A 54,944-nucleotide genomic window follows, 5' to 3' on the forward strand; every position below is an offset into this window, starting at 1 on the left:
CAATACGACACCGAGAAAATGCCTCGGCTTCGTCACGCCTCTCCAAGCCATGCTCAAAGAACTTGGCAAAGACGTCCAAATCCGCTTCTCATGATCACGTTGCACTTCATGCTGGAATCCACCAGGCGCGCAAATCTTAGCTGAAGTCAGGCCCCCAGTCGCGGCGCATGGTCGCCATCCCGTTGGAGCGCCCAAGCTCCTCGTACCCGGCAGACTCGTAGACCTTCATCGCAGGCTCGTTGTCGAGTTCCACCTTGAGGGTAATGGAGATAGCGCCGAGCTCCCTGGCAGCATTTTCGGCGTGAGCTGCCAGCTCCTTGCCCGCCCCGCCTCGGGCTTCTTCCTCGACAAAGACATAGACAAGATGTCGGACCTCGGGACCGATCCCGACCCGCAGGGCAAAGAAGCCCACCTCGCGGCCAGTCTCGTCGACGAGATAGAAGGAAGCATCATCCGGCTCGTTCAGCCACTTTTCTTGCCATTCGAGCGGGTCGAATGGATGTTTCGCACTGGGATTGACCAAGGCAAGATCGGCTTCGTCGGACAGAAGACGTCCGAGAGGTGTCAGATCGAAGGGTCGGTTCGGCCGCAGGGTCAGCTGTGTCATGTCTGTCTTCGTCGTCACGATTGTCCGGGAATCTGAAGCCTGCTTCACACAAGATGGATCTGCATTTCAACCTGAGACCAAGTCGAGAATATCGAACGGGGAGAGCGTACCACGCCGAAAATCTGAGCGCATAACGCAAAAAACCCCGACCATTTCTGGCCGGGGTTCTGGGGGTCAAAGGTTTTAAGCCGGAGCTTACTTGTAGACGACCTCGTCATAGATCGGGGCCGGCTCGGAGTAGAGCGGCGCGGGCTCGGAATAGACCGGCTGCGCGATGGCCGGCCCCTTACCCTTGCCGATACCGCTTCCGCCGAACTCGTAACGCAGACCGGCACGGACCGTGTGGATGTCGAAACCGTTGTCATAACCTTGGGTGCCGGAGGCGCCGAGAGCGGAGTCGATGGAGTCAAATCCGAAGGCTTCGCCGCCGTTAACGTGCGTCCATTTATAGCCCGCGTCGAACTTCAGGTTGGCCGTGATGTCATAGCTGGCACCGGCCGTGAGACCGTAAGCGAAGCGCCAGCTGTTCTTGCCACCGTGCTTGTAGGTTTCGCCGCAGAAAGTTGCGACGTAACTGGCGCACTTGTACTTGTTCTTCATATCCCCATACGAGACATGAGCAAAACCGAGTCCGCCACCAACATAGGGCGTGATACCGCCGTAGGTGCCGAGATCAGCATAGGCGTTCGCCATCAGAACCCAGATATCAGCATCGGACTTATCGTCGTAACGGCACACATCGGATGGATAGCTCACGCAGTTCGATGTTCCGCGAAGGTCATTCTTAAAATAGTCTGCTGTGAGATCGACGCGAGCGAAGTCGTTGAAGCGGTAGCCGACACCGCCGCTGAGCAGGAAACTCTCCTCCAATTCAATTTCATTATAGTCATAGTACTGATAGAAATGTGTGTTGGTGGGATGATAGGTTTCGAACGTCTTGTACCGACCACGCGTCGTCTCGCTGAAGCGATATCCGACGTCGCCGCGCAGGTACCATCCGCCCGTGGCGATCGGCTTGGGCTGGTGAACCACCGGCGGTTCGACGTAGATTGGCTCTTCAATCAGGTCGGCCGCGTTTGCTGAATATTGGAAGGCCACCAGGGCACCAAGCGCCGCGACGGTGGTCAAAAGAGTTTTCTTCATTGCGATTCCCCGCGTCAACGGCATATCGGCCACCCCGCGTGACCATTAGCCTTAATGAAGACGGTAAATCGGAACGGTTAACGGTCGGTTACATGGGCGAGGACCGCCGTAAAAAAGAAGGGCGCCTTCGCGCCCTCCCTTGAAATCATTCGGTTTTCTAACCAGCGCTCGTCCAGTACGTGACAGGCGCTGCGAAAGTAAAAACGCGGGATTGTTAATTTCCGGTCTGTCCCTGCTGTATGGCGGTGTAGGGAATCTTGAAAGCGGAGTTCTGGATGTCACCGCCTTCTTTCACGTTGTAGATCATTACAGTGGTATCGCGGCCCTGCTTGTCGCGGATGGTCCACTGTTTGAGATCGCTGGTTTTGGGATCGAACATCATGGTGATGGTCGAATTGCCAAATATCGACCGGTCACCCATGACGATTGTCGTCAGATCCGGTTCTTCCCGAACGCTACGAATATTTGCCGACGACAGGTTGATACGCCGGTCGAGCAGCAGCTTCAGCGGCGTCTGGGACAATGGGTAAGTGTCCCAGGTGTTCAGCTTCTTGTTGTTGATCGCTACGGTGGAGCCATCGGCGATCACGCGCAGCGGCTGCGAGGCATAATCGAAGCGAACCTTGCCCGGCTTCTCGATGTAGAACTTGCCTTCGCTCTGGCGTCCGTTGGGATCGAACTGCACGAAGTCGCCGTGCATGGAGGGAATGCTGGAAAAATGGTCCGCGATCCGCTGGGCCGCTGCACCACCCTGCGCAAGAGCCGGTCCGCTCATAGCGGTCACGGCTGGAGCCGCAACGCCAAGTGCCAGCATCAGCGAGAGAGCCGCGCGGCCGCCGAACGCCTTTGCTTTTCCTGCAAACTTTGAAGGTTTCATCATGTTCGCCATTGTCGTCTGCTTATCCAAGGTCGTCCCGTCCGAGGATCAAAAGCTCGGAAGGACGGATGTTTCGCGTCCCATATGTTCGTAACATTAGGGCATTGCCATGTCTTCGGACATGACGGTTTCGTCATGAAGGGAAGCTGAATGCGAAGGTGGCTGGGGCGTTCCCGGTCCCGACCGAGAACAAATCTAAAATGAACCGAACCCGCCGATTGCGACGAAGACCGCAATCATCATGAAGACGATCCCCAAGATGATCGTCGGCCGGTAGCCGAACGGCCTTGCCCACGGCCAGATCGGAACCGCCATGATCATGACCAAGAACGCGATGACGACGACGATCGGACCTATACCGACTTCCATTTCTATTGATCCTGTTCACGTTGGCGGTTCGCGCGAGGGCGCTGTTTTTCCCTCGTGTCACATGCGCGCCATCCGGTTAAGGTCAATTGACAAGCCCCTGAAGACGGCCCACGTCCGTTCCGACCGACGAATTGAAAGAGCGCTTTCACCATGGACGACATGACGCCACCCCTCGAAGGACCGCTGGCGGGGCCACTCGATCGCCGCCCAACCATAGGCGTCGATGTCGGTGGTGTGATGGTCGGTGGCAGTGCCCCGGTCGTCGTCCAGTCGATGACCAACACTGACACCGCTGACGTCGACTCGACGGTCGCGCAGGTCGCTGCGCTCGCCCGCGCGGGCTCGGAGATCGTGCGCATCACGGTCGACCGAGACGAAGCGGCCGCCGCTGTTCCAAAGGTTCGCGAACGGCTGGACCGGCTCGGCGTCGACGTGCCGCTCGTCGGCGATTTCCACTATATCGGCCACAAGCTGCTCGCCGATCATCCGGGGTGTGCGGAGGCACTCGCGAAATACCGCATCAATCCCGGCAATGTCGGCTTCAAGACGAAGAAGGACAAGCAGTTCGGCGAGATCATCGAGATGGCGATCCGCTACGACAAGCCGGTGCGGATCGGGGTCAACTGGGGCTCACTCGACCAGGAACTTCTGACGAAGCTGATGGACGCCAACAACGAGCTGGCCGAGCCGAAATCGGCCCGCGCCGTGACGCGCGAGGCGATCATCCAGTCGGCATTGATGTCGGCCGAGCTTGCCGAGGATATCGGCCTGCCGCGCAACCGGATCATCCTTTCGGCGAAGGTTTCCAACGTGCAAGACCTGATCGCGGTTTACCGCGATCTGTCGCGCCGCACCGATCGCTGCCTGCATCTCGGCCTGACCGAAGCCGGAATGGGGTCGAAAGGCATCGTCGCCTCCTCCGCCGCTATGGGCATCCTTCTGCAGGAGGGCATCGGCGACACGATCCGCGTCTCTCTGACGCCGGAACCCGGAGGCGATCGGACACGGGAGGTCCAGGTCGCTCAGGAACTACTTCAGACCATGGGATTCCGTCAGTTCCTGCCCGTCGTCGCCGCCTGCCCTGGCTGTGGCCGCACGACCTCGACAGTGTTTCAGGAGCTTGCCGAGAAAATTCAGAGCGACATCCGCGAGAACATGCCGATCTGGCGCGAGAAATATCCCGGCGTCGAGCAGCTCAACGTCGCCGTGATGGGCTGTATCGTGAACGGACCGGGCGAATCCAAGCATGCGGATATCGGCATTTCGCTCCCCGGGACGGGCGAACAGCCGGCCGCGCCGATCTTCATCGACGGCAAGAAGGCGGCGACACTGAGAGGACCGAACATCGCAGCCGATTTTCAGGTGATGGTGACCGACTATATCGAAAAGCGGTTCGGCTCCGGAAATGAGCGGGACGCCGCCGAATAGTCATCACACCCGGCAGAAACCGATGCCGGACGGTTGTGAGCGGATCAAGACCGATCACGACAAGCATCGCGAGTTGCTCGGGACCATCGGCAACACCGAAGGCGCGAACGAAACCCGGCAGGAAGACTGGCACGAGTTCTATTATGACGTGAAGTCCGACGCCGCGGCCGATGAAGAAGATATCTTCACCAAGGCGCGTGAGGTGCTGAGCAGCAGCGAGGCGCAGACTTTCGCGTAACCTTCGCCAAACGGAAGAAGTCGGAAGAAAGCCTCGAGAAATAGACATTGCGGTCGCGTGCAAGAGCCAGAATCGCGACCTTCATCAAGTGACAGTTTTCGACATTGCACCCTGCCGCCATATCGGCGAATTCATAGGGCAAGGTGTTGTTTGGAAATGAAGTTCAGAGGTCAACGTGCGGCAATACGCGATCTCAATAGGTCTCGGACTGGCGCTGGCTCTCGGCCTGCCGGCGGTTTCTGTCGCCGCGAACGAAGCCAAACCCTATGCTCGCCAGGCCTCATCCGATAGCTCCGCTGAGACGACCGAACCCAGTGCGCGGGATGACGGTGAGAACGTTGCCGTCGTGGAAAAGACCGACAGTCCATCCAAGCCCAACGCGACCACGTCCGGTGATAGATCTGCTGGCCGCAAGCAGATTTCCGGGAAAGACAAGAACCCGACGACGAAGCAGATCTGCACACTCATCGCGGATAACGCCGACGAGATGCTGATGAACCGCGATTTCTTCGCGCGTCTGATCTGGAAGGAAAGTCGCTTCGACGTCGGCGCGGTCTCGCCGGTCGGGGCCCAAGGGATCGCGCAGTTCATGCCCTATACTGCGAAAGAGCGCGGCCTCGCGGATCCGTATGATTACGAAGCCTCCATCCGGCATTCCGCACGGTATCTTCGTGACCTGAAAAACGAACTCGGCAATTGGGGGCTCGCCGCGGCAGCCTATAACGGCGGCATAAACCGCATGAAGGGCTGGATCGCCGGCGGTGCTCAGGGCACGCTGCCCTACGAGACCGTCGATTATGTGAACGCTATCACCTATCGGCCGATCGAGTGGTTCCTCGAGACCGGCCGCGACGTGGAAAAGCGCCCGCTCGACGAAGACCTGCCCTTCATGGAGTCATGCTCGAACCTGCCAATCATGAAGACCCGCGCGGTTTTCGCCTCGACCGAAGCGCCGGCGGTTCGAAGACAGCCATGGGGCGTTCAGGTGGCGGGCCATGCAAACCGCTCCATTGCAATGAAAATGTTCGGCAGGGTGCGCTCGCAGTACGGATCGGTCATCGGTAGCAAACAGCCGATGGTCGTGAGGGCCCGAGCAGGCGGACGCGCCAATATCTATGCAGTGCGGATCGGTGCAGACAGCCGAGACGAAGCCAGCCGCGTCTGCGGCCAGCTTCGTCAGCGCGGCGGGTCTTGCGTGGTGGTCAAGAACTGAACGCCAACTTACGGCTTCAGTGCGAGAACAGGATCGGCAGCGGAGTGTTCCTGAGAAGCTCGCGGGTCACACCGCCGAACACGGTTTCGTAAACCCGCGAGTGGCCATAGGCGCCGAGTATCAGCATATCCGCACCGATAATCTTGGCCTCGTTGACCAAGGCGTCCGCCGGGTCTTCCCATTCCGCGATGTGGCGGACTTCCACCGAGACACCGTGCCTTGAGAGATGGCGGGCAGCATCGGCCATCGGCTCCCGGTGCCGCTCTTCGTCGGCGTTCGATTCGGCGACATTGACGAGAGTCACCGCGTTGGCGCGTTTGAGGAAGGGAAGACCGGCGGCGATGGCGCGGGCGCATTCGGGCGTATCCCGCCAGCCGACCACAATCGAACTTGGAAAAAGCGCCGCATCCTTCTGAACGTGTGCTTGGCCAGGAACGATCAGCACCGGCGCACTCGCCTTGAAGAGAAGCGCCTCGATGAGATCCCGGCCGGGCCGGACGAGCGCATTCTGACCGGACGCCACGACCACATCGCTGACGCCCGCCATGCGAACCGCCGCTTCGATCAGATCGCCAATTTCGCCTTCCGAGCGCCGCAGCTCGAAGGAACCAGCCTGTGCTTCGAGGCGGCTGCGCAGCGCCGCCTCGACGGCGTCACCCGTCGCATGGCCATTTTCGCGCAGCTTCTGGACGAGGAAAGCCGATCCGGGCCCAACCGGGATCGCGCCGAGTTGAACATAGTTCATGTATAGCGCGGTAAGGTGGGCGCTGTAGGCACTCGCAATCGTCTCGGCGAAGGAAAGCGTCGCCTCGTCGCTTTCCGAGCCATCGGTGATGACCGCGACATCGGCGAGGAATCCGTTCCGATCGGCCGCCGGGATATGACTCTGCTGGTTCGCAAGAGGTTCACGCACGCTGCTCATGACACGGGTCTCCTTGTTTGAATGCCCGTATCTTACATAGTACGAAGCACCAGTATTTTGATCCAGATCAAGATTAAAAGGCGTGCGCGCGTGAGACAGCTCGCGAGGACGAGCCTATCGGACAGATGATCTTGCAGCGTCGCGATCAGGCGAATGTTCAGTTTCCGACTGCGCAAAAATAATTCGCCGCGATAGCGCCCGAGATATTGTGCCAGACCGAAAAATGGCGCTGGGCATTGCCGCGAGCGGCGAGAAGTGCGCCGTCGCCCAGGCAGCACCGAGCCCCGAATTCTTGAACCCGACCTCCAGGGAAATCGTCTTCGCCTTACGCTCTGGAACCGAAAGGAGCCGAGCAGCCAGATAGCCGAGCGCCAAGCCGACAAAATTACGGATCGCGACGATCGCGAGAGTGGCTAGCCCGCTCATTGCGATCCGCTCCTGATTGACCCGACCGCGGCGGCGACGATGAGGACGCCCCCTGCGACACTGACGAGCGGCCGAATGGACACCGCCTCTAGGACGGCCTTACCGAAGAATTGCTGGCACAGGATGGCCAGAATAATGGGAATAGGAACGATCTTCAGAATAGACACGAAAATCGCGTCGGCATCGACGGGGAGATATTGGCTCGCAAAAATATAGAAGAGAAGCGGCGTCAGGATCGGCGCGAGAAGCGTCGAAACCGAGGTGCATGCGACCTAAATCGCGACATCGCCATTGAAACGAAGGAACGTTGCCGACGTCAAACAGGCACTCGCTTGTTTTCCGAATGACCCTCTTCACCGGTCCCGATTGGCGATGAACCGGGCGGCGTCCAGCAGCACGCGCGCTTTCTCGCCGAACGGCGCGAGCTCGGCTTCGGCCTCGGCGACAAGTTCTGCAAGCCGTTTGCGTGTCCAATCGATGCCGCGAAGGGCAGGAAGCGTCTTCTTGCCGCGCGCCCGGTCCTTGCCAGCGGCCTTGCCGAGTTGAGCCGCATCGGCTGTCTCGTCCAGAAGATCGTCGGCGAGCTGGAAGGCGAGACCGATGGTTTCGCCAAACCGCCGCAGCCTTTGTTGATCATCGTCAGAAGCCGAGCCAGCGACGGCGCCGCCCTCACAGGCAAAGGCGATCAGCGCGCCCGTCTTCATCGCCTGCATGCACGCGATCTCGTCTTCGCTTAACGCGCAATGCTCGGCCGCGAGGTCGAGGGCCTGTCCGCCCGCCATGCCGGCAACGCCTGCGTCAGCAGAAAGCAAGGTAACGATCTTTACACGCGCCTCGGCCGGGATGGCTTCGGCGCCGGCAACCAGTCCAAAGGCGAGCGTCAAAAGGCTGTCACCTGCGAGAATCGCCGTCGCATCGTCATAGGCTTTGTGGACCGTCGGGCGACCACGCCGCATGTCGTCGTCGTCCATCGACGGCAGATCGTCGTGAACCAGCGAATAGCAGTGGATAGCCTCCAGCGCGCAGGCAATATCGAGCGCCGCGTCATCGGTTGCACCGAAGAGCCGTGCGCTCTCGATCAGCAGAAAGGGTCGTAGCCGCTTACCGCCGCCAAGCGCGCCGTGGCGCATGGCAGCGAGGAGCCGCTCTGGAGCACCTTTCGCGAGCCCAGCGTGACCGGACAGGGCCTCTGTCAGTCGAGCTTCTACCCGTTCCGCTGTTTGTGCCAGGCTCTGCTCGAACATCTCAGGCGTCCCTTATGGTCATCGATTTCGTCCGGGCGAGGATTGTGGCTTTCAAGCCATTTGCGCCCACCGGAAGCAGGTCGGGCTCGAAGAGCGGCGTTGCCGTCGCCCGACCCGCCGTCTAAACCGAAGCTCTGAAAACCGCCACCGCCTTCGCTCCGATGCGCCAGAGAGTCCGCCCGATCAAGATGCTGCGCAAGATCGTCATCGCCGTCATCGTCGCAGGTCTGGTTCTGGCCGCCCTCCCGCTCATCCTCGTCCCGGTCTACACGGTCTCGGCGGTCCATCCGGTGTCCACGCTAATTCTGCGCGACCATTTCACCTTCCGTCCCTATTTGCGAGACTGGGTGGACCTCGAAGAGATCGCGCCGGTCATGCGCTATTCGGTGATCATGTCCGAAGACGGCCAGTTCTGCCGGCACGACGGGGTCGACTGGGGCGAGATGAAAGCGGTGGTCGATGATTTTCTGGACGGTGAAGAGACACGCGGTGCCTCGACGATCCCCATGCAGACAGCCAAGAATCTGTTTCTCTGGAACGGCCGATCCTATGTCAGGAAGGCAATCGAACTGCCGCTGGCGCTCTATCTCAATATGGTCGTCTCAAAAGACCGGATCCTCGAAATCTATCTGAACATCGCGGAGTGGGACGAAGGAGTCTACGGCATCGAGGCGGCAAGCCAGCACTATTTCGGACGCTCGGCTGCCGATCTCACCGAACGGCAGGCCGCACTCCTGACGGTGACGCTTCCCAATCCGACGGGTCGCAATCCGGCCGATCCGACACGGCGGATGAATGCGCTGGCAGACCGCGTCCAGCGTCTCGCGCGCGCCTCGGGCGATTACGTCGGCTGCGTGAAAACCGAAGGCTAAGCGATTTCGCTTCCGCCGATCTGGCTTCACGCGGTTCGGACAAACCCTTTGCAAATGCCGCGAGGTTTGATATGGCGACGCTCAAGATTTCCCGTCATGGTGAAGCCGGTCCATTCGCATTTCGCTTGCGAAGCAGCCTGCATTGACCAAATCGGGGCCGGAAAGCCCGTTTCGGGCAGAAGGCAACACCTTGAACGATATCCTCGGTCGAGACAATTGGCGGGTTGCAACCCGTTCGACGGCCGATACTGAGCGGAGCTAACCATGGCCGTACCGAAGAGAAAAACCACCCCGTCCAAGCGCGGAATGCGCCGTTCGGCGGATGCGCTGAAGAACCCGACCTATATCGAGGACAAGAACTCGGGCGAACTGCGCCGTCCGCACCATGTCGATCTGAAGACCGGCATGTATCGCGGTCGCCAGATCATGACGGTCAAGGACTAAAACAGCCCTGCCCTGATGACTTGATTAGCCCGGCACCGGAGACGGTGGCCGGGTTTTTCGCGTTGGCGGTACGCTGTTCCATCAGCCAATCGAAACGGCAGGCATTGATCTTTTGTGCATTGGCAGGGCAGCAGATCGCGGTACGTTTCCGAACGCCGAACAATAGCGAAACGAGACTGCCATGCGCCGCGAAACCTCAGCCAGAATGACTGCCTTTCAGGCGTTGACGGGTGCGGAGACCTGTATCGGACTTGCTCCCATGGCAGGCGCGTGCCCACCGTCCCTATCGATTGCCGTGGCAAATGCCGGCGGGATCGGAGCCTGCGGTGCACTTCTCCTCGGGCCCGACACAATCGCAGAATGGGCCGACGAATTTCGACAAGGCTCCAACGGCCCCTTCATCATGAACCTCTGGGTGCCGGACCCGGAACCTCATCGCGATGCCGCTCACGAAGCAGCACTTCGGGAGGCCCTCGGGGAATGGGGGCCCGCCGTTCCTAATGATGCGGGCGATGCCGCTGTGCTGGATTTCGAGGTTCAGGCAGAAGCGATCATCGCAGCACGGCCGACCGCCTTTTCGTCGATCATGGGCCTGCCTTCGAACACCCTCGTCAGTCGATTGAAGGACGAAGGCATCCTCTGGTTCGCCACCGTGACCAGCACCGATGAAGCGCGGAAAGCCGAAGCGGCTGGCGCCGACGTCATCGTCGCTCAAGGAGCTGAAGCAGGCGGCCACCGCGGCAGTTTCGATGCGTCGAAAGCTCAGATGCAGGCGGTCGGCGCACTCGCGCTCATTCCAGCGATCGTCGACGCCGTGGATTGTCCGGTGGTCGCGGCAGGAGGGATCGCCGATGCAAGAACCGCCATCGCCGCACTGACGCTCGGCGCATCGGCGGTTCAGATCGGGACGGGTTTCCTGAGAACGCCGGAAGCGGGCCTCAATCCGGCCTGGGCCGATGCACTCGCGACAACATCGGCAACCGAGACGGCCTTGACACGGGGCTTTTCAGGACGCCTGGGCCGCGCCGTGCGCAATCGTTACGTCGAGGCGATCGAGAGCGGCGCGCTTCCCGAACCCGCGCCCTACCCCGTTCAGCGCGGCCTGACGGCAGCAATGCGGTCGGATGCGGCACAGAAGCAGGATATAATCCGAATGCAGGCTTGGGCGGGCCAGTCGGCACGATTGGCTCAAGCGCGGCCGGCCGGAGACATTCTGCGGGAGATTGCGGACGCGATAGACGCGTTTTTCGCTTGATATTCTCGAGCCGGACCGGCCTCAGCCCTTGTCGTCGGTCAGCCGATCGATCTTTTCCTGCATGGCCGCGAGCTGCGTGCGCATCGCTTCCAGCTCGTGATTCTGGCGCTCGCCGCCCTCTGGGGGCAAATTGTCGATCGATCCGCTGCCGACGCCGGACATGAACGGGTTGAACATCGCCATCGCCTTCCGGAACATCTCGGTATTGGTCCGAACCTGCGCTTCCATCATTTCGATCGGCGTCTTGCCGACGGCGCTCGTCATGGTTTCGCGAAAACGCTCCTGCTCGCGCGAAAGAGCGGACATTGATTGTTCGAGATAGCTCGGAACCACCATCTGCATCTGGTCGCCATAGAACCGGATGAGCTGACGCAGGAAGGTCGTCGGCATCATCGCCTGTCCGGTCTTCGACTCCTGTTCGAAGATGATCTGGGTAAGCACTGAATGGGTAATGTCATCGCCGGTCTTGGCGTCCTGAACGAGGAATTCCTCGTTGAGTTTGATCATCTGCGCCAGGTTTTCCAGCGTCACGTACTGGCTGGTCCCGGTGTTGTAGAGTCGCCGGTTGGCGTATTTCTTGATGATGGTCACATCGGACTTTTTAGCCATGCCTTCGTGCCCCAAAAGACAGATTTTCCACCCGCATAACCAAACCGTAGTCAGGTTTTTCGCTGCGCTGCATGAAGGAGTGGCACATTTTGCAGCGCATTCCAAACCTTATCGCGACCATCGCTTTGAAAGCAAAGCCGGTTGCGCGTTTTGCGCTGCAACTGTGAACTTGCCAACATTGGCATAGCATTTGACTTGCAGCCGCCGGCTATCAAATTGTGAATGAAAAGCAGAGCCGGTCGAGACCAGGTCTTTCAAGCGGGTCGCGGCGTCAGGCTCAAAGATCATGAGGGAGTGAACCATGAGCAATACCGACTCTATCGTCATCGCCGGTGCGGCGCGGACCGCGGTGGGCGCGTTTAATGGCGGGCTTTCGAGCGTGCCGGCCCACGACCTCGGCGCAGCCGCCATCAAGGAAGCCCTTTCACGCGCAAAGGTCGATCCGAACGAGGTGGACGAGGTCATTATGGGCCAGATCCTGACGGCGGCGCAGGGCCAGAACCCAGCACGTCAAGCCGCCATGGCCGCCGGCTGTCCCAAGGAGACAACGGCTTGGGGTCTCAACCAGCTCTGCGGATCGGGCCTGCGCACGGTCGCGATCGGCATGCAGCAGATCGCCATGGGCGACGCCAACATCATCGTCGCGGGCGGTCAGGAATCCATGTCCATGGCGCCGCATGCCCAGCACCTTCGCAAGGGCCAGAAGATGGGCGATCTCAAGCTCATCGATACAATGCTGAAGGACGGCCTGATGGATGCCTTCAACGGCTACCACATGGGCAATACGGCGGAGAATGTCTCGAACCAGTGGCAGATCACCCGCGAAATGCAGGACGAGTTCGCCGCCAAGTCCCAGAACAAGGCGGAAGCAGCCCAGAAGGCCGGCCGCTTCAAGGACGAGATCGTGCCGTTCACCGTGAAAGGCCGGAAGGAAGACACGGTCGTCGAGGACGACGAGTACATCAAGTACGGCGTGACCGCCGAGGGAATCGCCAAACTGAAGCCGGCCTTCGACAAGGAAGGCTCGGTCACGGCTGCCAACGCATCCGGCATCAACGATGGCGGCTCGGCCGTCGTCCTGATGAAGGAGTCGGAGGCCGAGAAGCGCGGCATCACACCAATGGTGCGGATCGTCTCCTGGGCGACGGCCGGCGTCGATCCGGCAATCATGGGCACCGGCCCGATACCTGCGAGCCGCAAGGCGCTGGAAAAGGCCGGCTGGAAGATCGACGACCTCGATCTCGTCGAGGCCAACGAAGCTTTTGCGGCCCAGGCTTGCGCGGTGAACAAGGACCTCGGATGGGACCCGGAGATCGTCAACGTGAATGGCGGCGCAATCGCGATCGGCCATCCGGTCGGCGCTTCCGGCAACCGTATCTTCAACACGCTCATTTTCGAGATGCAGCGCCGGAATGTTAAGAAGGGCCTTGCAACGCTCTGCGTCGGCGGCGGAATGGGCGTTGCGATGTGCGTCGAGCGTCTCTGACAGAGCATCGCCGGAGCTAGCTGTTGACGTTCGTCTCTTGGAATGACCGGCGGCCTTTCGAAGCAGCGCCCCTTCGGCCCCACGATTGAAACTATCGAGACCCTCGCTCCGCGGCGGGGGTCTCTTATTGTTTGGTGACAGCCAGAAACGGGAAATGCCGATGTCCGAGCACGCGTCTTCCATCGTCAACAGCGTCAAGCTGGAGCCTTTCGAACAGCTCGTCTTTTCGGGTGGCGGCACGCGCTGCTTCTGGCATGGCGGTTTCTGCGAACTTGTCCGCAAGCCCCTCGAACTCAATCCGAAGCGGATCACAGGCGCTTCGGGTGGCGCCATGTCGGCCGCATGCTACATCGCGCAGCGCGAGGTAAAGCTGCTGGAAACAATGGGTGAGGCGTTTCTCGAAAGGGACTTCAACATCAGCACCTCGCTGGACGAAGCCGATGTCGACGGACTGACTCCGCATCAACGCATCTATAAAGAGGTCGTATCCGCAGTTCTCGACGATGACGCCATCCAGTCGATCATCGACGGACCGCAATTCGAGGTCCTGATCGCCCATCCGCCGACGGATACGCTGCCGAAATGGTCGACCTTCCCGATGATGGCGGCCTATCTCCTCGATCTCTCGATCCGCTCGACGCCGCATGTGGAATGGCCGGCCCAGCTCGGCGCCGACAGCAGCCTCGTCGATGCCCGCGAAGCGGCAAAGCAGGGAAAGCTGGTGGATCTGATCTGCGCGGCCGCCGTGATCCCGCCGGTCTTCAACGTCGAGGGCTGGGAAGGCAGATACGTGATCGACGGCGGCATGACATCCAAGGCACCGCTGCCGACCAATGACGCGGGACGTACCCTCATCCTTCTGACGCGCCGGTTCCGCAATCTGCCGCAGACCGAGCGGCGTCTATACGTTCAACCCTCAAAGGCGGTGCCCGCCGACAAGATCGACTTCACCGACCGGCAGAAGCTTCACGACACCTGGGAAGCCGGCAAGGATGATGCGCGAAAGTTCCTTGCAGGCGAAGATGCCGGCCTGTTCTCAGGGCCGGAAAACGTTGAATAGGAACAGGACTGGGAAATCGATCATCGGCGCGAGGCGGACATTCCCTTGTGCGCCGATGGGTCGGTTGGAGAACCGCCTCGCAGACGGCTACCCGTAATGGCCTGCGGCCTTAGCTCTCGACGCCGAAGACTTCCGCGCAGCGCGAGAAGCTGAATCCCTCACCGTCAGTGTCGCGGCTGGTACGAATATTCGTAATGATCCCCCGGTCATTGGTCGTGATCTGCGCCTCGCAGCCAAGCTGTTCGGTTCGCGCCGGCGTGACGAGAACCTGGCCCGGAGGAGCCGATTCCATCGACATGGAACCACCGATATTGATGATGGTGGAGTTGTTCCGGCGTTTTTCCTCGAACTTGCGCTCTTCCTTCGACATCGCGCGGTACTGCGCCGGCACGTCGCGAACCGTCTCGCCCCCGCGCCAAGTATAGACTGTACCACCATTGTTCAGCGGAAAAGTGCTGGCCGGAGGGCCATACTGGGAGAAAAAGAGATCGCTCTGCTGACCTGTCCAACGGCTCTGGATCGCCTGGTTGGCATCTTCCGTCGTCGTGCAGGCGGCCAGCCCCAGTGCCGCCAGACCCAATGCCATGATTCGTTTCATCGACTCTTCCCTCCCCCGAAAACTCCGCCCCTCGCGAAGTCGTGATGACGTGAAAGAGCCAAACGCAGCGTCATGTCAACGCTGAATTACTCTGGTCTATAACCAGACAATGGGAACTGTAAGGTTTCAATCATTCACAAGACCGCTTGAACGCTTAGGAACGTGCCAGCAACGGTTCGTCTTCGCATCGACAAGTTCCGAGCGGCACGCCGCGGTCCGTCAGCAGAGTGAAGCAAAACCGATCGGGTAAATCTTGCGCATCCCGGTCACGAACACGCGGGCGCTCAAGTGGTCGAACATGCCCGAGAAGGCGCGGTCGAGCACGTTAAGGCCACCCGTGGTAACCCCGAAGCTCGGAAGGATGAGGCGCGAGCCGTCTCCGACGAAGCAGGTGCCGCGAACCGCCCTGCCCGGTCCCTTCACCTTCGCGACCGGATGGAGGTGACCGGCGATCTCGCCGCAAGCGGGCCCGGCCGTCGGTTCGTGTCGCAGCGTGAGTGCGCCGATCGCTATCTCGCCGCAGCAGGTACCGCCCAGTTCGGCCGGTGGTTCCGGATCGTGATTGCCGCTGATCCAGACCCAGTCGCGTCCAGCCATCAGCGTCACAAGCGAATCTCGATAGATTTCGGGCAGATGTTCAGCGCCTTTCCGATCGTGGAAGGAGTCGCCGAGGCAGATGACACGACGCGGCTCCAGGCGTTTCAGGACTTTCTCCAGGAGCAGCAAAGTCAGTCCCGTGTCATAGGGCGGCAGCATCATGCCGCGCCGGGCGAAGGCCGCGCCTTTTTCGATATGGAGATCGGAGACGATCAGGGTCTGCTCGTCGGGCAGGAATAGGACGCCGGCCGGATCAAGCTGAACCATTTTACCCGCGATTTCGGCATCCAGCCGCTCGCACTCGTCCTGCCGCATTCGTCGCGCCAAAGCATTCATGGGTAACCGCCGCCATTCGGTTATCGCGTTTTCTCGTTCCGTTCTTTTGCGGCTTCGCTAAGGCGAAGGCAAGCGCACAACTCAGCTATGCACGCGAGTCCGATCGTCGCGGGTTGATTCTGCCGCGACGATGGGTCAAGAGTGCGGCGCAACATGGACCCGCATCCCCCGCGGGTGGCTATGCCGGGCGCCTATCCCCCGGCCCATCTCATCGTCGCATCCAGCGGCCGCACCGCATGGTGAACGTACGCGAGCGCCGGCATCGAGCCAGCGAAACATCGCGCGCGGCGATCCGATATTCGTCTGGAGCTCATGTTCTCGACCCGCAATCTCAGAGCCGAATGGCTCGGCAATATCCGCGGCGATCTCCTGTCCGGCCTCGTCGTCGCCCTCGCTCTCATCCCGGAAGCGATCGCCTTTTCGATCATCGCCGGCGTCGATCCGAAGGTGGGGCTCTACGCCTCATTCTCGATCGCCTGCCTTACGGCGATCTTTGGTGGCCGCCCGGGCATGATCTCGGCGGCGACGGCCGCGACGGCCGTGCTGATGATCACGCTCGTCGCCGATCACGGCCTGCAATATCTCTTCGCGGCAACGGTGCTTGCCGGCCTTCTCCAGCTGATAGCGGGTGCCCTGAAGCTCGGCGATGCCATGCGCTTCGTGTCGCGCTCGGTGATGACGGGCTTCGTGAACGCGCTCGCGATCCTCATCTTCATGGCACAAATTCCAGAGCTCGTCGGCGTTCCATCCCTCACTTATGCGATGGTCGGGCTCGGTCTTGCGATCATCTATCTCCTGCCGCGAGTGACGACTGCGATCCCCTCGCCGCTCGTCGCGATCGTCGTCGTGACCGTCATCGCGCTCATCTTTGGGCTCGATCTGCGCACCGTCGGCGATATGGGCGAACTCCCCGATTCGCTGCCGATCTTCCTGATCCCGGACATTCCGCTGACGCTCGAGACGCTGCAGATCATCCTGCCCTACTCGCTCGGCATTGCAGTCGTCGGCCTCCTCGAATCGCTGATGACGGCGCAGGTCGTCGACGATCTCACCGACACACCGTCCGACAAGAACCGCGAATGCATCGGCCAGGGCATTGCCAACACGGTCACAGGCTTCTTCGGCGGCATGGCGGGCTGCGCGATGATCGGCCAGTCCGTGATCAACGTGAAATCCGGCGGACGCACGCGGCTTTCCTGCTTCTTTGCAGGCATCGCGCTCCTCTTCCTCATCGTCGTTCTCGGCGACTGGGTGGCCGTGATCCCAATGGCGGCGCTGGTCGCGATCATGATCATGGTCTCGATCGGCACCTTCTCCTGGGAATCGATCTTCAACCTCAAGACCCATCCTCGCCGTTCCTCGATCGTCATGCTGGTCACGGTCGTGACGGTGGTCTGGACCCATAATCTCGCGATCGGCGTTCTCGCCGGCGTACTTCTGTCGGGCATCTTCTTCGCCTCGAAGGTCGCCCAACTCTTCTACATTGAGAGCGATCTCTCCAACGATGGACGCCATCGGACCTACCGGGTCCTTGGCCAGATCTTCTTCGCCTCGACCGGCGATTTCGGCGATGCGTTCGACTTCCGCGAGGATGTCGACAAGGTGACGATCGACGTCTCACGCTCCCATATCTGGGACCTGTCGGGCGTTGGCGCATTGGACAGGGCAGTCTTGAAATTCCGCCGCGAGGGCACCGAGGTCGAACTCGTCGGCATGAACGAGGCGAGCCGCACGCTTGTCGGTCGTCTCGGCATCGCAGACAAGCCGGATGCCCTTGCCCGCATGGAAGCCCACTGACACACTCGACCGACTGTCCGGCCACAGAAGCGGACGGGCGGCGCAAAGCGCTGCCGACAAGAAGCGAAGAGGAAACAACGTGGCGAAGATCTTGGCGCTCGTCGATGGCTCGCAGCACTATACCGAGAGCGTGATCGACAATACGGAGTACGTGGCGCGACAGCTGTCCGCCGACGTCGAACTCATTCACGTGATCGGCCGCCGCGATCTCGGCTCGGCACCGGCCGATCTCTCAGGCAATCTCGATCTCGGTGAGCGGGATGAACTCCTGAAGGAGCTTGCCGAGCATGACGAGAAGCGCGCCAAGCTCGCCCGCAAACGCGGCCGGCTGATCCTTTCGGAATCGGCGGAGCGGCTGCGCGAACGGGGCATCGAGAACGTGAAAGACGAAGTGGTTCTCGGCGATCTCCTCGAAGCGATCGAGGTGCGCGAACCTGGCTGCGATCTCATTGTCATCGGCAAGCGCGGCGATGCAGCCGATTTCGCAAGAATGCATCTCGGCTCGAATGTCGAACGCATCATGCGTCGGGCGAAGGCGCCCGTGCTGATCTCGGCCCGCGCCTTCCGCCCCCTGCACAAGGTGCTCGTGGCCTATGACGGAGGCCAGAGCATTCTCAAGGCGCTCGATTTCCTGCGCTCTTCGCCGCTTCTGAGGAGAACGCATATCGAGGTCGTGAAGGCGACCAGTAATGCATCCGACCCGGAACTCGAACGCGTCTGCGAGGACCTGAAGGGCGCCGGCCTCGATGCGTGCTGCCGCACGCTTCAGGGAGATGTGGAGGAAGCGGTCATCGAGGAATGCGATCGCGAGGATATCGACCTCGTCGTGGTCGGCGCCTCCGGGCATTCGCGCTTGCGGGCCTTCTTCGTCGGATCGGTCACGAACGAAATTGTCCGCAAGTGCATGCGGCCGGTGCTGCTCTTTCGTTAATTCTTCGGCAAGGCCGATCGCGGGTTCTTGGCGACTGGAAGAAATATTCATCTGGCGCCGCTATGGTTCATCGACCTTCCGAGACCTCAGCGACCGGCGCAGCAAGCGATGAACCCGAATATCTCCGTCCGACACGTGAACCAGAGCGAAAGCCCGGTGGAGGTCGTCGTCATCCTTCCGACCTTTCGCCGGCCGGATCACCTTATCATGACGGTGGATTCGGTGACGGCGCAGAAGACGAAGAAGAACTTCGCGATCGTCGTCATGGAGAACGACGACGAAGGGTTGGAAGGCCTTCCTGCCGCGAAGACATGGTTCGAAGCACATCCCCAGCAGGCCGGCATCGTGATCATCGCCCATGAGCGCGGCAACTGCTCGGCCTATAATGCCGGTATCGAGACGGCACTCCATCACTATCCGGATTTCTCGCATCTCCTCATCATCGACGACGACGAACTCGCCTCCCCTGAATGGCTGGACCGGCTGATCGCCGCGAGCGATGATCTCGATGCGGATATGGTCGGCGCGCCCCAGCTTCCGGTCTTCGAGGACGAGAGCGGGCAGCGCTGGTCCAAGCACCCGGTGTTCACGCCGCACTATCAGACGACTGGGCGCGTCCCGATCCTCTATTCCTCGGGCAATGTCGCGATCCGACGCAGGGTACTAGAGGCGATGGGGCCGGAATGGCTCGATACGACCTTCAATTTCATCGGAGGCGGAGACGCTGATTTCTACACGCGTTGCAAGGCCCGCGGCTTCACCTTCGGCTGGTGCGCCGAGGCCCACGTGATGGAAACGATGCCGGCGCGGCGAACTGAAGCCTCCTGGATCAACGCGCGCTCGGTGCGCAACGGTGCCATCTCGGCGATCATCGAGCGCCGTCATGGCCAAGGTGCGAAAGGCCGGATGAAGCGCCACGCGCGCAACCTCGCTCTGCTGGCCGCCTCCCCGCTGCGATCGGCGATGCTTGCCTTCAAGACCCGCTCGCCAGCGATCGGAATCTATCATGTTCAGGTCGCGGCCGGTCGTTTCCTCGCCGAATTCGGTCAGGTTGCCGAGCAATATCGCCAGCCCGAGAAAAACTGATGCGGTTCGCGCCAAGTCGATGGGTTTGAACGGGGTCGAGGCGACCTATATCCGGTGAGCCGTGAAATGCGGCCTCCTTCCAATCGGACGATATCGAACGCTGCGATGCCCATGGACCGCCTCCGCCTGCTTGCCGTCGACAAGGACGATCTCGACATCTTCTCGGCTCACTGTCAGGACGCGATCGTTCGGCTGGGCGACTGCCACTATCGCAAGGCCGAGAAGCAGTTCGCCGTCGAGATGAACCGCTTTGCCTGGGAGACGGCCCAGAAGCGCAAGTTCAGCGTGTTCTCGGCGCCTAAATACGAACGACGCCGGTCTGCTCTGCATTTCGACCGGGTGACGAATGTGCGCCGTCAGGGCCTCGAAACGGCGAGCGACGATCAGGTTCTCGTGCTTCTGGCGATCCGCTTCTCGGAAATGGAAGCGCCGTCAGGCCATATCGATCTGGTGTTCGCGGGTGGCGCGACGATCCGGCTCGAAGTTGAGGTCGTGGAAGGACAGCTCGCCGATGCGGGCGCAGCCTGGGAGACCCAGGCCAAGCCGGATCACGACCGGACAGACCAGAACGTCTGATACGGTGGACTGCCGTTCATCCGGGCTGCATATCGAAGCCCCATGCTGCGCCTGCGTGATTTCAGGAAATCCGTCATCGCGAAGCGATCAAGCGGATTTCTGATGGCGATCCGCGTGGAAGGTCATATTCAGAAGACCGTGGGGCATAAGCCCCACGGTCTGATCAACGCCGGTCAGTATTCTTCGAGCTTCTGTTCCGCGCCCCAGGCATCGAGTTCCGCCTTGCGCCAGGAGCCATAGGCCGCGTTCGGGAAGACGATCCATTTGTCGCCGAATTCGGACGCCTTCTGTTCGACCAGCTGCCGGCGCTCCGCCACCGAGCCTTCACCGAAGCCACCATCGAAATCGGGAAGCGAGTCGCCGAGGAGAAGCACGATCTCGTGGTCCTTGGAGACATTCGCACGGCGTTCCGTCTTGTCCGGCCCGAGCAATTGAACCGTGTCGGCACTGACCTGCGGCAGACCGAGGCCCTTGAGGGCTTCGAGCGTGAACGCCTTCTGGTCGTCGGTCCGGTCCGAGATATAGGCGATCGTCACGCCCAGCTTGTCCGCATGATCGAGAAAGGCCTTCGCGCCGGGAATGAGCGTCGGTTTTCCCTCGCGCTCCCAGTGCCGCCATGTGTCCCAGTTGTCGTAGCGATGGCAGTTCTTCAGGTCGCGGGCGAGGAGAGCCGTATTGTCGATGACCGTCTCGTCGAGATCGGTCACGACGGCGAGCTTCGCCGGGTCATCGGCCCCTTCCACCGCAGCGTCGAGCCGCAGGGTCGCAAGATTGTAGGCCTGCAACTGAAGCGCGGCGACCTCTGCGGATTTCTGCTGGAATTTGAGACCGGCGGTGAATTCAGCCACGGAGCAGTCGGCATCCTGCGCGGCGGCACCTGTGGCTGCGAGGCAGAGGGCGGTGAGAGCGGCGAAACGGATCATTGGAATTCCCGGACAGTTGCTGATGTCGCCGAACCTAGGTTTTGGTTGATTGTCTTGTCAATCAATCGGGCAACGTCCTGATCCCGCAACGACAAAGACCGCCGAACGTTCAGGTTCGACGGTCTTCGAAAGGGATCGCATGCCGCATCCGCCTCGGCGGATCAGGTCTCGATCATATGTGGATGGGCTTGCCGTAGGCCGCCGCCATCGCCGCTTCGCGCATCGCTTCCGAGAGCGACGGATGGGCGTGGCTGGTCAGCGCCACGTCTTCCGAAGCGCCACCATATTCCATGACGAGCGCGGCCTCGACGATGAGATCACCGGCAGACGCGCCGAGGATATGGCAGCCGAGAAGCTTGTCGGTCTTGGCATCCACCAGCATCTTCACGAAACCGTCCGTCGCAAGCATTGCGCGGGCACGGCCGTTCGCCATGAAGGGGAACTTGCCGACCTTGTACTCGACGCCGTCCTTCTTCAGCTCCTCTTCGGTCTTGCCGACCGAGGCGACTTCCGGGGCGGTGTAGACCACGGACGGGATCGCGTCATAGTTCACATGGGCGGACTGGCCGGCGAGCAGCTCGGCGAGTGCCACGCCCTCGTCCTCGGCTTTGTGAGCCAGCATCGCGCCGCGCACCACGTCGCCGATCGCATAGATGCCGTCGACATTGGTCTTGAAGTGATCGTCGATCTCGACCCGGCCGCGATCATCTGCCTTCACGCCGGTGTTCTCCAGGCCGAGACCCTGCGTGTAAGGCTTGCGGCCGGTCGCGACGAGAACGACGTCGGCGTTCAGCGTTTCGCTGTCACCGCCCTTGGCCGGCTCGAACGTAACGGATGCGCCGCCGCCATCCTGCTTCTGAACGCCGGTCACCTTCGCGCCGAGCTTGAACTCGAAGCCCTGCTTGGCGAGCAGTTTCTGGAAGGCCGTGGAGAGTTCGGTGTCCATCGGCCCGAGAACCTTGTCGAGATATTCGACCACGGTGACCTTCGCACCAAGCCGCGACCAGACCGAGCCAAGTTCAAGGCCGATCACGCCACCACCCACGATGACCATATGCTCCGGCACCTTTTCGAGCGCGATCGCCCAGTCCGATGAGACGATGGTGTCGGAATCGAAGGTGAGATCGACACCCGGAATGCCGGCGACTTCCGAACCCGTCGCGATGACGATGTTCTTGGCCTCGAGCGTCTCTGTGGAGCCGTCTTCCTTCTCGACCTTCACCTTGCCCTTCGCCTCGATCGAGCCGGTGCCGATGAAGCCGTCGACCTTGTTCTTCTTGAAGAGATAGGCGATGCCGTCGACGTTCGACTTCACCGTCTTGTCCTTGTGGGTGAGCATCGCCGGCAGATCGAGTTCCGGCGTCACCTTGATGCCCAGCGTGGCGTAATCATGCCCCGCTTCATGAAACCGCTCGGACGCATGCAGCAGCGCCTTGGAGGGTATGCAGCCGACATTGAGGCAGGTGCCGCCATAGGTCTTGCGCTTCTCCACGCAGGCGACCTTCATGCCGAGCTGGGCCGCCTTGATGGCACATACATAGCCGCCCGGGCCCGAGCCGATGACGACGAGATCGTAGTTCATTCTGAAGTCCTTGTAAGTTCGGATTTGTCGCCGGTGCCGACGCGCCGCTCCCATTCCGCGATAACTGCGAGGAGTTCGGACGAACGGGGAGGAATACGAGAGCCGCCACTCTCTCCCGTCGCAGATGATCGAGCCTGCAGATAGCGCGCATAGGCGATATAGCCGCCGATATCTTCCATCCATTCGTCGTGTTGCGAAAGATCGTTCGTCAGGCCGGCTTCGATCATCGCACGTAAAACATTCGGTTTGTCGGTACGGATCGCTTCGAAAGCAAAGCTGCCGCCTCTCCCGAGAACGTAGTCTTTCGCTCCGATTGCGCCACTGCGGAGCATCTCGGAAAAGCCTGCGCCATCATCGGACGCAAGCAATTGCAGGGCCTCGCGGTTGGCGGACTTTTCTGAGCCGCTCATCGAGGCTTCCATCCGTTCGCCGATTACCTCCGGATCGTCCGAATTGTCGGCATCTTCGATCACGTAAAAGTCCAGATAAGCGACGGCCGGATCACCATCCTCGGCAATGCCCCAGATGATCGGGTAAAATCCATCGCCCCAACCCGACTGTGAAATCACAGCCGCACCAGCATCACCCTCCATTGGAAAGTGAAGCCCATATTCATCGCCAGAGCTGCCGGGAAACTGCTCGCTCAGGACGTTGTCGTAATAATTGTCGAATTTACTGTTTGGTTTAGCTGCTTCCAGCTTCTCGCGAGCGTCCATCGCACGTGTGAACGCAGTATTGCTCAAAGCGGCCAAACCGGCGTCGACCGGAACGCCGTAGAACTCGTCTTCCTTAAGGCCATCCGCCGACTGTCCCTCCGCGAGACCGGCTTCGAACCGCACCGGTATCTCTTTCGAAAAGCGAATGAACAGGATCGCCGGTCGGCTGTATTTGGGGGTCCCTATGACGACACCCACCGGATACCGCCCCGGTTCGACCTTCCGCTGCTGCGGTTTCCTGTCGGGGAAAACCAGCGGGTCCATGGCGATGAGACGACCGTCCGGCAAATCGAGTTCACCAATCGTCACGATCTTGAGACCGCGCTGCGCCAACTCCTCTTCGGAAAGCGCGAAAACGGCGGCGTTGCTGGATATTTCCGATATTTCGGCAGAGGACCGATCAGCCATGATCAACGTTCCCAAAGCCAAAAGACACAAAGCAACGGTTCTCGACCACCTCATAATTCGCTCTTGCAAGACAACGACCTGCGCCTTCGACCAACAATCACATCTTTCATTATCATCAAGTGATATCCCGCGCAGACTCAGGAGCGATGTGCGCAACATCCACCAATACGCTCAACTCTGGCTAGCTGCATTTGAGGCAGGACAATTGCAGCATCATTCTTGACGGCGCAAGTTTGCCCGAGAGGTGCAACGGGAAGGTCGTCGCGAAACGAGACGCGGCTTCGAATGTGTGAATCCGGAGCACAATAGGTCGCAAACCATCGACAATCCCATCTCGCGCGAGATTGTCGCTCACGTCTTCGGGACGGGCGATTTCCCGACCCGAGACATAGGTGACCGTTCGTACCGGAGACATGGGTAACACTTTTCGCTTTGCGGGAGGTGTTGATGCCGTGGATGGAAAGGTCCGTCATGGACGAACGTCTGCGCTTCGTAGCCCGTCTTCTGGACGGGGAAGGCATGAGCGATGTGTGCCGCGCGTTCGGGATTTCCCGGAAGACCGGCTACAAGATCTTCGATCGCTACAAGCAGGAAGGGTTGGAAGCGCTGACCGACCGCTCACGGCGTCCCGTGCGCTACGCCAACCAGCTGCCGGACCCGATCGAGCGGTTGATCATCGAGACCAAGCGGGACAAGCCGCACTGGGGTGCGAGGAAGATCAGGGAGATCCTGGTCAGGAAGCTTGCCGGCGACGTGCGTATACCGGCCAAATCGACGGTTCATGCGGTGCTCGACCGGCACGGCCTGGTGAAGCGCGCCCGTCAAAGGCGGCACTTCACCGCCACCGGCACAGAGCTCTCGCAAGCGCTCCAGCCCAACGATCTCTGGTGCACGGATTTCAAAGGCGAGTTCAAGACCGGCAATGGCCGATACTGTTACCCTTTGACGGTCACCGATCAGGCGTCCCGCTCGATTCTGTGTTGCGAAGCCTTGGAATCGACGAAGGAAGATCCCGTCATCGAGGCCTTCGTGCGCCTGTTCAAGGAACGCGGCCTGCCGCAGGCGATGCGATCCGACAACGGCCTGCCCTTCGCCTCGCCAAACGGGCTGTACAATTTGTCGAAGCTTTCCGTCTTTTGGATAAGGCTCGGCATCGCGATCGAGCGGATCAAACCCGGCCATCCGCAACAGAACGGTCGGCATGAACGGATGCATCTGACCTTGAAGAAGGAGACGACCCGGCCGCCCGGCGCGAACAGTCTGCAACAGCAGGCACGGTTCGACGAATTCGTCAGAGAATTCAACCACGAACGCCCGCACGAAGCGCTCGGCATGAAGACGCCGAACCAGGTCTACCTCCCCTCTTCAAGAACCTATCGAGGCTTGCCCGACGTCGAATATCCCTTCCACGACAGGGACATCCTCGTCACCGCCTGTGGGCGAATCTGCATGCACAAGAAGAAGATCAACGTGTCGACCGTCATGGCCGGTCAGAGGCTGGGTATAAAGGAGATTGAGGACGGCATTTGGATCGTCAGCTTCATGAGCTACGATCTGGGATATATCGACCTGGAGCAGAGAACCTTGCAAACAATCGACAATCCGTTCGGCACGAGATTGTCACCTATGTCTTAGGTACGTTCTGTTACCCATGTCTCCGGGCCGGACAAATAAGATAATGGCGGATGGGGTGGGATTCGAACCCACGGTACGGTCTCCCGCACGCCGGTTTTCAAGACCGGTGCCTTAAACCGCTCGGCCACCCATCCGGTGGCGAACCCATAACCGTGAAATGAGGCCCCTCGCAAGAGCGGGGACTGCGTGAAATGCACAAAGCCGCACGCTTGGACGGCGGCCAATGCCGGAGAGGATGAACAGCTTGCGTGGCGAAGGGGCGTTGACCGATAGCGGTCCGACACAGGTCTCCAATGAAACGTCACACACAATGTCGCCGTCTGGCTGCGCCGCTTCGGCAAGCCATTCTTGGTGTGCGTCCAAGGAAGGACGAAAGGACACGTATTCCAACGATATAGAAGCCGCTTACGATCGCCTCAGTGGCTGTTGCCCTCCCTGTTTCGGCTTCGGACGACACGGCGTCCAGCGATGTTGCAGAAACGGTCCACACGATCACGACGATGGATCTCAACGGCGATCATCGCTTCTGGCAAAAGAACTTAACCTCGGGCGCGAGACCGCGTTCATCTCGATGGATGCCGAGGAGGACGGAGTGATCAGTCTCGATGAATTTTACGCTTGGGGCATCGGCGAGAGCCGCGTTGCGGCCGAGCGGAACCCCACCGAAGAACTCGATGCGGCGAAGCGGACATTCTACGAGGAGGCCCTGGGATGGAAATGGCAGGCTGACGAAGCACGCATTTTCTGTGCGGCTTTTTCTGGTCGACGTCACCGCGGATGCCAATGACGATGAGCACCTGGAAATTCGGGAGTTTTATGGCAACGTCCCGTGCTTCCAAGCCATCGACAAGGCACTAGAGCGACGGACACGAAATGAGAATCGAAGGTTTGCAAGTTTTCTGAGGCGTGATTCACTGAGACAGGAGGTGGATCATGGGCCGCAGCTATTCGATGGATCTTCGTGAACGTGTGGTCGGGCGCATTGTGGATGGCCATTCCCGTCGCTCGACCGCGCGATATTTCGGTGTGAGTGAGAGCTTCGCGATCAAGCTGATGCAACGTCATGATCGCGAGGGCTCGGCTGCCCCGCCGCGACAGGGTCGGCCACGGGGCAGCGGCACGTTGGATCCTTTCGAGACCTTTCTGATCGATGAAGTCGAGCGCCAACCGGACATCACGATGCCGGAACTGGCAGCCAAACTTCTCGAGATTCATGGGATGACAGCGGCTCCGGCGGTTCTTTCGCGCTTTCTGTGCAGACGCGGCTTCACATATAAAAAAATCGCTGATGGCAGCGGAGTGCGCACGCGCAGCCATTCGTGAGGCGCGGCGCGTCTGGGTCGACAAGCGCCAGCCAAGGATGCGGCTGCAGCCTCATCGGCTGGTCTTCATCGACGAAACTTCAGTCAATACGAAGATGACCCCGTTGCGGGGTCGAAGCCGCAAGGGCCAGAGGCTGCGAGCCAAGGCACCCTTTGGCCACTGGGGCACGTAGACCTTCATCGCCGGCCTGCGTTGCGATCGTCTGACAGCGCCCTGGGTGCTCGATCGGGCCATGAACCGATCCGCCTTCGATACCTATATCGAGACCCAGCTCGCCCCCACGCTCAGCAAAGGCGACGTCGTCGTGCTCGATAATCTCGCGGTTCACAAAAGCGCAAGGGCAGCAGCGATCCTGAAGGAAAAGGGCGCCTGGTTCCTCTTTCTCCCACCCTACAGTCCCGACCTCAACCCAATCGAAATGGCCTTCGCCAAGCTCAAAGCGCATTTGCGAAAGGCAGAAGCTCGAACATTCGATGCCCTATGGCGAGCCATCGGCGATATCTGCGGTCTCTATGACCCAGACGAATGCTGGAACTACCTCACAGAAGCAGGGTATGCGTACGGTTAAGTGTCCGGCGCTCTAGGCTGAGGGCTTGGGATGATCGCAGTGAAATTAACTGTGCCGGTCCGCTACGCCGTTCGCTCTTCTCCGAGACTTCGGGCGGCAGCTACGATCGCTTCGTCGGCATCTCTGAGCCGAAGGCCCAGAACATCTCTTGCCGGGCTTGTATCAAAAGTTTTGCGCTTGCCCAGTTCGGGCACGATCGGACTTACCTGCCTGGACAGGAGACCCGCACTCCTCACAAGCCAGTCCGGCAAGGTAAAGCGCGGCATGCGGCGACTCAGTTCAGGCATTTCGCGCGCGATCGCGGCGCCCATCTCCCTCAGTGAGCGCGTGCCGCCGGAAAGGAGGAAACGCCGGTCCTTCGCGGCATCCACCGTCATTGCACGAAGATGCGCATCGGCGACATCGCGAATGTCGACGACGCCGAAGGCCGCGTCCGGAACGGCCAGCAGACGCCCCCGCATCATGTTGTGCAAAAGATCGAGCGACGTCCCTCTCACCCCGTCGACCATCGGGCCGAGGACAAAGGCAGGATTGACGGTGGCGAGTTCCAGACCGTTGTCTGAAGAGAACGCCCAAGCAGCCTTTTCGGCCAGGGTCTTGGAAACTGCGTAAGGATAGGCACCCTCCCCGTCTACATCGCTCCAGTCGGCTTCGGTGAACGTGCGGTTCTCGCGCTTCCCATGGCCGACGTAGACCGCAACGACGGAAGAGGTCAGCACGATGCGCTCCGCACCCGCCTCCTTCGCGGCTTTCAGCACGCGCAGTGTTCCGTCCCGTGCGATCGGCACGAGGCCAAACTTGTCTTTTGGTTGGAAGGACGGAAACGGCGAAGCGCAGTGGATCACATAGCGGCAGTCGCGAAGGATCTCGCCCCAACCGGCGTCCCGCGTGAGGTCTGCACCGGCCATTTCAAGCCGGTCGACGGAGACACCTGCCTCAATCATCGCTTTGCGAACTTCATCCGCCTTGGCGGGCGAGCGAACAGTGCCGCGAACGGCGTATCCCTCTTCCAATAGACGCTTCAGAATATGCTTGGCGATAAAACCGGATGCGCCGGTCAAGAGCACGCGATCATGCGTCATGAAGGTCATCTCCACGTCGTTCGGGACAGGCCGCTGCAGCCCATCGACCACACCACAAACCAATAAAGCCAAAACGAAAAAGGGGCCGCGCGGGCCCCTTCGAAATTCCGATAGCGAGAATGCCAGCTTATGCGGCTTCGCTTTCCTCGTTCTCTTCAGCTTCGAGGCGCGCACGATCGGCGGCGCCACGGGCTTCCGGATCGCGGTCAACGAGCTCGATAACAGCCATCGGCGCGTTGTCGCCATAACGGAAACCGGCCTTCAGGACACGGCAATAGCCGCCCTGGCGATCCGCATAGCGAGTCGCGAGCGTGTCGAAGAGCTTCGCAACGGAAGCATCGTCCTGCAGCTTGGAGGCAGCCTGACGGCGAGCGTGGAGATCGCCCCGCTTGCCGAGCGTGATCAGCTTCTCGACGATCGGGCGCAGTTCCTTGGCCTTCGGAAGGGTGGTGACGATCTGCTCGTGGGTGATGAGCGAGACCGACATGTTCTTGAACATCGCCTTACGATGGCTCGAAGTGCGATTGAGTTTGCGGCCGCGATTTCCGTGACGCATGAGTTGGGTTTCCTTGGTCTAGAAGTCAGCCGGCCCTGATCGGTGCTTCGGCTGAAGGTCGGGATCTTTGCGTCCACGCCCGTCCGCTTCGAGAAGCATCGGGACGTGTCGCCGTTCCTTTGAATGGTTGTCGGCCCGCCGCTGGCGCCGGTCCGAAATCTCTATCGGCCTCAAAAGAAGGCCTACATACCGATTCTAATCGGCTTAGTACTGGTCCTCGTAGCGCTTGGCCAGATCGTCGATATTCTCCGGCGGCCAGGCCTGGACTTCCATGCCGAGATGGAGGCCCATGGAAGCGAGGACTTCCTTGATCTCGTTCAGCGACTTGCGGCCGAAGTTCGGGGTGCGCAGCATCTCCGCTTCGGTCTTCTGAATCAGGTCGCCGATATAGACGATGTTGTCGTTCTTCAGGCAGTTCGCCGAGCGGACCGAAAGCTCCAGCTCGTCGACCTTCTTGAGAAGAGCAGGGTTGAAGGCGAGCTCCTGCATCGGCTCTTCGGCCGCTGCACCACCGCCGACGCCAGCCCCGATCGCCATGCCGCGCTGGTCGCGCTGCGGCTCCTCGAAGTTGACGAAGACCGAAAGCTGATCCTGGATGATGCGCGCTGCATAGGCGACGGCATCTTCACCCGAGATCGAACCGTCGGTCTCGATCTGCATGGTGAGCTTGTCCTTGTTCAGGTCCTGTCCCTCACGGGTATTCTCGACCTTGTAGGACACCTTCTTGACCGGCGAGAACAGGGCGTCGATCGGGATCAGGCCGATCGGTGCATCCTCGGCGCGGTTCTGATCGGCCGGGATGTAGCCCTTGCCGGTGTTGACCGTGAACTCCATCCGAATCTCCGCGCCCTCGTCGAGGGTGCAGATTTCATGGTCAGGGTTCAGGACCTCGATATCGCCGACGGTCTGAATGTCGCCGGCGCGCACGACGCCCGGACCCTGCTTGCGAACCACCATCCGCTTCGGGCCTTCGCCCTGCATGCCGATGTTGATTTCCTTGATGTTGAGGACGATGTCGGTCACGTCCTCGCGCACGCCCGGGATCGACGAGAACTCGTGCAGAACGCCGTCTATCTGTACGGCGGTCACGGCCGCGCCCTGAAGCGAGGAGAGGAGCACGCGACGAAGCGCGTTGCCGAGCGTCAGGCCGAAGCCCCGCTCCAGCGGCTCTGCGGTCAGAGACGCCTTCGTCCGCCCGCTCCCCTTGAAGACCACCTGGTTGGGCTTCGAGAGATCTTGCCAGTTACTAGCAATCATGTGGATGCCTTTCAGTTTCCTCGCCACCATCCATTCGTGGCGATGGTTCTGACACGCCGACGCGCCGCGGCCCGGAACGGACGGCGGCGCGGGGACGAAACAGGGAAACCCGGAAGCCCTGCTGGGTCCGGGTTTTTGAGGCTCTTAGACGCGGCGCTTCTTGCGCGGACGAACACCATTGTGCGGGATCGGCGTGACATCACGGATCGAAGTGATCGTGAAGCCGGCGGCCTGCAGTGCGCGGAGTGCCGACTCACGGCCCGAACCGGGACCGCAAACCTCGACTTCCAACGTCTTCATGCCGTGCTCCTGCGCCTTCTTGGCACAGTCTTCGGCGGCGATCTGCGCGGCGAACGGGGTCGACTTGCGCGAACCCTTGAAGCCCTGTGCACCGGCGGACGACCAGGAAATCGCATTGCCCTGCGCGTCCGTGATCGTGATCAGCGTGTTGTTGAAGGTCGAGTTCACGTGGGCGACGCCCGCGGAGATGTTCTTGCGTTCGCGGCGGCGAACGCGCTGCTCTTTTGCCATGCGTTATGTCTTTCGTTCGATCTCAGCACCGCCGTAATGCCGGCGGCTCCACCTGACCGGGCGTTCCAAGACGCCCGATCCAATTTACTTCTTCTTGCCGGCGATCGCCTTGGCCGGACCCTTGCGGGTGCGCGCATTGGTATGCGTGCGCTGGCCGCGGACCGGAAGCGAGCGGCGATGGCGCAGGCCGCGATAGCAGCCGAGGTCCATGAGACGCTTGATGTTCATCGAGGTCTCGCGGCGAAGATCGCCCTCAACCTGATAATCGCGATCGATGATCTCACGGATCTGCTGAACTTCTGCGTCCGTCAGATCGTTGACCCGGCGTTCCTCGGTGAGGTTGGCCTTCGACATGATGGTCTTGGCATGGGACGGGCCGATGCCGTGAATGTACTGCAGCGCGATGACTGCGCGTTTGCTCGTCGGGATATTGACGCCAGCGATACGTGCCACGTCGTCACTCCTAAACTTGATGGTTGCCAGCCGACGCTTTGAGAACAAATGCGTTACGGCCAAAAGCGACCGATGTGGTTCTCCCGGATATGGGAGGAGCCCACGTCGATCGCAACGGATTCGCGGATGGCGCTAGCCTATAAAAAACACCGCTTGACAAGTCAACCGAAGGCGGACGCTTCCGCCTTCGAAATCAATACTGAACCGCGATCAGCCTTTTATCGCAGCTTCGATCGAGCTCGTTACTTCGTCGATCTCGGCCATGCCATCCACTCGGGCCAGCGAGCCCTTGCAGTGGTAGTAGCCGACCAGTGGCGAGGTGTCCTTGTAGTACGCCCGAAGCCGCTGACGTACGGTCGCCTCGTTATCGTCCTCGCGCCGCTTGAACTCGGTCGAACCGCATTCGTCGCAGACGCCTTCCTTGGCCGGCTTCTTGTCGGTGTCGTGGTATAGCGCACCACAACTGGCGCAGGTGTACCGGCCGGTGATGCGGTGGACGAGCGCGTCGTCGTCCACCTTCATCTCGACCACACGATCGAGCTTCATGTTCTTGGCGCTCAGGATCTCATCGAGCGCATCGGCCTGATTCAGCGTCCGAGGATAGCCGTCGAGAATGAAGCCGTTGGCGCAGTCCTCTTCTTCGATCCGGTCCGAGACGATCTGATTGACGATGTCGTCTGAAACCAGCCCGCCGGAGTCCATGATCTGCTTGGCCTTCTTGCCCACCTCCGTCTGATTGGCGACGGCGGCGCGCAGCATGTCACCGGTCGAAAGTTGGGGGACGCCGTGTTTTTCCACGAGGCGCTTGGCCTGCGTCCCCTTTCCCGCTCCCGGCGGGCCCAGCAGTATCAGTCTCATCGGCGTTTCTTCCCCCCTCTTAGCTTGGACTTCTTGATCAGGCCCTCGTACTGGTGGGCAAGAAGATGCCCCTGGACCTGCGCCACCGTATCCATCGTGACGCTGACGACGATCAGCAGCGAGGTACCACCCAGATAGAACGGAACGCCGGCTGCGGAAATCAGAAATTCGGGCAATAGACAGACGAGAACCAGATAGATCGCGCCGATCACGGTGATGCGGGTCAGGACATAATCGATGTATTCTGCCGTCCGTTCACCCGGACGGATGCCCGGAATGAAGCCGCCATGCTTCTTCAGATTGTCGGCTGTGTCCTTCGGATTGAACACGACGGCCGTGTAGAAGAAGGCGAAGAACGCGATCAGGCCCGCATAGAAGAGCATGTAGAGCGGCTGACCGTGGCCGAGCGAGGCGACAACGGCAGTCGCCCAATCCGGCAGTTCCTCGGTGTTGGAGAAGTTCGCGACCGTTACCGGCAGAAGCAGCAGCGAAGAAGCGAAGATCGGCGGGATAACACCGGCGGTGTTCAGCTTCAGCGGCAGGTGCGAGGTATCGCCCTGGAACATCCGGTTGCCGACCTGGCGCTTCGGATACTGGATCAGCAGCCGCCGTTGGGCGCGTTCGAAGAACACGATCATCGCCACCGTGCCGATCGCGAGCGCGATGACGACGATGATGATGGCGGTCGAAAGCGAACCGGTGCGACCGAGTTCGAGGAGATTTGCCAGAGCCGAGGGCAGATTCGCGACGATGCCTGCGAAAATGATCAGCGAGATGCCATTACCGATACCGCGCGCGGTAATCTGCTCGCCAAGCCACATCAGGAACATCGTGCCGCCGACGAGGGTGATGACCGCAGACATGGTGAAGAACCATCCCGGGTTGACCACGATATTGGCCTGGGTCTGCAAGCCGGCTGCAATGCCGTAAGCCTGAACCATCGCGAGCAGCACCGTGCCGTAACGCGTATACTGGTTGATGACCTTACGGCCCTGTTCCCCCTCCTTCTTCAACTGTTCGAGCGACGGGATCACCGACGTCATGAGCTGAATGATGATCGAGGCGGAAATGTAGGGCATGATGCCGAGCGCGAAGATCGCCATACGGCCGACCGCACCACCCGAGAACATATTGAAGAGGCCGAGAATACCGGTCGACTGCTGCTGAAACGCCTGCGCCAGAGCATCCGGATTGATACCGGGCATCGGGATATACGTACCGAGGCGGTAGACAATCAGCGCGCCGAGCGTGAACCAGATGCGTTTCTTGAGATCTTCGGCTTTCGAAAAAGCCGAGAAATTTAGATTGGCGGCAAGTTGTTCTGCAGCCGATGCCATATGGAAATCTCCAGAATATCGCGCTCGTCGACGATCGGATCGTCGGAGCGCGCGAAAGCTGTCGCGTTATTGGCCGCGCCGCCTGCCGCGACACATAAGCCGGTGTCGCGAAGGACGCAAGCAAAGCGGCCAAACGCCGCCACTTCCCCAAAACAAAAAGCCCGTTTCGCCAAAGCAGTGGGCGAAACGGGCGATCATCTATCCCGCTGTCACGCTTCACGCGTCCCAGTCGGCAAAAGAGTCTTGCGACTCACTCAAGCGGTCTTGACCGACCCGCCGGCCTTCTCGACCTTTTCAACGGCCGACTTTGAAGCGCCGGCGACGTTGAGCTTGAGCGAAGCGGTGAGTTCACCATCGCCGAGCACCCGAACGCCATCCTTGGAGCGCCGCACAACGCCGGCTGCGATCAGAGCTGCCGTGTCGACCTCGCCAGAAGCGTCGAGCTTGCCTGCATCGACGGCCTGCTGAAGACGACCGACCGATACGATCGAGTAGTTCTTCGCGAAGATATTGGTGAAGCCGCGCTTCGGAAGGCGACGATAAAGCGGCATCTGGCCACCCTCGTAACCGTTGATCGCAACGCCCGAACGGGACTTCTGTCCCTTCACGCCGCGACCACCAGTCTTGCCCTTGCCGGAACCGATACCGCGACCGACGCGCTTGCGCGAATGCGTCGAGCCTTCGTTGTCGGTGATTTCGTTAAGTTTCATGTCATTTCTCCAGCGAAACCGGGGCGCGTCAGGCGAAATTCGCGACGAGGGCCTCGGCAACCGCGTTGAAAGCCTGGTTGAGGTGGACGGTCAAAGCCGCCCACCGGCTCGTCATGCCTTTTCGACCACCTTAACAAGGTGCGCGACTTTGGCGATCATGCCGCGGACGGAGGGCGTATCCTCGAGCGTGCGCTGCCGGTGCATCTTGTTCAGGCCGAGACCCACGAGAGTCTGGCGCTGATATTTTGCACGGCGGATCGGGCTACCCATTTGAACGACCGTAACTGTCTTGTCAGCCATCGAAGTCATCTCCTTCAATCAGATCGAACTGGACGCGCCTCAGGCGGCGTCGACAGCTTCTTCGGACGGTTCGGCCTGCGGGTGATGACCCGTGGCTGCCTGACGGCGTGCCTGAAGCTCGGAATACTTGATTCCACGCTTGGCAGCGATGTCCTTAGGATGGGTGGCCTCCTTGAGGCCTTCGAAGGTCGCGCGAACCATGTTGTAAGGGTTCGACGAGCCCAGCGACTTCGCGACGACGTCGTGCATGCCGACGGCTTCGAAGACGGCGCGCATCGGACCACCGGCGATGATACCGGTACCGGCCTCGGCTGCGCGGAGCAGAACCTTGCCAGCGCCATGGCGACCGTGAACGTCGTGATGGAGTGTGCGGCCATCGCGAAGCGGCACGAAGATCAGATCACGCTTGGCGGCTTCCGTCGCCTTGCGGATCGCTTCCGGCACTTCCCGTGCCTTGCCGTGGCCGAAGCCGACGCGGCCCTTGAGATCGCCGACGACGACGAGGGCTGCGAAGCCGAAGCGACGGCCACCCTTCACAACCTTGGCGACGCGGTTGATGTGAACGAGCTTGTCGACGAATCCATCGTCCTGCTCTTCTCTGCGATTGTCACGAGGCGCCATATCCTAGTCCTTATTCTTTTCCGGAGGCGTCATTGCGAAAAGAACGGGCGCCGACCGGCAGCCCGTTCCATTTGTTTATTCAGCCGCCCGATACAACAAAGTACCGGGCGGAGAAAGCTTTAAAAGTTGAGACCGCCCTCGCGAGCACCTTCAGCCACCGCCTTGATGCGGCCGTGATAGATGAAGGCACCGCGATCGAAGACGACGTCAGAGACACCGGCTTCCTTGGCGCGCTCAGCGACCAGCTTACCGACCGCAGATGCCGCTTCGACATCCGCGCCAGTTTTCAGATCGCCCTTGAGCTTCGGATCGAGCGAAGAAGCAGCAGCCAAAGTGCGACCGACGCTGTCGTCGATGATCTGGGCATAGATATGCTTCGACGAGCGATGAACCGAAAGGCGCGGACGACCGTTCGCGATCTTCTTGATCGAACGGCGAATCCGCAGAGCCCGGCGACGCAGAGATTCCGTTTTCGTAGCCATGACTTACTTCTTCTTGCCTTCCTTGCGGACGATCTTCTCGCCGGCATACTTCACACCCTTGCCCTTGTAGGGCTCAGGCGGACGGTATTCGCGGATTTCCGCTGCAACCTGGCCGACGCGCTGCTTGTCGATGCCGGTAACCGTGATTTCGGTCGGCTTCGGGACGGTGATCTCGATGCCCTCGGGCGCCTTGTAGATCACCTCGTGGGAGAAACCGAGCGAAAGCTGCAGGTTGTTGCCCTGCTTGGCCGCGCGGTAACCGACGCCCGAGATCTCCAGCTTCTTCTCGAAGCCCGAAACGACGCCCGTCATGATGTTCTGGATCATCGTGCGGGACATGCCCCACTTCGACCGCGCTCCCTTCGACTGATCCTTCGGATCGACCTGGATCGCGCCGTCTTCCATCTTCACGAGGACTTCGTCATTGACGACGAACTGGAGTTCGCCCTTCGGTCCCTTCGCCTTGACCGTCTGCCCCTCGACCGAGGCAGTCACGCCATTGGGCACAGCGACCGGCTTCTTACCAATACGAGACATATTCGAAACCTTGTCCGTTTGCTCTGCGACGTCTCAAGCCATCAGTCCCTTACAGGACCTGGCAGAGAACCTCGCCGCCCACGTTCTGCTCACGAGCGGAGTGATCGGCCATGACGCCCTTCGGAGTCGAAAGGACCGTGACGCCGAGGCCGTTCGCGACTTGCGGAATGGTCTTGGCCGAAACGTAGACGCGGCGGCCAGGCTTGGAGACGCGAGCGATCTCGCGGATCACCGGTGCGCCTTCGTAATATTTCAGCTCGATATCGAACTCGGTCTTGCCGGTGCCGTGTTCGGTGATCGTGTAGCCCCGAATGTAGCCTTCGGCCTTCAGGACATCGAGCACGCGGCCGCGCAGCTTGGAGGCCGGAGTGGAGACGCTCGTCTTGTTGCGCATGAGCGCATTGCGGATGCGCGTCAGCATATCGCCAAGAGGATCAGACAACTGCATGGTCTACTCTCCCTTACCAGCTTGACTTGACGAGGCCGGGAATCTGGCCGTTATTGCCGAGTTCGCGAAGCGCGATACGGCTCATCTTGAGCTTGCGATAGTATGCCCGCGGACGGCCCGAGACCTCGCAGCGGTTCCGAATGCGCGTCTTCGAGGAATTGCGCGGCATATCGGCCAGCTCGAGCTGGGCCTTGAAGCGCTCTTCCATCGAAGCTTCGGCATTCTTGGTGATCGCCTTCAGCGCGGCGCGCTTGGCGGCATACTTCGCAACCATCTCACGACGATGCTTGTTCTGCTCGATCATGCCTTTTTTGGCCATGACTGTATCCTTTCTCGTCTGCCGTTACTGGCGGAAGGGGAAGTTGAACGCCTTCAAAAGGGCGCGCGCTTCCTCGTCGGTTTTCGCCGTCGTACAGACGATGATGTCCATTCCCCACATCTGATCGACCTTGTCGTAGTTGATCTCGGGGAAAACGATGTGTTCCTTGATGCCCATGGCGTAGTTGCCACGACCATCGAAGCTTTTCGGGTTCAGTCCACGGAAGTCCCGAACGCGCGGCAGAGCAATCTGCACGAGACGATCGAGGAATTCGTACATCCGGTCCTTGCGGAGCGTGACCTTGGTGCCGATCGGCATGTCTTCACGCACTTTGAAACCGGCGATCGATTTCTTCGCGCGGGTGATAACAGGTTTTTGACCTGCGATCAAAGCGAGGGACTCCGCCGCATTGGCCGGCTTCTTAGAGTCGCCGGTCGCTTCGCCGACACCCATATTGATCACGATCTTGTCGATCCGCGGAACCTCCATGGGGTTCCGATAGGAAAACTGCTCCTGCATTTTTCCGCGGATCTCTTCGCGATAAACGCCCTTGAGGCGTGGTTCGTAGACGGAAGCGGCTTCAGCCATTGATCTCTTCTCCCGAACGCTTGGCGAAGCGCACACGCTTGCCATCGTCGCTCACCTTGATACCCACGCGGGTCGGCTTGCCGTCCTTAGGATCGGCGAGCGCGAGATTCGACAGATGGATCGGCGCTTCCTTCGAAACGATACCGGCTTCGGTGTTCTGGGTCTGGCGCTGGTGGCGCTTGACCATGTTGATCCCGCCGACGAGAGCTTTCTCGTCCTTCGGCATCATCTTGGTGATCTCGCCCGACCGGCCCTTGTCCTTGCCGGCGAGCACGACGACCTTGTCGCCTTTACGGAGTCTATTCATCGTCCGCTCCCCTTAAAGAACTTCCGGTGCCAGCGACACGATGCGCATATGGTTCTTCGCGCGCAGTTCACGAGGAACCGGGCCAAAGATACGCGTGCCGATAGGCTCTTTGTTGTTGTTGATCAGGACGGCGGCATTCGTGTCGAAACGAATGACGGAACCGTCCGGACGACGGATGTCCTTGGCCGTGCGAACCACGACCGCCTTTGCCACATCGCCCTTCTTGACGCGTCCGCGCGGGATCGCTTCCTTGATCGAGACGACGATGATGTCGCCTACGGAAGCGTACTTGCGCTTGGAACCGCCCAGAACCTTGATGCACATAACGCGGCGGGCGCCCGAATTATCGGCCACGTCCAAGTTTGTTTGCATCTGAATCATGTCAGCTTGCCTTTAAGCTACTGCCGGGAACGCTCTGAAAGAACGCCACTCCCGGAAAATTACTCAACCCGCGACTGCGGAGTCTTCTGTTACGACGATCCAGTTCTTGTCCCTGGAGATGGGACGCGTTTCCTCGATCGAGACGCGGTCACCAACCTTGAACTGGTTGGCTTCGTCGTGCGCCTTATAGCGCTTAGTCCGGCGCACCGTCTTCTTGAAGAGCGGGTGGGTGAAGCGGCGCTCCACCAGGACGACGACGGTCTTGTCGTTCTTGTCGGAGACCACTGTCCCCTGCAGAATTCGTTTCGGCATATTCGTTCCTCAGGCCTTAAGCCCCTACCGCCTTCTGAGCGGAGATGGTCTTGATCCGCGCGATGTCGCGACGGATCTGACGCACGCGGGCGGTGTTTTCTAGCTGACCCGTGGCACGCTGGAAGCGCAGATTGAACTGCTCCTTCTTCAGCTTTACGAGCTCGTCGGTGAGTTCGTTCTGGGTCATCGATCTGACGTCGGAAGCTTTCACGTCAAACTCTCCTTACTCGGCGATACGCTGGATGAAGCGCGTGCGGACCGGGAGCTTGGCAGCTCCGAGACGCAGGGCTTCACGTGCGACCAGTTCGTCGACGCCGTCGATTTCAAACATAATACGGCCCGGATGGACGCGCGCCGCCCAATAGTCGACGGAGCCCTTACCCTTACCCATACGGACTTCGGTGGGCTTCGAGGTCACGGGCAGATCCGGGAAGATCCGGATCCACACACGGCCCTGACGCTTCATGTGGCGAGTGATCGCGCGGCGGGCCGCTTCGATCTGGCGCGCCGTGACGCGCTCCGGGTCCACCGCCTTCAGGCCGAACGCACCGAAGTTCAGTGCGGTACCGCCCTTGGCGTTTCCGTGAATGCGGCCCTTGAACGCCTTCCGGTATTTAGTGCGCTTTGGCTGCAGCATCTTCTAATACTCCGAATGCTAATCGCTTAGGCGTGTTCGCGACGACGACCGCCACCGCTACCCTGGCCTTCGCCCTCGACCTGACGGCGCTCGGAGGCCATCGGATCGTGTTCGAGAATCTCGCCCTTGAAGATCCAGACCTTGACGCCACAGATCCCATAGGCCGTTTCCGCCTCGGCCGTGCCGTAGTCGACATCGGCGCGGAGGGTGTGAAGCGGCACGCGACCTTCGCGGTACCACTCGGTCCGGGCGATCTCCGCGCCACCGAGACGGCCGCCACAATTGATGCGGATACCTTCGGCGCCGAGGCGCATCGCCGACTGAACGGCGCGCTTCATGGCGCGGCGGAACGCAACGCGGCGCTCCAGCTGCTGGGCGATCGACTGGGCGACGAGAGCCGCATCCGTCTCGGGCTTGCGCACCTCGACGATGTTGATGTGCGTCTCGGCATCGGTCATCGAGGAAAGCTTCTTGCGAAGCTTCTCGATGTCCGCGCCCTTCTTGCCGATGACGATACCCGGACGGGCCGAGTGAATCGAAATACGGCACTTCTTGTGCGGGCGCTCGATGACGATCTTGGAAACCGCAGCCTGCTTCAGTTCTTCGAGCAGGAACTTGCGGATCTTCAGATCTTCATGGAGCAGCGCGCCGTATTCGCGACCATCGGCGAACCAGCGGCTATCCCAGGTGCGGTTGATCCCGAGCCGGAAACCGGTCGGGTTGATTTTCTGACCCATTACGCGGCCTCCTCGAGTTCTTCGACCTCACGTACGACGATCGTCAGATGCGAGAAAGGCTTTTCCACCCGGCTCGCGCGACCGCGGCCCCGAGCATGGAAGCGTTTCATCGTAATCGATTTGCCGACGTAAGCCTCGGCGACGAACAGCGAATCGACGTCGAGGTCGTGGTTGTTCTCTGCGTTCGCGATCGCGCTTTCAAGGGTCTTTTTGACCGTTTCAGAAATACGCTTGCGCGAGAAGGTCAGGTCGGCGAGAGCCCGGTCCACCTTCTTGCCGCGGATCATCGCGGCGACAAGGTTGAGCTTCTGCGGACTGACCCGGATCGTGCGGGCAACGGCTTTCGCTTCGTTGTCCTTGAGCTGACGCTCGGCTTTCGCCTTGCCCATGGTTTACTTCCTCTTCGCCTTCTTGTCGGCGCCGTGGCCGTAATAGGTCCGCGTCGGGGAGAATTCGCCGAACTTGTGTCCGACCATGTCCTCGCTGACCGAGACCGGAATGTGCTTGTTGCCGTTGTAGACGCCAAACGTGAGTCCGACGAACTGCGGCAGGATGGTGGAGCGACGGCTCCAGATCTTGATAACGTCGTTGCGACCGCTCTCGCGCGACTTTTCGGCCTTCTTGAGAAGGTATCCGTCGACGAACGGGCCTTTCCAGACGGAACGTGTCATTCGAAAATTCCCTTATTTCTTCCGCTGGTGGCGCGAACGCATGATGAACTTGTCGGTCGCCTTGTTCGAACGCGTCCGCTTGCCCTTGGTCGGCTTGCCCCACGGAGAGACCGGATGGCGGCCGCCCGAGGTCCGGCCTTCACCACCGCCGTGCGGATGGTCGACCGGGTTCATGACGACACCGCGAACATGCGGGCGCTTGCCGAGCCAACGCTTACGGCCAGCCTTGCCCAGGCTGATATTCGCATGGTCCGGATTGGACACCGCGCCGACCGTCGCGAAACAGGACGACGGGACGAGACGCTGCTCACCCGAATTGAGACGCAGGATCGCCATCGACGGATCGCGGCCGACCAGCTGGGCGTAAGCGCCAGCCGAACGAGCGATCTGACCGCCCTTCTCCGGCTTCATCTCGACATTGTGCACGATCGTGCCGACCGGCATCGCCGAGAGCGGCATCGCATTGCCGGGCTTCACGTCGACGCCGGACTTGCCGGAGACGACCTGATCGCCAACACCGAGACGCTGCGGCGCGAGGATGTAGGAGACCTCGCCGTCCTCATAACGCACCAGCGCGATGAAGGCGGTGCGGTTCGGATCGTATTCGAGCCGTTCCACGGTCGCCGTCATGTCGAGCTTGCGACGCTTGAAATCGATCTTGCGGTAGGTCCGCTTGTGACCACCGCCCTGATAACGGGCCGTGATGCGGCCCGTATTGTTGCGACCGCCGCTACCCGTGAGGCCTTCGGTCAGATGCTTGACCGGTTTGCCCTTCCACAGGCCCGAGCGATCGACGATGACCAGCGTACGCTGGCTCGACGTTGTCGGTTTGAAATTCTTCAGTGCCATAATGCTGTTCCTCCGGTCCTTACGCGATCAAAGACCGGTCGAGACATCGATCGACTGACCTTCGGCCAGGGTCACGATGGCTTTCTTCTGATCGCTCTGCTTGCCAATCCGCCCGCGGAACCGCTTCACCTTGCCCTTGCGGAGCAGCGTGTTGACGGCTGTGACCTTGACTTCGAACAGAGCCTCGACGGCCGCCTTGATCTGCGGCTTGGTCGCGGTCTTCGGAACGTTGAAGACGACCTGGTTCTTCTCGGACAGAAGCGTCGACTTCTCGGTGATCACCGGCGAGGTGATAACGTCGTAGTGGCGAACGTCGCTCATTTGAAACGCTCCTCGAGAGCTTCGACAGCCGACTTCGACAGAACGAGAGTCTGACGACGAAGGATGTCGTAAACATTGATGCCCTGAACCGGCAGGACGTCGATCTTCGCAATGTTGCGCGAGGCGCGTGCGAAGTTCTGATCGAGCTCGCTTCCACCGATGATCAGGGCGTTCTCGATACCGAGACCGGCAAAGTTCTTCACCATCGACTTGGTCTTCGCCTCGTCGGCCTTGAGCTCGTCGACGATGATCAGACCGCCGGACTTGGCCTTTGCCGAAAGCGCGTGCTTCAGCGCAAGAGCGCGAAGCTTCTTCGGCAGATCGATAGCATGGCTACGCGGCGTCGGGCCGTGAGCGATACCACCACCGCGGAACTGCGGAGCCTTTGCCGTCGAGTGACGGGCGCGGCCCGTACCCTTCTGGCGGTACATCTTGGCACCGGTGCGCGCGACATCGGAGCGGCCGAGCGTCGAATGAGTGCCCTGCTGGCGCTTGGCGAGCTGATAGCGCACCATGCGATGCAGGATGTCCTGACGCGGGTCGAGACCGAAGATCGCCTCGGACAGGGTGACGGTGCCTGCGTCGGCGCCGTCGAGTTTCTTGATCGTGACGTCCATTATTCCGCTCCCTCAGCGGCGGCCGCTTCTTCGTTGGCACCGTTGGAGCCGGCGCCACGCAGGGCGGCAGGCTTCGGCGCGTTGTCAGGCAGCGAGGCCTTGACGGCGTCGCGGATTTCGATCCAGCCGCCCTTGGAGCCCGGAACCGCACCGCGAACCAGGATCAGACCCTTCTCGGCGTCGGTGCGCACGATCTGAAGGTTCTGCGTGGTCACGCGCTCTTGGCCCATATGGCCAGCCATCTTCTTGCCCTTGAACACCTTGCCAGGGTCCTGGTTCTGACCGGTCGAACCGTGAGCACGGTGCGAGACCGAAACGCCGTGGGTGGCACGCATGCCGCCGAAGTTGTGGCGCTTCATGGCACCGGCAAAGCCTTTACCGATCGATGTACCCGTCACGTCGACCATCTGGCCTTCGACAAAATGATCGGCGGTGATCTCGGCACCGATGTCGATCATGTTGTCTTCCGTGACGCGAAACTCGACGAGCTTGCGCTTCGGCTCGACCTTGGCCTGCGCGAAGACGCCGCGCATGGCCTTGGAGGTGTTCTTCACCTTGGCGAGGCCAGCCCCGACCTGAACAGCGGTGTAGCCGTTCTTGTCATGGGTCCGCTGACCGACGACCTGCAGGTTCTCGACCTTCAGGACGGTGACCGGGACATGTTCTCCAGCATCCGTGTAGATGCGGGTCATCCCGACCTTCTGAGCGATCACTCCTGAACGCATGGGTCTCATTCCTTCCCCGCTCGAATCAGAGCTTGATCTCGACATCGACGCCGGCGGCGAGGTCGAGCTTCATCAAAGCATCGACCGTCTGCGGCGTCGGGTCGACGATGTCGAGCAGACGCTTGTGGGTACGCATCTCGAACTGTTCGCGCGACTTCTTGTCGATGTGCGGCGACCGGTTCACGGTAAATTTCTCGATCCGCGTCGGAAGCGGGATCGGTCCGCGAACGTTCGCACCAGTCCGCTTGGCGGTCGAGACGATCTCGCGCGTAGAAGCGTCGAGAACCCGGTGATCGAACGCCTTGAGGCGGATGCGGATATTCTGGCCGTTCATTTCATTCGTCCTCTGTCGGAGCCTTCCGGTCCACCGGCGCTTTCCGAACGTTTTGTCTTCTTGTCAGCCATTCGAATGGCGGCTCTGCCGCCTGCCTTCCGTTGCCGAAGGCCAAGAAAAAACGCGCCCCGCTAAGGCCGGGGCGCGCCCAACTACATTCGCCTTTACTCGACGATGCTCGCGACGATGCCTGCGCCGACGGTGCGGCCGCCTTCGCGGATCGCGAAGCGCAGCTTTTCTTCCATCGCGATCGGAACGATCAGCGTGACGTCCATCGTCACGTTGTCGCCCGGCATCACCATCTCGGTGCCTTCAGGCAGCGTGCACACACCCGTCACATCCGTCGTGCGGAAGTAGAACTGCGGACGGTAGTTTGTGAAGAACGGCGTATGACGGCCACCCTCGTCCTTGGTGAGGATGTAGGCCTCGGCCTTGAACTTCGTGTGCGGCTTCACCGAACCCGGCTTGCACAGAACCTGACCACGCTCGACGCCCTCACGGTCGATACCGCGGATGAGAGCACCGATGTTGTCGCCAGCCTGGCCCTGATCGAGCAGCTTGCGGAACATCTCGACGCCGGTCACCGTCGTCTTGCGCGTGTCCTTGATGCCGACGATCTCGACTTCCTCGCCGACCTTCACGACACCGCGCTCGACGCGGCCCGTCACAACCGTGCCGCGGCCCGAGATCGAGAACACGTCCTCGATCGGCATCAGGAACGGCTGGTCGATCGGACGCGCAGGCGTCGGGATGTAGGCGTCGACCTCCTTCATCAGCTCGCGAACCGCGTTCTCGCCGATCTCCTTGTTGGAGTCCTCGAGCGCCGCAAGAGCCGAACCCTTGACGATCGGAATGTCGTCGCCCGGGAATTCGTAGGACGACAGAAGCTCGCGAACCTCGAGCTCGACCAGCTCCAGAAGCTCCTCGTCGTCGACCTGGTCGACCTTGTTGAGGAAGACCACGATCGCCGGAACGCCGACCTGGCGGGCGAGAAGGATGTGCTCGCGGGTCTGCGGCATCGGGCCGTCGGCCGCCGAGCAGACGAGGATCGCGCCGTCCATCTGGGCAGCGCCCGTGATCATGTTCTTCACGTAGTCGGCGTGGCCCGGGCAGTCGACGTGGGCATAGTGACGGCTCTCCGTCTCATACTCCACGTGCGCCGTCGAGATCGTGATGCCGCGCGCCTTCTCCTCGGGAGCCGCGTCGATCTGGTCATAGGCGCGGTAGTCGCCGAAGTACTTCGTGATCGCTGCCGTCAGGGACGTCTTGCCATGGTCAACGTGACCAATCGTGCCGATGTTAACATGCGGCTTGTTGCGCTCGAATTTGCTCTTGGCCATCCTGGCACTCCATTCACTTAATGAGTTGGCTCGTCAGAGCCGGATTAGTTTCGCGAGATCAGGCGAACTTCTTCTGTATCTCGTCAGCGACCTGGTTGGGCACCTGCTCGTAGTGATCGAACTGCATCGTGTACTGGGCACGGCCCTGGGACATCGAACGAAGCGTGTTCACGTAACCGAACATGTTGGCCAGCGGAACGAAGGCGTTGACGCCCTGAACGATGCCGCGGTTTTCGGTGCCCTGAATCTGGCCACGCCGCGAATTCAGATCGCCGATCACGTCGCCCATGTATTCCTCAGGGGTGACGACCTCGACCTTCATGACCGGTTCGAGAAGACGCGGACCCGCCTTCTGGATGGCTTCACGGAACGCCGCACGAGACGCGATCTCGAACGCGAGAACCGAAGAGTCGACGTCGTGGAACGCACCGTCCGTCAGCTCGGCCTTGATGTCGACCATCGGGAAGCCTGCGATCGGGCCGGAGGTCATCACCGAAGCGATACCCTTCTCGACGCCCGGGATGTATTCCTTCGGAACGGCACCACCGACGATCTTGGACTCGAACGAGAAGCCCTCGCCGAGTTCCGCCGGAGCGAAGGAGAGCTTGACGCGGGCGAACTGACCCGTGCCACCGGTCTGCTTCTTGTGGGTGTAGTCCACGTCGGCCGGACGCGAGATCGTCTCGCGATAGGCGACCTGCGGAGCACCGACATTCGCTTCGACCTTGAACTCGCGCTTCATGCGATCGACGAGGATGTCGAGGTGAAGCTCGCCCATGCCCGCGATGATCGTCTGGCCCGACTCTTCGTCGGTCTTGACGCGGAACGACGGATCCTCGGCTGCGAGACGGTTGAGCGCGAGGCCCATCTTTTCCTGGTCCGCCTTGGTCTTCGGCTCGATCGCGATCTCGATGACCGGATCGGGGAATTCCATACGCTCCAGGATAACCGGCTTCAGCGGATCGCAGAGTGTGTCGCCCGTCGTGGTATCCTTGAGGCCGGCGAGAGCGACGATGTCACCCGCATAAGCCTCTTCGATGTCGGAGCGCGAGTTGGAGTGCATCTGCAGCATGCGGCCGATGCGCTCTTTCTTCTCCTTGACGGTGTTCGTCAGGGAAGAGCCCTTGGTAAGCACGCCCGAATAGATGCGGGCGAAGGTGAGCGAGCCGACGAACGGATCGTTCATGATCTTGAAGGCGAGCATCGACAGCGGCTCGTCGTCGGACGACTTGCGGATGATCTCTTCTTCGTTCTTCGGGTCGATACCGCGGATCGCCTTCACTTCGATGGGCGAAGGAAGGAAATCGACGACGGCGTCGAGAAGCGGCTGGACGCCCTTGTTCTTGAAGGCCGAACCGCAAAGGATCGGCGTGAACCAGACGTCGCAGGTGCCCTTACGGATCAGCTTGCGGATTTCGTCGTTCGACGGCATTTCGCCTTCGAGGTAACGCTCCATCGCGCCTTCGTCGATCTCGACGGCGGCTTCGATCATCGCTTCGCGATATTCCTCGGCCTGGGCCTGCATATCCTCAGGAATGTCGAGGATGTCCCACTGTGCGCCGAGCGTCTCGTCGCGCCAGACATAGGCCTTCATCTCGATGAGATCGACGACACCCTTGAGCTCGCTCTCGGCACCGATCGGGAGCTGGATGACAACCGGACGCGCACCAAGACGCGACTTGATCATCTCGACGCAGCGGAAGAAGTCGGCGCCAATCTTGTCCATCTTGTTGACAAAGATCATCCGCGGAACTTCGTACTTGTCGGCCTGGCGCCAGACAGTCTCGGTCTGCGGCTCGACACCAGCATTGGCATCGAGAAGAGCAATCGCACCGTCGAGAACGCGCAGAGAACGCTCGACTTCGATCGTAAAGTCGACGTGGCCTGGCGTGTCGATGATGTTGAAGCGGCGCTTCTTGCCGTCACGACCTTCCCAGAAGGTGGTCGTCGCAGCCGACGTGATCGTGATGCCGCGCTCCTGCTCCTGCTCCATCCAGTCCATGGTTGCAGCGCCGTCGTGGACTTCGCCGATCTTATGGGACTTGCCGGTGTAGAAAAGGATACGTTCTGTCGTGGTCGTCTTGCCGGCATCGATGTGGGCCATGATGCCGAAGTTACGGTAGTCTTCGATTTTATAATCGCGTGCCATAGGGCTCGTCTCTCGAATTCGAAGCGAAATTTACCAGCGGTAATGCGAGAAGGCGCGGTTGGCATCGGCCATGCGATGCGTATCTTCGCGCTTCTTCACGGCGGTGCCGCGGTTGTTTGCGGCGTCCATCAGCTCGCCCGACAAACGATCGACCATGGTGGTCTCGTTGCGGTTGCGGGCAGCCGTGATCAGCCAGCGGATTGCGAGGGCCTGACGGCGCTCGGGGCGAACGTCGACAGGTACCTGGTAGGTCGCACCACCAACGCGGCGCGAACGGACTTCCACGTGCGGCGCGATGTTCTCGAGCGCCTGATGGAAGATTGCGACCGGCTCCTGCCGGGTCTTTTCCTCGACCGTGTCGAAAGCGCCATAGACGATGCGCTCGGCAGTCGACTTCTTGCCGTGGTACATGACGGCGTTCATGAACTTGGACACGACGAGATCGCCGAACTTCGGGTCCGGATTGATCTCTCTCTTTTCGGCGCTATGGCGACGGGACATTTACGGGCTCTTCGTCTTGTTCTGTTGCGCGAATTATTTCGGACGCTTCGCGCCGTACTTGGAGCGGCGCTGCTTGCGGTTCTTGACGCCCTGGGTATCCAGAACACCGCGAATGATGTGGTAGCGAACGCCCGGCAAGTCCTTCACGCGTCCGCCGCGGATCATGACGACCGAGTGCTCCTGAAGGTTATGACCTTCGCCCGGGATATAGCCAATGACTTCATATCCGTTCACGAGGCGCACCTTGGCGACCTTACGAAGCGCCGAGTTCGGCTTCTTCGGGGTCGTGGTGTAGACGCGGGTGCAAACGCCGCGCTTCTGCGGGTTGGCTTCGAGCGCCGGCACCGTGTTTCGCTCGGCAGGCCGAATGCGCGGCTTGCGGATCAGCTGGTTGATGGTCGGCATTTGGGCCTTCCCCTTAACTCTTTCCTCGTTCCCTCACCGGAACGAACCAAATCCTGTGCGGCCGACGAGAATCGATCCGAGTCGGCCGATCCATCGTCATGCGCGAAACCGAGCGGCCCGTTTCCCGAAAAAATCAGGAAGGCGCTCGGTCGAAAACCAGAGGATCGCATCTCGTAAAAGAAACGATCATGTACCAGAGATTTTCGTCTCGTTGATCAAACCTTGTTTGAGGCGCTCATGGCTCCCGGACGTGGCGTCCAAGGGAAGATTCGGCCTCACATCGGCTTGGTTGCGGGCTACTTAACGATTCCCACCCTTTGCGTCAACCCACCGATGGCGGCCTTTCGCAAAGGCGAAGTGCGGATTTCGCAGGTCTGCCAGACTTTATCGACACATCGGACCAGTTCAACGCCTATCGCCCACAATAGAGACTTTGTACGACATCGCAATAAACGCTGGTAGGCGTCTGATATCATTGCTCTTATCGACAGAAGTCCTTACCACATCCGCCATGATCTGACGTTCGAAGAAACACCTCGTCGTACTGTCGAAGCGACCGCAGAGTGCGGCCATTCTATCCCGTCTGAATATTCGTCGTTCCAAGAAAAAGGCCGCCCCGAGGGACGGCCTTTTCCAAGTCTTACAATGCCTAATCGAGGCGCGGCCTATTCGGCTGCGTCGTCGATCGAGGTGAGGAGATTGTCGCTCTCGCCCTGGTTCGCGGCCTTGCGGCGATCCTCGAGGATGAGGTCGTCGCGGGAGGTCGCGATGCGGCGGATCTGCGTCATCATTCCGCCGGTACCCGCCGGGATGAGGCGGCCGACGATGACGTTCTCCTTGAGGCCCTGCAGCGTATCCATCTTGCCGGCAACCGCTGCCTCGGTGAGGACGCGGGTGGTCTCTTGGAAGGAGGCCGCCGAGATGAAGGACGGTGTCTGCAGCGAAGCCTTGGTGATACCGAGGAGAACCGGAACGCCCGAGGCCGGCTTGCGGCCATTCTCTTCCAGCTTCTCGTTCAGCTCCGCCAGCTCGATCCGGTCGACGTGGTCGCCCGGAATATAGGTGGAGTCACCCGACTCGGTGATCTCGACCTTCTGCAGCATCTGCCGGACGATCACCTCGATGTGCTTGTCGTTGATCAGAACGCCCTGCAGCCGGTAGACCTCCTGGATCTCGTTGACGAGGTAGCTCGCGAGCGCCTCCACGCCCTTGATCGCCAGGATGTCGTGCGGTGCCGGATTGCCGTCGAGGATGTAGTCGCCCTTCTCCACGATGTCGCCTTCCTGGAGATGGAATGGCTTGCCCTTCGGGATCAGGTATTCGGCTGGCTCGACGCCATCTTCCGCCGGCTCGACGATGATACGGCGCTTGTTCTTGTAGTCGCGTCCGAACTTCACCGTGCCGTCGATCTCGGCGATGATCGCGTTGTCCTTCGGCTTGCGCGCCTCGAAGAGTTCCGCCACGCGCGGCAGACCGCCCGTGATGTCCTTCGTCTTGGCGCTTTCCATCGGAATACGCGAGAGCACGTCGCCCGCCGTCACCTTCTGACCCGGCTCGACCGAAAGAATCGCGTCGACCGACTGGAAGTAACGGGCATCGTTGCCGCGCGCGAGCTTCTGCACCTCGCCGTTCTCGTCCTTGATGACCATCGCAGGCTTGAGATCGGTGCCGCGCGGAGAGGCCCGCCAGTCGATGACCGCACGCTTGGTGATACCGGTGGATTCGTCGGTCTGCTCGGTGACGGAAACGCCATCGACCAGATCCTCGAATTCCACCACACCGTCGAGCTCGGTCAGAACCGGACGGGTATACGGATCCCACTCGGCGATACGCTGGCCGCGGCGCACGGAATCGCCGTCGTCCACATAGACGCGCGAACCGTAGGTGACGCGGTGCGCGGCGCGCTCCATGCCTTTCTCGTCGAGAATGAGGATCGCCATGTTGCGGCCCATCGCGACGAGATTGCCTTCCGAGTTGCGGACGACGTTCCGGTTCCGGATCGCGACCTTGCCCTCGTAGGAGGCTTCGAGGAACGACGAGTCGACCACCTGCGCGGTACCGCCCATGTGGAAGGTACGCATGGTGAGCTGGGTGCCCGGCTCGCCGATCGACTGCGCCGCGATGACGCCGACGGCCTCTCCCATGTTGACGGGCGTACCACGTGCCAGATCGCGGCCGTAGCAGACGCCGCAGATACCAGTGCGGATCTCGCAGGTCAGCGCCGAGCGGATCTGGACGGACTGGATGCCAGCCGTCTCGATCTTTTCGACATCGGCTTCCTCGATCATCCGGCCACCTTCGACGATCACGTCGCCCGTCACCGGGTGGTTGATGTCGACGAGCGCCGTACGGCCGAGAATGCGCTGGCCGATCGAGGCGACCACCTGGCCGGCATCGACGATCGGCTGCATGGTGAGGCCGTTCTCCGTGCCGCAATCGGTCTGCGTGATGATGCAGTCCTGCGCCACGTCGACGAGACGACGTGTCAGGTAACCCGAGTTCGCGGTCTTCAGCGCCGTATCCGCGAGACCCTTACGGGCACCGTGGGTGGAGTTGAAGTATTCGAGAACCGTGAGGCCTTCCTTGAAGTTCGAGATGATCGGCGTCTCGATGATCTCGCCCGAAGGCTTGGTCATCAGGCCGCGCATCGCCGCGAGCTGGCGCATCTGGGTCGGAGACCCGCGGGCGCCGGAGTGCGACATCATGTAGATCGAGTTCATCTGCTTCTGGCGACCGTTCTCGTCGAACTCGACCGCCTTGATGCGACCCATCATTTCGTCGGCGATCTTGTCCGTGCACTTGGCCCAGGCATCGACCACCTTGTTGTACTTCTCACCCTGGGTGATCAGACCGTCATTGTACTGCTGCTCGTATTCCTTCGCGAGCGCCTGAGTCTCCCCGATCATGTTCTTCTTGGTGTCGGGGATCAGCATGTCATCCTTGCCGAAGGAAATGCCGGCGAGGCAGGCGTGCTTGAATCCGAGCTGCATGATCTGGTCGCAGAAGATCACCGTCTCCTTCTGACCGCAGTGGCGATAGACCGTGTCGATCATCTTGGAGATCATCTTCTTGGTCATCAGCTGGTTGCAGACGTCGAAGCCGATCGAGGCGTTCTTCGGCAGAAGCGCACCAATGAGCATACGGCCCGGTGTCGTCTCGTGGATACCCGAGATCGCATTGCCGTCCGAGTCGATCGTCTTGAAGCGGCCTTTGATCTTCGAGTGCAGCGTCACCGAACCCGCGTTCAGCGCATGCTCCAGCTCGCCGATGTCGGAGAAGACCATGCCCTCGCCCGGCTCGTTCTCGTTCATGATCGAGAGGTAGTAGAGGCCCAGCACCATATCCTGCGACGGCACGATGATCGGTGCGCCGTTCGCCGGATGCAGGATGTTGTTCGTCGACATCATCAGGACGCGGGCTTCGAGCTGCGCCTCGATCGAGAGCGGCACGTGGACCGCCATCTGGTCACCGTCGAAGTCGGCGTTGAACGCCGTACAGACGAGCGGATGCAGCTGGATCGCCTTGCCCTCGATGAGGACCGGCTCGAAGGCCTGGATGCCGAGGCGGTGAAGCGTCGGCGCGCGGTTGAGCAGCACCGGATGCTCGCGGATGACCTCGTCGAGGATATCCCAGACTTCCGGACGCTCTTTCTCGACCAGCTTCTTCGCCTGCTTGACGGTGGACGAATAGCCCTTGGCGTCGAGACGGGCGTAGATGAACGGCTTGAAGAGCTCGAGCGCCATCTTCTTCGGCAGGCCGCACTGGTGCAGCTTCAGGTTCGGACCGGTCACGATGACCGAGCGACCCGAATAGTCGACGCGCTTGCCGAGAAGGTTCTGGCGGAAGCGGCCCTGCTTGCCCTTCAGCATGTCGGAGAGCGATTTCAGCGGACGCTTGTTGGCACCCGTGATGACGCGGCCGCGGCGGCCGTTGTCGAACAGGGCGTCGACGGCTTCCTGAAGCATACGCTTCTCGTTGCGCACGATGATGCCCGGCGCACGAAGCTCGATCAGCCGCTTGAGGCGGTTGTTACGGTTGATGACGCGGCGATAGAGATCGTTGAGATCTGACGTCGCAAACCGGCCGCCGTCCAGCGGGACGAGCGGACGCAGATCGGGCGGGATGACCGGAACGATCGTCATGATCATCCACTCGGGCCGGTTGCCCGACTCGATGAAGTTCTCGACGATCTTCAGCCGCTTCATCAGCTTCTTGGTCTTCAGCTCCGAAGACGTCGCGGCCAGATCCTCGCGCAGCTGGGAGGCGATCTCTTCCAGATCCATCGAGCGCAGGAGCTCCTGGATCGCTTCGGCACCAATATGGGCCGTGAACTGATCCTCACCGAACTCGTCGACGGCGATCATGTACTCTTCTTCCGAGAGAAGCTGGTTCTCCTGAAGCGTCGTGAGGCCTGGCTCGGTAACGATGTAGTTCTCGAAATAGAGAACCCGCTCGATGTCCTTCAGCGTCATGTCGAGCAGGGTCGCGATGCGGCTCGGCAGGGACTTCAGGAACCAGATATGGGCGACCGGCGCTGCGAGCTCGATATGGCCCATGCGCTCGCGGCGAACGCGGCTGAGAGTGACCTCGACGCCGCACTTCTCACAGATGATGCCCTTGTACTTCATGCGCTTGTACTTGCCGCACAGGCACTCGTAATCCTTGATCGGACCAAAGATGCGCGCGCAGAACAGGCCGTCGCGCTCGGGCTTGAACGTACGGTAGTTGATCGTTTCCGGCTTCTTGATCTCGCCGAACGACCAGGACAGGATTTTTTCAGGGCTCGCCAGCGAGATACGGATCGTATCGAAGGTCTGGGCGGAGACCTGCGGGTTGAAGATGTTCATGACCTCTTGGTTCATGCTCTGTCTCCTTCAAGGCTTTCGCCTTCTGAGAGCGGACCGCAGCTGCGACCGCTGAAAATTCACCGATACTCGAACGCTGGCGTCTTCAAGCCTCTTGAAAACGCCAGCGGCTTGGCCGGTCGAAAACCGGCCTTTCGTATCGCGCGGCCTTACTCGGCCGCGTCGGGCAGTTCTTCGACACCGCCTCCGCCGTTCTCCGGATTGTTCGCCAGATCCACATCGAGACCGAGCGAACGCATTTCCTTCACGAGAACGTTGAAGCTCTCCGGGATTCCGGACTCGAAAGCATCGTCGCCGCGGACGATCGCCTCGTAGACCTTGGTACGACCGGCAACGTCGTCCGACTTCACCGTCAGCATCTCCTGCAGCGTATAGGCCGCACCGTATGCTTCGAGGGCCCAGACCTCCATCTCGCCGAAGCGCTGTCCACCGAACTGGGCCTTGCCGCCCAGCGGCTGCTGGGTAACGAGCGAGTAAGGACCGATCGAACGGGCGTGGATCTTGTCGTCGACCAGATGGTGCAGCTTCAGCATATAGATGTAGCCGACGGTCACCTGACGGTCGAAGGCCTCGCCGGTACGCCCGTCATAGAGCGTGACCTGACCGGAGCCGTTGAGCCCTGCCCCTTCGAGCCATTCGACGATGTCCTTCTCGTTCGCGCCGTCGAAGACCGGGGTCGCGATCGAGACGCCCTTCGACATCTGCTTGGCGAGCGTGATGACGCTGTCGTCGTCGTAGTCCTTGACCTTCTCGTTGCGATCGTTGTCGCCGAGAAGCCCGGAGATTTCCTGACGCAGCGGGCTGACGTCATTGTTCTCCTGATAGGCTTCCAGCATCGCGCCGATCTTCTTGCCCATGCCCGAACAGGCCCAGCCAAGATGGGTCTCGAGGATCTGTCCGACGTTCATGCGCGAAGGCACGCCGAGCGGGTTCAGAACGATGTCGGCATGCGTGCCGTCCTCGGTGAAGGGCATGTCCTCCACCGGCACGATGCGCGAAACGACACCCTTGTTGCCGTGACGGCCGGCCATCTTGTCGCCAGGCTGGATCTTGCGCTTGACAGCGACGAAGACCTTCACCTGCTTCATGACGCCGGGCGGCAGTTCGTCGCCGCGCTGCACCTTCTCGACCTTGTCCATGAAGCGGGCTTCGAGGGTCTTCTTCGCTTCGTCATAGACCTTGCGAAGATCCTCGAGTTCGCCCTGGACCTTCTCGTCCTCGACGGCAAACATCCACCACTGCGAGCGGGGATATTCCTCCATCACCTCCTGGCTGATCTCGGTGCCGCGCTTGAAGCCCTTCGGACCCGCAATGCCCTGCCTGCCGGAGAGCATCTCGATCAGACGGCCGTAGACGTTACGGTCGAGAATAGCCTGCTCGTCGTCCCGGTCCTTGGCGAGACGCTCGATCTCCTCGCGCTCGATGGCCATGGCACGCTCGTCCTTCTCGACGCCGTGCCGGTTGAACACGCGCACCTCGACGACCGTGCCGTAGGTGCCGGGAGGCATACGGCTCGACGTATCGCGGACATCCGAAGCCTTCTCACCGAAGATGGCGCGAAGGAGCTTTTCCTCCGGCGTCATCGGGCTTTCGCCCTTCGGCGTGATCTTGCCGACGAGAATGTCTCCCGGCTGGACCTCGGCTCCGATATAAACGATGCCGGCCTCGTCGAGATTGCGCAGGGCCTCTTCCGAAACGTTCGGGATATCCCGCGTGATCTCTTCCGGTCCGAGCTTGGTGTCGCGCGCCATGACCTCGAACTCCTCGATATGGATCGAGGTGAAGACGTCGTCGGAGACGATGCGTTCGGACAGGAGGATCGAGTCCTCGTAGTTGTAGCCGTTCCACGGCATGAACGCGACGAGCACGTTCCGGCCGAGGGCGAGATCGCCGAGATCGGTCGACGGACCGTCGGCGAGGATATCACCCTTCTCGACCCGGTCACCCACCGCGACCAGCGGACGCTGGTTGATGCAGGTGTTCTGGTTCGAGCGCTGGAACTTCATCAGCCGGTAGATGTCGACGCCCGACTTGCCGGCTTCGAGGTCTTCCGTCGCGCGGATAACGATACGCGTCGCATCGACCTGATCGACGATACCCGTACGACGGGCTCCGATCGCGGCGCCTGAGTCACGGGCAACGATCGGCTCCATGCCGGTGCCGACAAACGGCGCTTCGGCGCGCACCAGCGGCACGGCCTGACGCTGCATGTTCGAACCCATGAGAGCGCGGTTCGCGTCATCGTTTTCGAGAAACGGAATGAGCGCGGCTGCGACCGAAACGAGCTGCTTCGGCGAGACGTCCATCAGATCCACGTTCTCCCGCGGCGTCATGAAGACATCGCCGGAATGACGGCAGACGACGAACTCGTTCTGGAACGTCATGTCGTCGGTGAGCACTGCGTTCGCCTGCGCGACGTGATGCTTGGATTCCTCCATCGCCGAA

Annotated in this window: 61 protein-coding genes, 1 tRNA gene, 1 pseudogene and 1 other annotated feature (1 of these 64 running past the window's edge); of the genes and pseudogenes, 15 read left to right on the forward strand and 48 right to left on the reverse strand. The window is 60.7% G+C overall.

Features of this window, described 5'->3' with window-relative positions; all coding sequences use genetic code 11:
* Positions 1–136 precede the first annotated feature (136 nt).
* From ABRA89_RS14710 to ABRA89_RS14725, 4 genes are all read right to left on the reverse strand, one after another.
* On the reverse strand, positions 137–607 hold the full coding sequence (locus ABRA89_RS14710) for a GNAT family N-acetyltransferase (RefSeq protein WP_349942257.1): 471 nt from the start codon (positions 605–607) through the stop codon (positions 137–139).
* 195 nt (positions 608–802) lie between these two features.
* Positions 803–1,750 (reverse strand): outer membrane protein, encoded by a 948-nt coding sequence (locus tag ABRA89_RS14715; RefSeq protein ID WP_349942258.1) that lies wholly within the window; start codon positions 1,748–1,750, stop codon positions 803–805.
* A 214-nt stretch (positions 1,751–1,964) separates the two neighbouring features.
* Entirely contained in the window at positions 1,965–2,639 is a 675-nt protein-coding gene (locus tag ABRA89_RS14720) for an outer-membrane lipoprotein carrier protein LolA (RefSeq protein WP_463671302.1), read from the reverse strand.
* Between the two features lie 183 nt (positions 2,640–2,822).
* Entirely contained in the window at positions 2,823–2,996 is a 174-nt protein-coding gene (locus ABRA89_RS14725) for a DUF3309 family protein (protein ID WP_346220382.1), read from the reverse strand.
* A 159-nt stretch (positions 2,997–3,155) separates the two neighbouring features.
* Between ABRA89_RS14725 and ispG the strand changes: the two genes are divergently transcribed.
* The 3 genes from ispG to ABRA89_RS14740 all read left to right on the forward strand — a co-directional run bounded on the left by ispG (position 3,156) and on the right by ABRA89_RS14740 (position 5,875).
* Positions 3,156–4,424 carry a flavodoxin-dependent (E)-4-hydroxy-3-methylbut-2-enyl-diphosphate synthase gene (gene ispG / locus ABRA89_RS14730; RefSeq protein WP_349942372.1) on the forward strand — a complete coding sequence of 423 codons (1,269 nt, stop codon included), beginning with the start codon at positions 3,156–3,158 and terminating at the stop codon, positions 4,422–4,424.
* Positions 4,402–4,662, forward strand: a complete 261-nt coding sequence (locus ABRA89_RS14735; RefSeq protein ID WP_349942259.1) for a hypothetical protein — start codon at positions 4,402–4,404, stop codon at positions 4,660–4,662. The genes ispG and ABRA89_RS14735 overlap by 23 nt, the downstream gene beginning before the upstream one ends.
* A gap of 175 nt (positions 4,663–4,837) precedes the next feature.
* On the forward strand, positions 4,838–5,875 hold the full coding sequence (locus ABRA89_RS14740; RefSeq protein ID WP_349942260.1) for a lytic transglycosylase domain-containing protein: 1,038 nt from the start codon (positions 4,838–4,840) through the stop codon (positions 5,873–5,875).
* 16 nt (positions 5,876–5,891) lie between these two features.
* On the opposite strand, the gene ABRA89_RS14745 is transcribed toward ABRA89_RS14740, so the two are convergent.
* From ABRA89_RS14745 to ABRA89_RS14755, 3 genes are all read right to left on the reverse strand, one after another.
* A complete protein-coding gene (locus tag ABRA89_RS14745; protein WP_349942261.1) occupies positions 5,892–6,797 on the reverse strand; it encodes a universal stress protein in 906 nt (301 codons plus the stop codon).
* Between the two features lie 422 nt (positions 6,798–7,219).
* Positions 7,220–7,459, reverse strand: coding sequence for a hypothetical protein (locus tag ABRA89_RS14750; RefSeq protein WP_349942374.1), 240 nt, complete (start codon positions 7,457–7,459; stop codon positions 7,220–7,222).
* Positions 7,460–7,576: 117 nt separating this feature from the next.
* A complete protein-coding gene (locus tag ABRA89_RS14755) occupies positions 7,577–8,467 on the reverse strand; it encodes a polyprenyl synthetase family protein (protein WP_349942262.1) in 891 nt (296 codons plus the stop codon).
* A 161-nt stretch (positions 8,468–8,628) separates the two neighbouring features.
* On the opposite strand from ABRA89_RS14755, the gene ABRA89_RS14760 reads away from it, so the two are divergent.
* From ABRA89_RS14760 to ABRA89_RS14770, 3 genes are all read left to right on the forward strand, one after another.
* Positions 8,629–9,339 (forward strand): biosynthetic peptidoglycan transglycosylase, encoded by a 711-nt coding sequence (locus tag ABRA89_RS14760; protein WP_463671303.1) that lies wholly within the window; start codon positions 8,629–8,631, stop codon positions 9,337–9,339.
* Between the two features lie 264 nt (positions 9,340–9,603).
* A complete protein-coding gene (rpmF, locus tag ABRA89_RS14765) occupies positions 9,604–9,783 on the forward strand; it encodes a 50S ribosomal protein L32 (protein WP_349942263.1) in 180 nt (59 codons plus the stop codon).
* Between the two features lie 181 nt (positions 9,784–9,964).
* The gene (locus ABRA89_RS14770; protein WP_349942264.1) at positions 9,965–11,038 is read left to right on the forward strand and encodes an NAD(P)H-dependent flavin oxidoreductase; all 1,074 of its coding nucleotides are present in this window, start codon (positions 9,965–9,967) and stop codon (positions 11,036–11,038) included.
* Between the two features lie 21 nt (positions 11,039–11,059).
* On the opposite strand, the gene phaR is transcribed toward ABRA89_RS14770, so the two are convergent.
* Entirely contained in the window at positions 11,060–11,647 is a 588-nt protein-coding gene (gene phaR / locus ABRA89_RS14775; RefSeq protein WP_349942265.1) for a polyhydroxyalkanoate synthesis repressor PhaR, read from the reverse strand.
* A 301-nt stretch (positions 11,648–11,948) separates the two neighbouring features.
* On the opposite strand from phaR, the gene ABRA89_RS14780 reads away from it, so the two are divergent.
* Positions 11,949–13,133 carry an acetyl-CoA C-acetyltransferase gene (locus ABRA89_RS14780; protein ID WP_349942266.1) on the forward strand — a complete coding sequence of 395 codons (1,185 nt, stop codon included), beginning with the start codon at positions 11,949–11,951 and terminating at the stop codon, positions 13,131–13,133.
* 160 nt (positions 13,134–13,293) lie between these two features.
* Entirely contained in the window at positions 13,294–14,193 is a 900-nt protein-coding gene (locus ABRA89_RS14785; protein WP_349942267.1) for a patatin-like phospholipase family protein, read from the forward strand.
* Positions 14,194–14,302: 109 nt separating this feature from the next.
* Here ABRA89_RS14785 and ABRA89_RS14790 read toward each other — a convergent pair whose 3' ends face one another.
* Together ABRA89_RS14790 and pdeM are read right to left on the reverse strand one after the other, a co-directional pair.
* Complete coding sequence (locus ABRA89_RS14790) at positions 14,303–14,791, reverse strand: hypothetical protein (RefSeq protein WP_349942268.1); 489 nt, start codon at positions 14,789–14,791, stop codon at positions 14,303–14,305.
* A 219-nt stretch (positions 14,792–15,010) separates the two neighbouring features.
* Positions 15,011–15,703, reverse strand: coding sequence for a ligase-associated DNA damage response endonuclease PdeM (gene pdeM / locus ABRA89_RS14795; RefSeq protein WP_349942269.1), 693 nt, complete (start codon positions 15,701–15,703; stop codon positions 15,011–15,013).
* Between the two features lie 173 nt (positions 15,704–15,876).
* Positions 15,877–15,932 (forward strand) — a sequence feature (sul1 is cis-regulatory element that is thought to sense ions involved in sulfur or methionine metabolism; They are found in Alphaproteobacteria).
* A 104-nt stretch (positions 15,933–16,036) separates the two neighbouring features.
* Here pdeM and ABRA89_RS14800 point away from each other — a divergent pair.
* The 4 genes from ABRA89_RS14800 to ABRA89_RS14815 all read left to right on the forward strand — a co-directional run bounded on the left by ABRA89_RS14800 (position 16,037) and on the right by ABRA89_RS14815 (position 20,114).
* Positions 16,037–17,521 carry a SulP family inorganic anion transporter gene (locus ABRA89_RS14800; RefSeq protein WP_349942270.1) on the forward strand — a complete coding sequence of 495 codons (1,485 nt, stop codon included), beginning with the start codon at positions 16,037–16,039 and terminating at the stop codon, positions 17,519–17,521.
* A 79-nt stretch (positions 17,522–17,600) separates the two neighbouring features.
* Positions 17,601–18,452 carry a universal stress protein gene (locus ABRA89_RS14805; protein WP_349942271.1) on the forward strand — a complete coding sequence of 284 codons (852 nt, stop codon included), beginning with the start codon at positions 17,601–17,603 and terminating at the stop codon, positions 18,450–18,452.
* A gap of 108 nt (positions 18,453–18,560) precedes the next feature.
* Positions 18,561–19,538, forward strand: a complete 978-nt coding sequence (locus ABRA89_RS14810) for a glycosyltransferase family 2 protein (RefSeq protein WP_349942272.1) — start codon at positions 18,561–18,563, stop codon at positions 19,536–19,538.
* Positions 19,539–19,649: 111 nt separating this feature from the next.
* Positions 19,650–20,114 (forward strand): DUF2948 family protein, encoded by a 465-nt coding sequence (locus ABRA89_RS14815; RefSeq protein WP_349942273.1) that lies wholly within the window; start codon positions 19,650–19,652, stop codon positions 20,112–20,114.
* A gap of 173 nt (positions 20,115–20,287) precedes the next feature.
* Here ABRA89_RS14815 and ABRA89_RS14820 read toward each other — a convergent pair whose 3' ends face one another.
* From ABRA89_RS14820 to ABRA89_RS14830, 3 genes are all read right to left on the reverse strand, one after another.
* Positions 20,288–21,037, reverse strand: a complete 750-nt coding sequence (locus ABRA89_RS14820; RefSeq protein WP_349942274.1) for a 5'-nucleotidase, lipoprotein e(P4) family — start codon at positions 21,035–21,037, stop codon at positions 20,288–20,290.
* 172 nt (positions 21,038–21,209) lie between these two features.
* Entirely contained in the window at positions 21,210–22,619 is a 1,410-nt protein-coding gene (lpdA, locus tag ABRA89_RS14825; RefSeq protein WP_349942275.1) for a dihydrolipoyl dehydrogenase, read from the reverse strand.
* Complete coding sequence (locus ABRA89_RS14830) at positions 22,616–23,902, reverse strand: DUF4241 domain-containing protein (RefSeq protein WP_349942276.1); 1,287 nt, start codon at positions 23,900–23,902, stop codon at positions 22,616–22,618. The genes lpdA and ABRA89_RS14830 overlap by 4 nt, the downstream gene beginning before the upstream one ends.
* A gap of 288 nt (positions 23,903–24,190) precedes the next feature.
* Between ABRA89_RS14830 and ABRA89_RS14835 the strand changes: the two genes are divergently transcribed.
* Entirely contained in the window at positions 24,191–25,378 is a 1,188-nt protein-coding gene (locus ABRA89_RS14835) for an IS481 family transposase (RefSeq protein ID WP_349942277.1), read from the forward strand.
* A 44-nt stretch (positions 25,379–25,422) separates the two neighbouring features.
* Here the strand turns inward: ABRA89_RS14835 and ABRA89_RS14840 are convergent.
* Positions 25,423–25,512 (reverse strand) — tRNA-Ser (locus ABRA89_RS14840).
* 437 nt (positions 25,513–25,949) lie between these two features.
* Here ABRA89_RS14840 and ABRA89_RS14845 point away from each other — a divergent pair.
* Both ABRA89_RS14845 and ABRA89_RS14850 read left to right on the forward strand, forming a co-directional pair.
* Complete coding sequence (locus ABRA89_RS14845; RefSeq protein WP_349942278.1) at positions 25,950–26,165, forward strand: hypothetical protein; 216 nt, start codon at positions 25,950–25,952, stop codon at positions 26,163–26,165.
* A gap of 146 nt (positions 26,166–26,311) precedes the next feature.
* Positions 26,312–27,269, forward strand: a pseudogene (locus ABRA89_RS14850) (IS630 family transposase).
* Positions 27,270–27,331: 62 nt separating this feature from the next.
* Here the strand turns inward: ABRA89_RS14850 and ABRA89_RS14855 are convergent.
* The 34 genes from ABRA89_RS14855 to rpoB form a co-directional block, all read right to left on the reverse strand.
* Entirely contained in the window at positions 27,332–28,360 is a 1,029-nt protein-coding gene (locus tag ABRA89_RS14855) for an SDR family oxidoreductase (protein ID WP_349942279.1), read from the reverse strand.
* A gap of 118 nt (positions 28,361–28,478) precedes the next feature.
* Positions 28,479–28,907, reverse strand: a complete 429-nt coding sequence (gene rplQ, locus ABRA89_RS14860; RefSeq protein ID WP_349942280.1) for a 50S ribosomal protein L17 — start codon at positions 28,905–28,907, stop codon at positions 28,479–28,481.
* Positions 28,908–29,111: 204 nt separating this feature from the next.
* Entirely contained in the window at positions 29,112–30,164 is a 1,053-nt protein-coding gene (locus ABRA89_RS14865) for a DNA-directed RNA polymerase subunit alpha (protein ID WP_007066387.1), read from the reverse strand.
* Positions 30,165–30,308: 144 nt separating this feature from the next.
* Positions 30,309–30,695, reverse strand: coding sequence for a 30S ribosomal protein S11 (gene rpsK / locus ABRA89_RS14870; protein WP_346221928.1), 387 nt, complete (start codon positions 30,693–30,695; stop codon positions 30,309–30,311).
* A gap of 84 nt (positions 30,696–30,779) precedes the next feature.
* The gene (gene rpsM, locus ABRA89_RS14875; protein ID WP_349942281.1) at positions 30,780–31,148 is read right to left on the reverse strand and encodes a 30S ribosomal protein S13; all 369 of its coding nucleotides are present in this window, start codon (positions 31,146–31,148) and stop codon (positions 30,780–30,782) included.
* Between the two features lie 210 nt (positions 31,149–31,358).
* On the reverse strand, positions 31,359–32,006 hold the full coding sequence (locus ABRA89_RS14880; protein WP_349942282.1) for an adenylate kinase: 648 nt from the start codon (positions 32,004–32,006) through the stop codon (positions 31,359–31,361).
* Positions 32,003–33,343, reverse strand: coding sequence for a preprotein translocase subunit SecY (gene secY / locus ABRA89_RS14885; RefSeq protein ID WP_349942283.1), 1,341 nt, complete (start codon positions 33,341–33,343; stop codon positions 32,003–32,005). Before secY ends, ABRA89_RS14880 begins: the two co-directional genes overlap by 4 nt.
* Before the next feature lie 254 nt (positions 33,344–33,597).
* Complete coding sequence (rplO, locus tag ABRA89_RS14890; RefSeq protein WP_349942284.1) at positions 33,598–34,053, reverse strand: 50S ribosomal protein L15; 456 nt, start codon at positions 34,051–34,053, stop codon at positions 33,598–33,600.
* A gap of 111 nt (positions 34,054–34,164) precedes the next feature.
* Positions 34,165–34,362, reverse strand: coding sequence for a 50S ribosomal protein L30 (gene rpmD, locus ABRA89_RS14895; protein WP_463671304.1), 198 nt, complete (start codon positions 34,360–34,362; stop codon positions 34,165–34,167).
* Between the two features lie 30 nt (positions 34,363–34,392).
* Positions 34,393–34,974, reverse strand: a complete 582-nt coding sequence (gene rpsE, locus ABRA89_RS14900; protein ID WP_349942286.1) for a 30S ribosomal protein S5 — start codon at positions 34,972–34,974, stop codon at positions 34,393–34,395.
* Positions 34,975–35,093: 119 nt separating this feature from the next.
* Entirely contained in the window at positions 35,094–35,456 is a 363-nt protein-coding gene (gene rplR / locus ABRA89_RS14905) for a 50S ribosomal protein L18 (protein WP_349942287.1), read from the reverse strand.
* 3 nt (positions 35,457–35,459) lie between these two features.
* The gene (rplF, locus tag ABRA89_RS14910) at positions 35,460–35,993 is read right to left on the reverse strand and encodes a 50S ribosomal protein L6 (protein WP_349942288.1); all 534 of its coding nucleotides are present in this window, start codon (positions 35,991–35,993) and stop codon (positions 35,460–35,462) included.
* A gap of 49 nt (positions 35,994–36,042) precedes the next feature.
* Complete coding sequence (gene rpsH / locus ABRA89_RS14915; RefSeq protein WP_346221918.1) at positions 36,043–36,441, reverse strand: 30S ribosomal protein S8; 399 nt, start codon at positions 36,439–36,441, stop codon at positions 36,043–36,045.
* 13 nt (positions 36,442–36,454) lie between these two features.
* The gene (rpsN, locus tag ABRA89_RS14920; protein WP_349942289.1) at positions 36,455–36,760 is read right to left on the reverse strand and encodes a 30S ribosomal protein S14; all 306 of its coding nucleotides are present in this window, start codon (positions 36,758–36,760) and stop codon (positions 36,455–36,457) included.
* A 24-nt stretch (positions 36,761–36,784) separates the two neighbouring features.
* The gene (gene rplE / locus ABRA89_RS14925; RefSeq protein WP_349942290.1) at positions 36,785–37,348 is read right to left on the reverse strand and encodes a 50S ribosomal protein L5; all 564 of its coding nucleotides are present in this window, start codon (positions 37,346–37,348) and stop codon (positions 36,785–36,787) included.
* A complete protein-coding gene (gene rplX / locus ABRA89_RS14930) occupies positions 37,341–37,655 on the reverse strand; it encodes a 50S ribosomal protein L24 (RefSeq protein WP_349942291.1) in 315 nt (104 codons plus the stop codon). The genes rplE and rplX overlap by 8 nt, the downstream gene beginning before the upstream one ends.
* Positions 37,656–37,667: 12 nt before the next feature.
* A complete protein-coding gene (rplN, locus tag ABRA89_RS14935) occupies positions 37,668–38,036 on the reverse strand; it encodes a 50S ribosomal protein L14 (protein WP_349942292.1) in 369 nt (122 codons plus the stop codon).
* A gap of 63 nt (positions 38,037–38,099) precedes the next feature.
* Positions 38,100–38,348, reverse strand: a complete 249-nt coding sequence (gene rpsQ, locus ABRA89_RS14940) for a 30S ribosomal protein S17 (RefSeq protein ID WP_349942293.1) — start codon at positions 38,346–38,348, stop codon at positions 38,100–38,102.
* Positions 38,349–38,364: 16 nt separating this feature from the next.
* Positions 38,365–38,559, reverse strand: a complete 195-nt coding sequence (gene rpmC / locus ABRA89_RS14945; protein ID WP_349942294.1) for a 50S ribosomal protein L29 — start codon at positions 38,557–38,559, stop codon at positions 38,365–38,367.
* A 12-nt stretch (positions 38,560–38,571) separates the two neighbouring features.
* Positions 38,572–38,985 carry a 50S ribosomal protein L16 gene (gene rplP, locus ABRA89_RS14950; RefSeq protein WP_349942295.1) on the reverse strand — a complete coding sequence of 138 codons (414 nt, stop codon included), beginning with the start codon at positions 38,983–38,985 and terminating at the stop codon, positions 38,572–38,574.
* A 26-nt stretch (positions 38,986–39,011) separates the two neighbouring features.
* Positions 39,012–39,722 (reverse strand): 30S ribosomal protein S3, encoded by a 711-nt coding sequence (gene rpsC, locus ABRA89_RS14955; RefSeq protein ID WP_349942296.1) that lies wholly within the window; start codon positions 39,720–39,722, stop codon positions 39,012–39,014.
* The gene (gene rplV / locus ABRA89_RS14960; protein ID WP_349942297.1) at positions 39,722–40,111 is read right to left on the reverse strand and encodes a 50S ribosomal protein L22; all 390 of its coding nucleotides are present in this window, start codon (positions 40,109–40,111) and stop codon (positions 39,722–39,724) included. Before rplV ends, rpsC begins: the two co-directional genes overlap by 1 nt.
* Before the next feature lie 3 nt (positions 40,112–40,114).
* Positions 40,115–40,393, reverse strand: coding sequence for a 30S ribosomal protein S19 (gene rpsS, locus ABRA89_RS14965; protein ID WP_007066367.1), 279 nt, complete (start codon positions 40,391–40,393; stop codon positions 40,115–40,117).
* Positions 40,394–40,405: 12 nt separating this feature from the next.
* Positions 40,406–41,242 (reverse strand): 50S ribosomal protein L2, encoded by an 837-nt coding sequence (gene rplB, locus ABRA89_RS14970; protein WP_349942298.1) that lies wholly within the window; start codon positions 41,240–41,242, stop codon positions 40,406–40,408.
* Positions 41,243–41,269: 27 nt separating this feature from the next.
* Positions 41,270–41,563, reverse strand: a complete 294-nt coding sequence (locus tag ABRA89_RS14975; RefSeq protein WP_346221909.1) for a 50S ribosomal protein L23 — start codon at positions 41,561–41,563, stop codon at positions 41,270–41,272.
* On the reverse strand, positions 41,560–42,180 hold the full coding sequence (rplD, locus tag ABRA89_RS14980; RefSeq protein ID WP_349942299.1) for a 50S ribosomal protein L4: 621 nt from the start codon (positions 42,178–42,180) through the stop codon (positions 41,560–41,562). Before rplD ends, ABRA89_RS14975 begins: the two co-directional genes overlap by 4 nt.
* The gene (gene rplC / locus ABRA89_RS14985) at positions 42,180–42,905 is read right to left on the reverse strand and encodes a 50S ribosomal protein L3 (protein ID WP_349942300.1); all 726 of its coding nucleotides are present in this window, start codon (positions 42,903–42,905) and stop codon (positions 42,180–42,182) included. Before rplC ends, rplD begins: the two co-directional genes overlap by 1 nt.
* Positions 42,906–42,930: 25 nt before the next feature.
* Positions 42,931–43,239, reverse strand: a complete 309-nt coding sequence (gene rpsJ, locus ABRA89_RS14990) for a 30S ribosomal protein S10 (RefSeq protein ID WP_007066362.1) — start codon at positions 43,237–43,239, stop codon at positions 42,931–42,933.
* 164 nt (positions 43,240–43,403) lie between these two features.
* A complete protein-coding gene (tuf, locus tag ABRA89_RS14995) occupies positions 43,404–44,579 on the reverse strand; it encodes an elongation factor Tu (protein ID WP_349942301.1) in 1,176 nt (391 codons plus the stop codon).
* Positions 44,580–44,637: 58 nt separating this feature from the next.
* On the reverse strand, positions 44,638–46,728 hold the full coding sequence (fusA, locus tag ABRA89_RS15000; RefSeq protein ID WP_349942302.1) for an elongation factor G: 2,091 nt from the start codon (positions 46,726–46,728) through the stop codon (positions 44,638–44,640).
* A gap of 30 nt (positions 46,729–46,758) precedes the next feature.
* Entirely contained in the window at positions 46,759–47,229 is a 471-nt protein-coding gene (rpsG, locus tag ABRA89_RS15005; RefSeq protein WP_346221313.1) for a 30S ribosomal protein S7, read from the reverse strand.
* 33 nt (positions 47,230–47,262) lie between these two features.
* Positions 47,263–47,634, reverse strand: a complete 372-nt coding sequence (gene rpsL, locus ABRA89_RS15010) for a 30S ribosomal protein S12 (protein WP_007066359.1) — start codon at positions 47,632–47,634, stop codon at positions 47,263–47,265.
* Between the two features lie 665 nt (positions 47,635–48,299).
* The gene (gene rpoC, locus ABRA89_RS15015) at positions 48,300–52,496 is read right to left on the reverse strand and encodes a DNA-directed RNA polymerase subunit beta' (RefSeq protein ID WP_349942303.1); all 4,197 of its coding nucleotides are present in this window, start codon (positions 52,494–52,496) and stop codon (positions 48,300–48,302) included.
* Between the two features lie 152 nt (positions 52,497–52,648).
* A protein-coding gene (gene rpoB / locus ABRA89_RS15020) for a DNA-directed RNA polymerase subunit beta (RefSeq protein ID WP_349942304.1) crosses the window boundary here: on the reverse strand, positions 52,649–54,944 show its 3' portion. 1,847 nt of this gene lie beyond the right edge of the window; the window shows 2,296 of its 4,143 coding nt (coding positions 1,848–4,143); its start codon lies off the right edge, out of view; its stop codon occupies positions 52,649–52,651.

The sequence above is a fragment of the Fulvimarina thalattae genome (genome assembly GCF_040239565.1).
Lineage (GTDB): Bacteria > Pseudomonadota > Alphaproteobacteria > Rhizobiales > Rhizobiaceae > Fulvimarina.

What these genes read in the sequence shown, in the direction of transcription:
- rplE (WP_349942290.1), bottom strand. Translation starts at nt 37,348, where the DNA reads ATGGCTGAAGCCGCTTCCGTCTACGAACCACGCCTCAAGGGCGTTTAT.
- rpsQ (WP_349942293.1), bottom strand. Translation starts at nt 38,348, where the DNA reads ATGCCGAAACGAATTCTGCAGGGGACAGTGGTCTCCGACAAGAACGAC.
- rplD (WP_349942299.1), bottom strand. Translation starts at nt 42,180, where the DNA reads ATGGACGTCACGATCAAGAAACTCGACGGCGCCGACGCAGGCACCGTC.
- rpsS (WP_007066367.1), bottom strand. Translation starts at nt 40,393, where the DNA reads ATGACACGTTCCGTCTGGAAAGGCCCGTTCGTCGACGGATACCTTCTC.
- rpsK (WP_346221928.1), bottom strand. Translation starts at nt 30,695, where the DNA reads ATGGCAAAAGAGCAGCGCGTTCGCCGCCGCGAACGCAAGAACATCTCC.
- ABRA89_RS14815 (WP_349942273.1), top strand. Translation starts at nt 19,650, where the DNA reads ATGGACCGCCTCCGCCTGCTTGCCGTCGACAAGGACGATCTCGACATC.
- ABRA89_RS14845 (WP_349942278.1), top strand. Translation starts at nt 25,950, where the DNA reads ATGGATGCCGAGGAGGACGGAGTGATCAGTCTCGATGAATTTTACGCT.
- ABRA89_RS14830 (WP_349942276.1), bottom strand. Translation starts at nt 23,902, where the DNA reads ATGTTGCGCACATCGCTCCTGAGTCTGCGCGGGATATCACTTGATGAT.
- rplX (WP_349942291.1), bottom strand. Translation starts at nt 37,655, where the DNA reads ATGAATAGACTCCGTAAAGGCGACAAGGTCGTCGTGCTCGCCGGCAAG.
- rplQ (WP_349942280.1), bottom strand. Translation starts at nt 28,907, where the DNA reads ATGCGTCACGGAAATCGCGGCCGCAAACTCAATCGCACTTCGAGCCAT.
- rpmD (WP_463671304.1), bottom strand. Translation starts at nt 34,362, where the DNA reads ATGACTTCGATGGCTGACAAGACAGTTACGGTCGTTCAAATGGGTAGC.
- fusA (WP_349942302.1), bottom strand. Translation starts at nt 46,728, where the DNA reads ATGGCACGCGATTATAAAATCGAAGACTACCGTAACTTCGGCATCATG.
- ABRA89_RS14975 (WP_346221909.1), bottom strand. Translation starts at nt 41,563, where the DNA reads ATGAGCGACGTTCGCCACTACGACGTTATCACCTCGCCGGTGATCACC.
- rpsE (WP_349942286.1), bottom strand. Translation starts at nt 34,974, where the DNA reads ATGGCGCCTCGTGACAATCGCAGAGAAGAGCAGGACGATGGATTCGTC.
- rplN (WP_349942292.1), bottom strand. Translation starts at nt 38,036, where the DNA reads ATGATTCAGATGCAAACAAACTTGGACGTGGCCGATAATTCGGGCGCC.
- ABRA89_RS14785 (WP_349942267.1), top strand. Translation starts at nt 13,294, where the DNA reads ATGTCCGAGCACGCGTCTTCCATCGTCAACAGCGTCAAGCTGGAGCCT.
- ABRA89_RS14715 (WP_349942258.1), bottom strand. Translation starts at nt 1,750, where the DNA reads ATGAAGAAAACTCTTTTGACCACCGTCGCGGCGCTTGGTGCCCTGGTG.
- ABRA89_RS14865 (WP_007066387.1), bottom strand. Translation starts at nt 30,164, where the DNA reads ATGATTGCTAGTAACTGGCAAGATCTCTCGAAGCCCAACCAGGTGGTC.
- ABRA89_RS14855 (WP_349942279.1), bottom strand. Translation starts at nt 28,360, where the DNA reads ATGACCTTCATGACGCATGATCGCGTGCTCTTGACCGGCGCATCCGGT.
- ABRA89_RS14800 (WP_349942270.1), top strand. Translation starts at nt 16,037, where the DNA reads ATGTTCTCGACCCGCAATCTCAGAGCCGAATGGCTCGGCAATATCCGC.
- ABRA89_RS14880 (WP_349942282.1), bottom strand. Translation starts at nt 32,006, where the DNA reads ATGAGACTGATACTGCTGGGCCCGCCGGGAGCGGGAAAGGGGACGCAG.
- ABRA89_RS14745 (WP_349942261.1), bottom strand. Translation starts at nt 6,797, where the DNA reads ATGAGCAGCGTGCGTGAACCTCTTGCGAACCAGCAGAGTCATATCCCG.
- rplC (WP_349942300.1), bottom strand. Translation starts at nt 42,905, where the DNA reads ATGCGTTCAGGAGTGATCGCTCAGAAGGTCGGGATGACCCGCATCTAC.
- ABRA89_RS14820 (WP_349942274.1), bottom strand. Translation starts at nt 21,037, where the DNA reads ATGATCCGTTTCGCCGCTCTCACCGCCCTCTGCCTCGCAGCCACAGGT.
- rplP (WP_349942295.1), bottom strand. Translation starts at nt 38,985, where the DNA reads ATGCTGCAGCCAAAGCGCACTAAATACCGGAAGGCGTTCAAGGGCCGC.
- rpsG (WP_346221313.1), bottom strand. Translation starts at nt 47,229, where the DNA reads ATGTCCCGTCGCCATAGCGCCGAAAAGAGAGAGATCAATCCGGACCCG.
- ABRA89_RS14755 (WP_349942262.1), bottom strand. Translation starts at nt 8,467, where the DNA reads ATGTTCGAGCAGAGCCTGGCACAAACAGCGGAACGGGTAGAAGCTCGA.
- ABRA89_RS14770 (WP_349942264.1), top strand. Translation starts at nt 9,965, where the DNA reads ATGCGCCGCGAAACCTCAGCCAGAATGACTGCCTTTCAGGCGTTGACG.
- ABRA89_RS14810 (WP_349942272.1), top strand. Translation starts at nt 18,561, where the DNA reads ATGAACCCGAATATCTCCGTCCGACACGTGAACCAGAGCGAAAGCCCG.
- rpsJ (WP_007066362.1), bottom strand. Translation starts at nt 43,239, where the DNA reads ATGAACGGCCAGAATATCCGCATCCGCCTCAAGGCGTTCGATCACCGG.
- tuf (WP_349942301.1), bottom strand. Translation starts at nt 44,579, where the DNA reads ATGGCCAAGAGCAAATTCGAGCGCAACAAGCCGCATGTTAACATCGGC.
- phaR (WP_349942265.1), bottom strand. Translation starts at nt 11,647, where the DNA reads ATGGCTAAAAAGTCCGATGTGACCATCATCAAGAAATACGCCAACCGG.
- ABRA89_RS14735 (WP_349942259.1), top strand. Translation starts at nt 4,402, where the DNA reads ATGAGCGGGACGCCGCCGAATAGTCATCACACCCGGCAGAAACCGATG.
- rpmF (WP_349942263.1), top strand. Translation starts at nt 9,604, where the DNA reads ATGGCCGTACCGAAGAGAAAAACCACCCCGTCCAAGCGCGGAATGCGC.
- rplR (WP_349942287.1), bottom strand. Translation starts at nt 35,456, where the DNA reads ATGGCTACGAAAACGGAATCTCTGCGTCGCCGGGCTCTGCGGATTCGC.
- ABRA89_RS14780 (WP_349942266.1), top strand. Translation starts at nt 11,949, where the DNA reads ATGAGCAATACCGACTCTATCGTCATCGCCGGTGCGGCGCGGACCGCG.
- ABRA89_RS14710 (WP_349942257.1), bottom strand. Translation starts at nt 607, where the DNA reads ATGACACAGCTGACCCTGCGGCCGAACCGACCCTTCGATCTGACACCT.
- rplO (WP_349942284.1), bottom strand. Translation starts at nt 34,053, where the DNA reads ATGAAACTTAACGAAATCACCGACAACGAAGGCTCGACGCATTCGCGC.
- ABRA89_RS14760 (WP_463671303.1), top strand. Translation starts at nt 8,629, where the DNA reads ATGCGCCAGAGAGTCCGCCCGATCAAGATGCTGCGCAAGATCGTCATC.
- rpsN (WP_349942289.1), bottom strand. Translation starts at nt 36,760, where the DNA reads ATGGCCAAAAAAGGCATGATCGAGCAGAACAAGCATCGTCGTGAGATG.
- lpdA (WP_349942275.1), bottom strand. Translation starts at nt 22,619, where the DNA reads ATGAACTACGATCTCGTCGTCATCGGCTCGGGCCCGGGCGGCTATGTA.
- ABRA89_RS14790 (WP_349942268.1), bottom strand. Translation starts at nt 14,791, where the DNA reads ATGAAACGAATCATGGCATTGGGTCTGGCGGCACTGGGGCTGGCCGCC.
- ABRA89_RS14725 (WP_346220382.1), bottom strand. Translation starts at nt 2,996, where the DNA reads ATGGAAGTCGGTATAGGTCCGATCGTCGTCGTCATCGCGTTCTTGGTC.
- pdeM (WP_349942269.1), bottom strand. Translation starts at nt 15,703, where the DNA reads ATGCGGCAGGACGAGTGCGAGCGGCTGGATGCCGAAATCGCGGGTAAA.
- rpsC (WP_349942296.1), bottom strand. Translation starts at nt 39,722, where the DNA reads ATGGGTCAGAAAATCAACCCGACCGGTTTCCGGCTCGGGATCAACCGC.
- rplF (WP_349942288.1), bottom strand. Translation starts at nt 35,993, where the DNA reads ATGTCTCGTATTGGTAAGAAGCCGGTCGCTGTGCCCAATGGCGTGACT.
- rpoC (WP_349942303.1), bottom strand. Translation starts at nt 52,496, where the DNA reads ATGAACCAAGAGGTCATGAACATCTTCAACCCGCAGGTCTCCGCCCAG.
- rplB (WP_349942298.1), bottom strand. Translation starts at nt 41,242, where the DNA reads ATGGCACTGAAGAATTTCAAACCGACAACGTCGAGCCAGCGTACGCTG.
- ABRA89_RS14835 (WP_349942277.1), top strand. Translation starts at nt 24,191, where the DNA reads ATGCCGTGGATGGAAAGGTCCGTCATGGACGAACGTCTGCGCTTCGTA.
- rpsL (WP_007066359.1), bottom strand. Translation starts at nt 47,634, where the DNA reads ATGCCGACCATCAACCAGCTGATCCGCAAGCCGCGCATTCGGCCTGCC.
- rpsH (WP_346221918.1), bottom strand. Translation starts at nt 36,441, where the DNA reads ATGCAGTTGTCTGATCCTCTTGGCGATATGCTGACGCGCATCCGCAAT.
- ABRA89_RS14720 (WP_463671302.1), bottom strand. Translation starts at nt 2,639, where the DNA reads ATGGCGAACATGATGAAACCTTCAAAGTTTGCAGGAAAAGCAAAGGCG.
- secY (WP_349942283.1), bottom strand. Translation starts at nt 33,343, where the DNA reads ATGGCATCGGCTGCAGAACAACTTGCCGCCAATCTAAATTTCTCGGCT.
- rplV (WP_349942297.1), bottom strand. Translation starts at nt 40,111, where the DNA reads ATGGGCAAGGCGAAAGCCGAGCGTCAGCTCAAGGACAACGAAGCGAAA.
- ispG (WP_349942372.1), top strand. Translation starts at nt 3,156, where the DNA reads ATGACGCCACCCCTCGAAGGACCGCTGGCGGGGCCACTCGATCGCCGC.